52 protein-coding genes, 1 tRNA gene and 1 riboswitch (1 of these 54 running past the window's edge) are annotated in these 57401 nt (G+C 72.1%); of the genes, 29 read left to right on the top strand and 24 right to left on the bottom strand.

The window, feature by feature from the left end; all coding sequences use genetic code 11:
- The 4 genes from J2X26_RS02045 to J2X26_RS02030 form a co-directional block, all read left to right on the top strand.
- A protein-coding gene (locus J2X26_RS02045) for a lipopolysaccharide biosynthesis protein (protein WP_307489384.1) crosses the window boundary here: on the top strand, nt 1–351 show its end. Its footprint begins 933 nt before the window's first position; only the last 351 of its 1284 coding nucleotides appear in the window; the start codon falls outside the window, past its left edge; it ends in the stop codon at nt 349–351.
- 54 nt (nt 352–405) lie between these two features.
- Nucleotides 406–1731: a hypothetical protein gene (locus J2X26_RS02040; RefSeq protein WP_307489383.1), complete on the top strand. Its 1326-nt coding sequence runs from the start codon at nt 406–408 to the stop codon at nt 1729–1731.
- Nucleotides 1732–1918: 187 nt separating this feature from the next.
- Nucleotides 1919–3244: a UDP-glucose dehydrogenase family protein gene (locus J2X26_RS02035; protein WP_307489381.1), complete on the top strand. Its 1326-nt coding sequence runs from the start codon at nt 1919–1921 to the stop codon at nt 3242–3244.
- 5 nt (nt 3245–3249) lie between these two features.
- Nucleotides 3250–3741, top strand: coding sequence for a CAP domain-containing protein (locus J2X26_RS02030; protein WP_307489379.1), 492 nt, complete (start codon nt 3250–3252; stop codon nt 3739–3741).
- Here the strand turns inward: J2X26_RS02030 and J2X26_RS02025 are convergent, their stop codons facing one another.
- Nucleotides 3742–4167 (bottom strand): VanZ family protein, encoded by a 426-nt coding sequence (locus J2X26_RS02025; RefSeq protein WP_307489377.1) that lies wholly within the window; start codon nt 4165–4167, stop codon nt 3742–3744.
- On the bottom strand, nt 4164–4598 hold the full coding sequence (locus J2X26_RS02020; protein ID WP_307489375.1) for a VanZ family protein: 435 nt from the start codon (nt 4596–4598) through the stop codon (nt 4164–4166). The genes J2X26_RS02025 and J2X26_RS02020 overlap by 4 nt, the downstream gene beginning before the upstream one ends.
- Nucleotides 4599–4655: 57 nt before the next feature.
- On the opposite strand from J2X26_RS02020, the gene J2X26_RS02015 reads away from it, so the two are divergent.
- The 4 genes from J2X26_RS02015 to J2X26_RS02000 all read left to right on the top strand — a co-directional run bounded on the left by J2X26_RS02015 (nt 4656) and on the right by J2X26_RS02000 (nt 9148).
- Nucleotides 4656–5078, top strand: a complete 423-nt coding sequence (locus J2X26_RS02015) for a MarR family winged helix-turn-helix transcriptional regulator (RefSeq protein ID WP_307489373.1) — start codon at nt 4656–4658, stop codon at nt 5076–5078.
- Nucleotides 5075–6400, top strand: a complete 1326-nt coding sequence (locus J2X26_RS02010; RefSeq protein WP_307489371.1) for an MFS transporter — start codon at nt 5075–5077, stop codon at nt 6398–6400. Before J2X26_RS02015 ends, J2X26_RS02010 begins: the two co-directional genes overlap by 4 nt.
- 81 nt (nt 6401–6481) lie before the next feature.
- Nucleotides 6482–8299, top strand: coding sequence for a DUF4012 domain-containing protein (locus tag J2X26_RS02005; RefSeq protein WP_307489369.1), 1818 nt, complete (start codon nt 6482–6484; stop codon nt 8297–8299).
- Nucleotides 8300–8419: 120 nt separating this feature from the next.
- A complete protein-coding gene (locus J2X26_RS02000) occupies nt 8420–9148 on the top strand; it encodes a peptidase (RefSeq protein WP_307489367.1) in 729 nt (242 codons plus the stop codon).
- 65 nt (nt 9149–9213) lie between these two features.
- Here the strand turns inward: J2X26_RS02000 and serC are convergent, their stop codons facing one another.
- A complete protein-coding gene (gene serC / locus J2X26_RS01995; RefSeq protein ID WP_307489365.1) occupies nt 9214–10347 on the bottom strand; it encodes a phosphoserine transaminase in 1134 nt (377 codons plus the stop codon).
- A gap of 125 nt (nt 10348–10472) precedes the next feature.
- On the opposite strand from serC, the gene J2X26_RS01990 reads away from it, so the two are divergent.
- The 4 genes from J2X26_RS01990 (at nt 10473) to J2X26_RS01975 (ending at nt 14273) form a co-directional block, all read left to right on the top strand.
- Entirely contained in the window at nt 10473–11177 is a 705-nt protein-coding gene (locus J2X26_RS01990) for a metal-dependent transcriptional regulator (protein ID WP_307489363.1), read from the top strand.
- 335 nt (nt 11178–11512) lie between these two features.
- A riboswitch (cyclic di-AMP (ydaO/yuaA leader) is annotated at nt 11513–11678 on the top strand.
- A gap of 2 nt (nt 11679–11680) precedes the next feature.
- Entirely contained in the window at nt 11681–12454 is a 774-nt protein-coding gene (locus J2X26_RS01985; protein WP_439897804.1) for a C40 family peptidase, read from the top strand.
- A gap of 291 nt (nt 12455–12745) precedes the next feature.
- Entirely contained in the window at nt 12746–13207 is a 462-nt protein-coding gene (locus tag J2X26_RS01980; RefSeq protein ID WP_368671703.1) for an HNH endonuclease, read from the top strand.
- 127 nt (nt 13208–13334) lie between these two features.
- A complete protein-coding gene (locus J2X26_RS01975; protein WP_307489357.1) occupies nt 13335–14273 on the top strand; it encodes a universal stress protein in 939 nt (312 codons plus the stop codon).
- A 5-nt stretch (nt 14274–14278) separates the two neighbouring features.
- Here the strand turns inward: J2X26_RS01975 and J2X26_RS01970 are convergent, their stop codons facing one another.
- Nucleotides 14279–14761 (bottom strand): Lrp/AsnC family transcriptional regulator, encoded by a 483-nt coding sequence (locus J2X26_RS01970; RefSeq protein ID WP_056020703.1) that lies wholly within the window; start codon nt 14759–14761, stop codon nt 14279–14281.
- 189 nt (nt 14762–14950) lie between these two features.
- Here J2X26_RS01970 and J2X26_RS01965 point away from each other — a divergent pair, with 189 nt between their 5' ends.
- On the top strand, nt 14951–16111 hold the full coding sequence (locus J2X26_RS01965; protein WP_307489354.1) for a CAP domain-containing protein: 1161 nt from the start codon (nt 14951–14953) through the stop codon (nt 16109–16111).
- A gap of 172 nt (nt 16112–16283) precedes the next feature.
- Here the strand turns inward: J2X26_RS01965 and rocD are convergent, their stop codons facing one another.
- The 3 genes from rocD to J2X26_RS01950 all read right to left on the bottom strand — a co-directional run bounded on the left by rocD (nt 16284) and on the right by J2X26_RS01950 (nt 18919).
- The gene (gene rocD, locus J2X26_RS01960; RefSeq protein WP_307489352.1) at nt 16284–17489 is read right to left on the bottom strand and encodes an ornithine--oxo-acid transaminase; all 1206 of its coding nucleotides are present in this window, start codon (nt 17487–17489) and stop codon (nt 16284–16286) included.
- Nucleotides 17486–18331 (bottom strand): dimethylargininase, encoded by an 846-nt coding sequence (gene ddaH / locus J2X26_RS01955; protein WP_307489350.1) that lies wholly within the window; start codon nt 18329–18331, stop codon nt 17486–17488. The genes rocD and ddaH overlap by 4 nt, the downstream gene beginning before the upstream one ends.
- Nucleotides 18332–18436: 105 nt before the next feature.
- Nucleotides 18437–18919: an SRPBCC family protein gene (locus tag J2X26_RS01950; RefSeq protein WP_307489348.1), complete on the bottom strand. Its 483-nt coding sequence runs from the start codon at nt 18917–18919 to the stop codon at nt 18437–18439.
- A gap of 35 nt (nt 18920–18954) precedes the next feature.
- Here J2X26_RS01950 and J2X26_RS01945 point away from each other — a divergent pair, with 35 nt between their 5' ends.
- Nucleotides 18955–19944, top strand: coding sequence for an aldo/keto reductase (locus tag J2X26_RS01945; protein WP_307489346.1), 990 nt, complete (start codon nt 18955–18957; stop codon nt 19942–19944).
- 3 nt (nt 19945–19947) lie between these two features.
- Here J2X26_RS01945 and J2X26_RS01940 read toward each other — a convergent pair whose 3' ends face one another.
- Nucleotides 19948–20688: a hypothetical protein gene (locus J2X26_RS01940; RefSeq protein ID WP_307489344.1), complete on the bottom strand. Its 741-nt coding sequence runs from the start codon at nt 20686–20688 to the stop codon at nt 19948–19950.
- Complete coding sequence (locus J2X26_RS01935) at nt 20688–21143, bottom strand: OsmC family protein (protein WP_307489342.1); 456 nt, start codon at nt 21141–21143, stop codon at nt 20688–20690. Before J2X26_RS01935 ends, J2X26_RS01940 begins: the two co-directional genes overlap by 1 nt.
- Nucleotides 21144–21295: 152 nt before the next feature.
- Between J2X26_RS01935 and J2X26_RS01930 the strand changes: the two genes are divergently transcribed.
- The 9 genes from J2X26_RS01930 (at nt 21296) to J2X26_RS01890 (ending at nt 37387) form a co-directional block, all read left to right on the top strand.
- Nucleotides 21296–22525, top strand: coding sequence for a hypothetical protein (locus J2X26_RS01930; RefSeq protein WP_307489341.1), 1230 nt, complete (start codon nt 21296–21298; stop codon nt 22523–22525).
- A gap of 215 nt (nt 22526–22740) precedes the next feature.
- Nucleotides 22741–23214 (top strand): septum formation family protein, encoded by a 474-nt coding sequence (locus J2X26_RS01925; protein ID WP_307489339.1) that lies wholly within the window; start codon nt 22741–22743, stop codon nt 23212–23214.
- Between the two features lie 4 nt (nt 23215–23218).
- Nucleotides 23219–23611: a DUF4280 domain-containing protein gene (locus tag J2X26_RS01920; protein WP_307489337.1), complete on the top strand. Its 393-nt coding sequence runs from the start codon at nt 23219–23221 to the stop codon at nt 23609–23611.
- Nucleotides 23612–23751: 140 nt separating this feature from the next.
- Complete coding sequence (locus J2X26_RS01915) at nt 23752–24324, top strand: DUF4255 domain-containing protein (RefSeq protein ID WP_307489336.1); 573 nt, start codon at nt 23752–23754, stop codon at nt 24322–24324.
- Nucleotides 24321–26528: a carboxypeptidase regulatory-like domain-containing protein gene (locus J2X26_RS01910; protein WP_307489334.1), complete on the top strand. Its 2208-nt coding sequence runs from the start codon at nt 24321–24323 to the stop codon at nt 26526–26528. Before J2X26_RS01915 ends, J2X26_RS01910 begins: the two co-directional genes overlap by 4 nt.
- Nucleotide 26529: 1 nt before the next feature.
- On the top strand, nt 26530–29052 hold the full coding sequence (locus J2X26_RS01905) for a carboxypeptidase regulatory-like domain-containing protein (RefSeq protein WP_307489332.1): 2523 nt from the start codon (nt 26530–26532) through the stop codon (nt 29050–29052).
- A 12-nt stretch (nt 29053–29064) separates the two neighbouring features.
- Nucleotides 29065–35073 carry a carboxypeptidase regulatory-like domain-containing protein gene (locus J2X26_RS01900; protein ID WP_307489330.1) on the top strand — a complete coding sequence of 2003 codons (6009 nt, stop codon included), beginning with the start codon at nt 29065–29067 and terminating at the stop codon, nt 35071–35073.
- Between the two features lie 30 nt (nt 35074–35103).
- Nucleotides 35104–36036, top strand: coding sequence for a PaaX family transcriptional regulator (locus J2X26_RS01895; RefSeq protein WP_307489327.1), 933 nt, complete (start codon nt 35104–35106; stop codon nt 36034–36036).
- A gap of 160 nt (nt 36037–36196) precedes the next feature.
- Nucleotides 36197–37387 (top strand): cellulose binding domain-containing protein, encoded by a 1191-nt coding sequence (locus tag J2X26_RS01890; protein WP_307489325.1) that lies wholly within the window; start codon nt 36197–36199, stop codon nt 37385–37387.
- Between the two features lie 58 nt (nt 37388–37445).
- Here J2X26_RS01890 and J2X26_RS01885 read toward each other — a convergent pair whose 3' ends face one another.
- Genes J2X26_RS01885 through J2X26_RS01855 form a run of 7 tightly spaced genes read right to left on the bottom strand, consistent with a single transcriptional unit; the run spans nt 37446 to nt 43529 of the window.
- A complete protein-coding gene (locus J2X26_RS01885; protein WP_307489320.1) occupies nt 37446–37952 on the bottom strand; it encodes a hypothetical protein in 507 nt (168 codons plus the stop codon).
- Entirely contained in the window at nt 37949–38497 is a 549-nt protein-coding gene (locus J2X26_RS01880) for a phage tail protein (protein WP_307489316.1), read from the bottom strand. The genes J2X26_RS01885 and J2X26_RS01880 overlap by 4 nt, the downstream gene beginning before the upstream one ends.
- A complete protein-coding gene (locus J2X26_RS01875) occupies nt 38494–40440 on the bottom strand; it encodes a putative baseplate assembly protein (RefSeq protein WP_307489314.1) in 1947 nt (648 codons plus the stop codon). Before J2X26_RS01875 ends, J2X26_RS01880 begins: the two co-directional genes overlap by 4 nt.
- Entirely contained in the window at nt 40440–40862 is a 423-nt protein-coding gene (locus J2X26_RS01870) for a GPW/gp25 family protein (RefSeq protein ID WP_307489312.1), read from the bottom strand. Before J2X26_RS01870 ends, J2X26_RS01875 begins: the two co-directional genes overlap by 1 nt.
- Complete coding sequence (locus J2X26_RS01865; RefSeq protein WP_307489310.1) at nt 40859–42619, bottom strand: phage baseplate assembly protein V; 1761 nt, start codon at nt 42617–42619, stop codon at nt 40859–40861. The genes J2X26_RS01870 and J2X26_RS01865 overlap by 4 nt, the downstream gene beginning before the upstream one ends.
- Nucleotides 42616–43317, bottom strand: coding sequence for a CIS tube protein (locus J2X26_RS01860; RefSeq protein ID WP_307489309.1), 702 nt, complete (start codon nt 43315–43317; stop codon nt 42616–42618). The genes J2X26_RS01865 and J2X26_RS01860 overlap by 4 nt, the downstream gene beginning before the upstream one ends.
- A complete protein-coding gene (locus J2X26_RS01855) occupies nt 43317–43529 on the bottom strand; it encodes a hypothetical protein (RefSeq protein ID WP_307489308.1) in 213 nt (70 codons plus the stop codon). Before J2X26_RS01855 ends, J2X26_RS01860 begins: the two co-directional genes overlap by 1 nt.
- Before the next feature lie 73 nt (nt 43530–43602).
- Here J2X26_RS01855 and J2X26_RS01850 point away from each other — a divergent pair, with 73 nt between their 5' ends.
- From J2X26_RS01850 to J2X26_RS01840, 3 genes are all read left to right on the top strand, one after another.
- Complete coding sequence (locus J2X26_RS01850) at nt 43603–44550, top strand: hypothetical protein (protein WP_307489307.1); 948 nt, start codon at nt 43603–43605, stop codon at nt 44548–44550.
- A 417-nt stretch (nt 44551–44967) separates the two neighbouring features.
- On the top strand, nt 44968–45867 hold the full coding sequence (locus tag J2X26_RS01845; RefSeq protein ID WP_307489306.1) for a hypothetical protein: 900 nt from the start codon (nt 44968–44970) through the stop codon (nt 45865–45867).
- A 693-nt stretch (nt 45868–46560) separates the two neighbouring features.
- Nucleotides 46561–47004 (top strand): hypothetical protein, encoded by a 444-nt coding sequence (locus J2X26_RS01840; RefSeq protein ID WP_307489305.1) that lies wholly within the window; start codon nt 46561–46563, stop codon nt 47002–47004.
- Nucleotides 47005–47344: 340 nt separating this feature from the next.
- Here the strand turns inward: J2X26_RS01840 and J2X26_RS01835 are convergent, their stop codons facing one another.
- From J2X26_RS01835 to J2X26_RS01815, 5 genes are read right to left on the bottom strand one after another with little or no spacing between them, the layout of a single operon-like run.
- On the bottom strand, nt 47345–47809 hold the full coding sequence (locus J2X26_RS01835; RefSeq protein ID WP_307489304.1) for a phage tail protein: 465 nt from the start codon (nt 47807–47809) through the stop codon (nt 47345–47347).
- Entirely contained in the window at nt 47802–47975 is a 174-nt protein-coding gene (locus tag J2X26_RS01830) for a DUF6760 family protein (RefSeq protein WP_186814811.1), read from the bottom strand. The genes J2X26_RS01835 and J2X26_RS01830 overlap by 8 nt, the downstream gene beginning before the upstream one ends.
- A 5-nt stretch (nt 47976–47980) precedes the next feature.
- Nucleotides 47981–48448, bottom strand: a complete 468-nt coding sequence (locus J2X26_RS01825) for a hypothetical protein (protein ID WP_307489301.1) — start codon at nt 48446–48448, stop codon at nt 47981–47983.
- On the bottom strand, nt 48445–48924 hold the full coding sequence (locus J2X26_RS01820; protein ID WP_055917234.1) for a phage tail protein: 480 nt from the start codon (nt 48922–48924) through the stop codon (nt 48445–48447). Before J2X26_RS01820 ends, J2X26_RS01825 begins: the two co-directional genes overlap by 4 nt.
- A 32-nt stretch (nt 48925–48956) precedes the next feature.
- Nucleotides 48957–50525 carry a phage tail sheath family protein gene (locus J2X26_RS01815; RefSeq protein ID WP_307489299.1) on the bottom strand — a complete coding sequence of 523 codons (1569 nt, stop codon included), beginning with the start codon at nt 50523–50525 and terminating at the stop codon, nt 48957–48959.
- A gap of 266 nt (nt 50526–50791) precedes the next feature.
- On the opposite strand from J2X26_RS01815, the gene J2X26_RS01810 reads away from it, so the two are divergent.
- Nucleotides 50792–53425: a LuxR C-terminal-related transcriptional regulator gene (locus J2X26_RS01810; RefSeq protein WP_307489297.1), complete on the top strand. Its 2634-nt coding sequence runs from the start codon at nt 50792–50794 to the stop codon at nt 53423–53425.
- 10 nt (nt 53426–53435) lie between these two features.
- Nucleotides 53436–53624, top strand: a complete 189-nt coding sequence (locus tag J2X26_RS01805) for a hypothetical protein (protein WP_307489296.1) — start codon at nt 53436–53438, stop codon at nt 53622–53624.
- A gap of 5 nt (nt 53625–53629) precedes the next feature.
- On the opposite strand, the gene J2X26_RS01800 is transcribed toward J2X26_RS01805, so the two are convergent.
- On the bottom strand, nt 53630–54952 hold the full coding sequence (locus J2X26_RS01800) for an FAD-binding oxidoreductase (protein WP_307489295.1): 1323 nt from the start codon (nt 54950–54952) through the stop codon (nt 53630–53632).
- 179 nt (nt 54953–55131) lie between these two features.
- Between J2X26_RS01800 and J2X26_RS01795 the strand changes: the two genes are divergently transcribed.
- Nucleotides 55132–55204: transfer RNA gene (locus J2X26_RS01795), tRNA-Arg, on the top strand.
- Nucleotides 55205–55324: 120 nt separating this feature from the next.
- On the opposite strand, the gene J2X26_RS01790 is transcribed toward J2X26_RS01795, so the two are convergent.
- Both J2X26_RS01790 and J2X26_RS01785 read right to left on the bottom strand, forming a co-directional pair.
- Entirely contained in the window at nt 55325–55594 is a 270-nt protein-coding gene (locus tag J2X26_RS01790; protein WP_307489293.1) for a hypothetical protein, read from the bottom strand.
- 362 nt (nt 55595–55956) lie between these two features.
- Complete coding sequence (locus J2X26_RS01785; RefSeq protein ID WP_307489291.1) at nt 55957–56571, bottom strand: hypothetical protein; 615 nt, start codon at nt 56569–56571, stop codon at nt 55957–55959.
- Between the last annotated feature and the right edge of the window lie 830 nt (nt 56572–57401).

Here is a 57401-nt window from a genome sequence, read left to right as displayed (position 1 = left end):
GTCGGCTTGCTGTACGGCGCACAGTACGAGGCTGTTGCCCCTTTGCTCGTCCTGCTGCTTGTGGGCACGGTCGGAGAGTCGGTCGGAGGCCCGGTCGACGAGATCCTCAAGATGTCCGGGAACGGGTCGTACGTTCTGGCTTCGCAAGTCGTCGCACTTGTCGTTGGAGCATCGCTACAGGTGCTCGCGGCGTACGTTCTCGGGCTTCCTGGCATCGCGGCGGCTTTCGCGCTGGCCTTCGGTGCGATGTACGCGGCGCAGATGGTCTTCGCCTGGCGGCGCCGCGGCATTGTCATCGCGCCGAGCTTGGCGTCTTTGCGCGTGCGCAGGTTGACGAGGGCCGTCAGTTGACCATGGTCACCACGACTTGCCGGCTTTCTCAAGCCAGGCAGAGTAGGAGTGCGTGTGAGTAGCCTCGCCCTTGCCGCGTTCGGCCTCCTCTTCGCATGTGCGGCCGTCCTTTCCGCTCATCGGTCCCAGTCGTGGCTTGCTCCGGCGCCGATCTGGAATGTCTGCTGGTGTGTGCTCTTCATCGTGACTTCGGTCCTTGGTTACGGCTTTGCGTATCCGACCGGAGCGGTGTCGGCACTGGTCCTTCTCGCCGCTCTATACAACCTGCCCGGACTCCTGCTCGGATCGTCGATCGAGCGTTCGCCGGACGTGGATCGAAGCGTCGGAGCTGGTGCTTTGACGCCCCCGGTGTGGCTGCTGGCCGCTACGGCCGCCGTTGGGTTCATCGGAGCGGTGCGGCTGGGCCTCGACTTGGGGACTTCGGTGTTTGCGCTGCGATCGATCGACGATCTTCTCAGCCTTGGGCAGCAGAACGCCATAGCCATCTTTCGCGGAGAAGCCCACTTCTCTTTCCTGGTGAACCTCACGTTCGCGGTTCTGCAGCTCGGTGGGGCACTTGGCGGCGTACGTATTGCACTAAAGCCGGGCCGGAGCGCAATTCTTGCGATCGCAGCGGTGCTTGCGGTGGCGTTCCTGTGGAGCTCGATCACCACGCAGCGATCGTACGTACTTGTCCCAATTATCTGGTTCGCAGCTGGGTATGTGGCCTCCCTCGTCTGGCTCGGTAAGCGCGCGATGCCAGGAAGGGCTCTCTTGGCCTCGGCGATCCTGGGCAGCGGAGCCCTCCTGCTAGTTGTGTTCCTCCGCGCTGTGCGGACAAACGGAACGGGTGCTGGCTTCTCGGAAGCGACGCTCGCTCCGACCCGACTCTGGCTCGCTGGGTACGTTCCGACGTTCGCCGCATGGCTGGAAGAATCTGAGGCAACGAAACCAAGCTTCGATCTGTTTCACGGAGTGAACGCGCTTGTACAGCCGCTTTTCGGGGGGTCCGTTTCCGATGGGGGTGGAGAGAGTAACTACTACTACGTCGGCGCAGGAATGACGTCGAACGCTGGCACGGCCATGATGACGGTCATTGGCACGGGAGGTCTCGTGTGGGGGGCGCTTGTGATTGTGCTCCTGGGAACTCTCGCGCACCTCGTCTATCGTCGCGCCGCTCGAGGTGGCCCGGTCGCTGCGGCCGCCTATATCGGTGTCGTGGCTGCGTCGATGTGGTCGACAAACGCATGGTTCCTGGGCTACGGCGGGCGCGTCCTCGCGTTGGCCCTCGTCGTCGGGCTTGCCACCGCAGCGCTTCGGCTGGCGGAGCGCGAGGAACGCAGGGTGGCGCGACGAGCATCGGCAAACGCCCGGCGAGCACGCGCGCTCCTGCGCGCGTGATGCGTTCGCGCTCGACTTGCTGCGCGATGTACGAAGTGATCGGGCCTGGCGCTTTTCCGAAAGCGCCCATCAGAACGCGGTGCCTGGAGGTTTGAAAAGGCCTCCCCGATCGTCCGCCTCGCGACCGTTCAGCATCGCTCGACCGATAGAGTCGGCGGTTCCCGAGTACCCCACAAGGAGCGAGCCCGTGCGCCTCTCTGTCATCGGCTGCGGCTACCTCGGCGCCGTCCACGCCGCGAGCATGGCCCAGCTGGGCCACGACGTCATCGGCATCGACGTCGACGAGAAGAAGATCGCGGCACTCCGTGAGGGCCGCGCACCGTTCTACGAGCCCGGTCTGCCGGAGCTGCTCACGGAGGCGGGCGCGACGGGCCGGCTGGCGTTCAGCACGGACATGGCGGACGCGGCGGGCGCGGACGTGCACTTCATCTGTGTGGGGACCCCGCAGGTGCACGGTGAGTTCCGGGCGGACCTGACGTACGTCAACGCGGCCACGGCGGAGCTGAAGCCGCACCTGCGCCCTGGCGATGTGGTCGCCGGCAAGTCGACCGTCCCTGTCGGGACGGCTGAGGCGATCGCGGCGTCGCTCGAGGACACGGGCGCGATCCTCGTGTGGAACCCGGAGTTCCTGCGGGAGGGTTTCGCGGTCAAGGACACGCTGCACCCGGACCGCCTGGTCTACGGCGTGCCGACGGATGCGGACGGGGAGCCGACGGCGGAGGGCACGCGCGCCAAGGAGATCCTCGACGAGGTCTACGCCACCCCGCTGAGCGAGCACACTCCGCTTGTCGTCACGGACTACGCGACCGCGCAGCTGGTGAAGGTGGCCGCAAACTCCTTCCTGGCGACCAAGATCTCGTTCATCAACGCCATGGCGGAGCTGTGCGAGGCGACGGGCGCCGACGTCACGCGCCTGGCCGACGCCATCGGGTACGACGCGCGGATCGGCCGCCGCTTCCTCAACGCGGGTCTCGGGTTCGGCGGTGGGTGCCTGCCGAAAGACATCCGTGCGTTCATGGCTCGGGCCGGTGAGCTCGGGGTCAGTGACGCGTTGTCGTTCCTGCGGGAGGTCGACTCGATCAACATGCGTCGTCGGGTCCGGATGGTCGACCTGGCACGCGAGGTGTGTCAGGGCTCGATCGTCGGCAAGAGGGTCGCGGTGCTCGGGGCGGCGTTCAAGCCGGACTCCGACGACGTGCGTGACTCGCCGGCCCTGTCGGTGGCTGCGCAGATGCAGCTGCAGGGTGCCCATGTCACCGTGACGGACCCGCAGGCGGTGGCGAACGCGGAGGCCAAGTGGCCGGATCTGCACTTCGCCGCGACGGCGTTGGAGGCCGCGAAGGACGCCGACGTGGTGCTGCTCTCCACCGAGTGGGCGGAGTACCGGGAGATCGACCCCGACGCCCTGGCGGAGGTCGTCGCGCACAAGCGGATCCTCGACGGCCGGAACGTCCTCGAGCCGGCGGTGTGGCGTGCGGCGGGCTGGACGTACCGCGCGCTGGGCCGTCCCTGACGGTGGTGCGCCGGGCGCGACTCGGGTGGGTGCTCATCGCCGCGGGTGTGGCGCTGGCCGTCCTCGTCGTGCTGCTGCTGCTGAGGCCGGACGGGTCGACGCCGCGTCAGCCCTGGTCGGCAGTGGGTGCCGATCCGGTCGCCTATGCGGCTGACCTGGTCGCCGAGACCAACCTGGCACGAGGCGACGAGGACCTCCCGGCGCTGACCGTCTCGTCGTGCGCGACGGCAGCGGGTGAGAAGCGCGCCGAGGCCCTGGTCGGCGAGGAGCTGGAGCACGCGCCGATGACGACCGTGCTGGAGGCGTGCGCACCGTCGACGACGGCGGCGGAGAACCTGGTGCGGGCAGCGGCTACACCGCACGACGTGGTCGCGGCGTGGCTCGGGTCGCCAGGCCACCGCTCCAACCTCCTGGACCCGGCTCTCGAGCAGGTGGGCATCGGGTGTCTTCTCGACGACCGGCAGATGCTCTGCTCGCAGGTGTTCCTCGGCCCGTAGTCAGCCCGCGCCGACACCCTCCGGCTCAGGGGTCCGCGACCGGTGTCGGGTGACGAGCAGGATCCCGACGCCGACGGCGGTTCCCAGCGTGTTGGCGACGAGGTCGCGCACGTCGGCCACCCGGTGCGGCAGGAACAGCAGCTGGGCGAGCTCGATGGCCGCCGACGTCGCCAGCCCGAGGGCCACGACCAGCCACGCGGGTCGGCGGGGGAGGAGCAGGCTGACGAGGATGCCGAACGGTACGAACAGGGCGATGTTCGCGAGGAACTCGGTGAGGCTGTACGTCAGGCCGATCCCGAGGGAGTCGAGCCACTCCAGGATCGTGTGGACCAGGTCGAACCCGTCGTCGTCGGCGAGCTCGGGCCAGAGGGTCACGCGTGCGAGCCCGACGAGGTACAGGGCGAACAGCAGGCGCGTCCGCGTCATGACCGCTCGGCGAGGGTCGCGGGTTGCCTCCGGAGCGCCAGCGACAGGCCGACGCCGATCGCGGCGCCGAGCGAGTTGCCGAGCACGTCACGGGTCGACGGCTGCCGGTAGGAGAGTCCGACGGCCTGCACGAGCTCGATGCCCAGAGAGAGCGCCACGAGCGCCACGAAGACGACCCACCACCGCCGGCGGGGGAGGAGCAGGGCGCCCAGCAGCCCGAGCGGGACGAAGAGCGCGATGTTGGCGGCGAACTCTGCGGCGTGCAGGTTCAGCTTCTCCGGCAGGCCGCGGTCGTGCAGTGCGCCCAGCCCGCGGGCGATGGGCGCGTCGAACGCGTCGTGCAGGTGCCACGGGTTGAGGACGAGCACCGCGGCGACGACGAGCACGCCGACGAGCAGCCCGATGACCACCCGTCGCTGCCGCTCGTCCACCTGCACAGGGTACGAGCAAACTTTCATTACGCAAGGTAATGATCTAGAGTAAGAATCATGCCCTCCTCCCGTGACCTCGCCGGCGAGCTCCGCATCGCCATCGGCCGAGCCTCCCGCAGGATCCGGGCGGAGCGGGGCGAGGCCGGCCTGACCGACCCGCAGTTCACCGTCCTCGCCTGGCTGACCAAGGAGGGCCCGCTGACCCCGGGCCAGCTGGCGGAGCGTGAGCGCATCCAGCCGCCGAGCATGACCCGCACGGTCAACAGCCTGGTGGAGCTGGGCCTCGTCGCGAAGGCGGAGCACCCGACGGACGGCCGCCAGGTCGTGGTGAGCCTGACGGACGCCGGTGTCGCGGAGGTCGACGAGACCCGCCGCCGTCGAGACACGTGGCTCGCGGACCGTCTCCGGCACATGACCCCGGACGAGCGCGCTCTGCTCGTCGACGCCGCCGAGCTGCTGCGGAGGATCGCCGCTTCATGAGTCCCACGTTCTCCTCGCTGAAGTTCCGGAACTACCGGCTGTGGTTCGCCGGGGCTCTGGTGGCGAACGTGGGCACCTGGATGCAGCGCGTCGCCCAGGACTGGCTGGTCCTCACCGAGCTCACCGACGAGTCCGGGGTGGCGGTCGGCATCACGACGGCCCTGCAGTTCGCGCCGGTGCTCCTGCTGTCCCCGTACGCGGGGCTGCTGGCGGACCGGGTGGACCGGCGCAAGCTGCTGATCGCCACGCAGGTGGGCCAGGGGGTCCTGGCCGCCGGGCTGGGCGTCCTGGTGCTCAGCGGGCACGCGCAGCTGTGGCAGGTGTACGTGTTCGCGCTGGCCCTCGGGTGCGTGACCGCCATCGACGGACCCGTGCGGCAGACGTTCGTGGCGGAGCTGGTGCCGTCGCACAAGCTGTCGAACGCGGTCGGGCTCAACAGTGCGTCGTTCAACGCTGCCCGCCTGATCGGTCCAGGGGTCGCCGGCCTGCTCATCGCGGCCGTCGGCACGGGGTGGGTGTTCGTCATCAACGCAGTGACGTTCGGCGCGACGATCTTCTCGCTGACCCGGATGACGAAGTCGGAGCTGACCCCGATGCCGACGACGGCGCGGGCCAAGGGGCAGCTGCGCGAGGGCATCGCCTATGTCCGCGGCCGCAGCGACATCCTCGTGATCATGGTCGTCGTCGGCGTCGTGTCCACGTTCGGCCTGAACTTCCAGCTGACCAGCGCGATGATGGCGCGCAGCGAGTTCGGCATGGGCGCGGGGGAGTACGGGATCCTCGGCTCGGTGCTGGCCATCGGGTCCCTGACCGGGGCGCTGCTGGCCGCACGACGGGAACGACCGCGCGTCCGCCTGGTCATCGGCGCCGCGTTCGGGTTCGGCATCGCGACAGGCGTCATGGCCCTCATGCCCACGTACCTGACGTTCGCGATCGCCTGCATCCCCGTCGGGCTCGCGTCGCTGACGATGATGACGGCCGCCAACGCGACCATCCAGCTGAGCACCGACCCGGTCGTCCGGGGTCGCGTGATGGCGCTGTACATGATGGTGTTCCTCGGCGCGACGCCCATCGGGTCGCCCATCGTCGGCTGGATCGGCCAGACGTACGGCCCGCGCTGGGCCATCGGCATCGGGTCGATCTCCGCGCTCCTCGTCGCCACCGGTGCGGCGCTGTGGGCGTGGAAGAAGTGGGACGTCACCGTGCGCTACCACGTGCGCAGCCGACCCCACCTCGAGGTGCTCTACCCGCTCGACGCCCGCGCCGAGACCGCGTCGCGTCTGGGTGCGCAGGAGGCCGCGGACCGCCAGACAGCGGCCTGACACGTCCGACCGGGTGGATGCTCGGGTGAAGAGCGCCCCGGACCGTGTCGCCCGGGATGTCCGAGATGTCACGATCAGCCGGTGAGTGCCACCGTCGACGAGCCGCGCGCCCCTGAGGCCGACGCGCCTGCCGACGAGGCACCCGACGCACCCCGCCCGCGCCGCCACCTCGCGCGCCGCATCGCGTTCGGCGTGCTCGCCGTCTTCGTCCTGCTGCTCGTCGCCGCGGGGTGGCTCGCGTTCCGCGGTTACCAGGCCGGTACGGCGCTGCTCTCGGCCAAGGACGTCGTGCTCGACCTGCGCGGCGACGTCGGCGGCGGGGACACGCAGCAGATCGAGGCCCGGTTGCCGGAGGTCCAGGCCAACCTGGCCGCAGCCCGTGCCGCGACCGGCGACCCCGTGTGGCGCGCGGCGGAGCACCTGCCGTGGCTGGGGGTGAACCTGGAGGCCGTCCGTGTCGTGTCCTGGTCCCTCGACGACGTGGTGCGCGACGCGCTGCCGGCGATCGGCCGGATCGACGCCGTGCTGCACGCGCAGGAGGCCCGGGACACCGACGGGCGGATCGACCTGGCACCGCTCGTCGACGCGGCACCGGACATCGTCGCGGCCGCGGCAAGCGCCCACACCGCACAGGTCGCCGTGGCGGCGATCGACACGGATGCTCTGGTGGGTCGGCTGGCGGGACCCGTCGTCCAGCTCCAGGACGGGCTGGACCAGGTGACGGGTGCGCTCGACGCGGGCGCGCAGGTGGCGTCGCTCCTGCCGCCGATGCTGGGGGCCGACGGTCCGCGGACGTACCTGCTGGTCTCGCTGAACTCCGCCGAGCTGCGCAGCGCGGGCGGCATCGTGGGCGCCTTCGCGGTCCTGCACGCCGACGACGGCAACGTCGACCTCACCGAGCAGCGCACCACGCTGGACCTGCCCGGGATCGAGAGCCCGATTCTCCCGCTCAGCGACGAGGAGCTCCGGATCGACACGGACCGCCTCGGCCGGTGGGTGCAGAACGCAGTCATGACCCCCGACTTCCCGCGCAGCGCCGAACTGCTCAAGGCGCGGTGGGAGCGGGACATCGGCTCGCACGTGGACGGCGTGGTCGCCACCGATCCCGTCGCCGTCTCCTACCTCCTGTCGGCGACCGGTGCAGTCACGGAGCCCGGAGGCGTGCAGATCGACACGACGAACGTCCTGCAGGTGCTGCTGCGCGATGCCTACCTCACCTACGGCGACGACGCCGACTCGGGCGACAAGTTCTACACGGGTGTGGCCGCGACGATCTTCCAGGCGGTCGGGTCAGGACAGGGTGACTCCCGCGCGGTCGTGGACGCGCTGGCGCGCGCGGGCGCCGAGGGGCGGCTGCGGATGTGGTCGGCGCACCCGGAGGAGCAGGAGCGGCTGGCCGCCACGAGTGTGGGTGCCGCCTTCCTCTCGGGGCCGTTCCCCGACGCGACGGGGGTCTTCCTCAACGACGGGACCGCCGGCAAGCTCGGCTACTTCCTCAGCACGGCCGTCACGGTCGAGAACCTGCGTTGCACGGGGCCCGAGCCCATGGCGACGGTGCGTCTCGACCTCTCCTACGCACCGCCGGCCGATGTCGAGAGCTACCCGCGCTACGTCACCGGGTGGAGCGGCACGGACCTGCCCGTCGGCTGGCTGGCGACGAACATCACCGTCTACTCCCCGGTGGGTGCCGAGCTCGACGCGATCGGTCTGGACGACGGCTTCGTCCTCGGCGGGACGGGCGTGACGTCCGGTCGCGACGTCAAGGTGGTCACGTCGTGGCTCGCGCCAGGGGCGCACGAGACCTACCGGGTCGACGTCCCGGTGCGCGACGGGCGCGTCACGGTGTGGACCACGCCGACCCTCACCAGCCCGGGCCAGGTCACCGCGACCTGCCCGTAGGCCACGATCTGGACGAAAAGTCCGAATCGCCATGAAATCACCCGTTATGCCCATGTGATGAGGGGTCGGCAGGGGCCAGAATGGGACCGAAATGTCCGGTTACCCGACAGGGGCGTCACCATGGTCAGGCTCGTTCGGAGCGCGGTAGTCGCGCTCGTTGCCGTCCTCGTCGCTCTGGTCGGCGCGCTGCCGGCCTCGGCCGGCGACGACAACCCCTCGGCCTCTCCGTCGCCGACCGCGCAGGTGTACGGCTGCATCAACCCGGTGGACGGCTACGGCGCCCCCCGCGCCTGCCAGCTCCTGATCCAGGTGCTCGCGCCGGTCTGCGACAACGACGTGCCGAAGCTCAAGTACACCGTCAACCCCGTGGGCACGCCCAACGACAAGGTGACGATCACGTTCATCAACCCCAGCGGGCCGAGCGTGGTCTACGCGGACCAGCCGCTGACCGGGACGGTGCTCTGGCCGGGCGCGGTCCCCGGACCTGACGGACGTGGCATCGACTGGCCGGGCTGGCGCCAGCTGCCCAACGGCACGTGGGTCGAGGGCGACGAGTTCGACTGGGTGCGGCCGAGCGTCAAGGTGAAGTTCGAGGTCAACCCGGAAGAGACGGTCACGGTCGCCTACCCGCCGTCGAGCCCGAGTTGCAACACGAACCCGCCGACCACCGTCGTGCTGGTGGACGACCCGAAGGCAGTCGTCCTGGTGGACAGCCCGTCGTCGGCCACTCTCTCGGCGACCGGCTCGGAGACCCAGCCCCTGATCATCGCCGGGGGTGCGCTCATCCTGATCGGCGCCCTGGCCGTGGCGCTCGTGTCGATCGCCCGACGCCGCCGTCCGACCACCTGATCGGTCGGTGCGCCGACCGGCGACGCCCGCCCCCTGCGCTGACCGCGGGGGCGGGCGTCGCCGCGTCAGACCAGCTGGTCCACCACGTGGTCGACGCAGGCGGTGAGCGCGAGCACGTCGTCCGGCTCGACCGCCGGGTACATGGCGACCCGCAGCTGGTTGCGGCCCAGCTTGCGGTACGGCTCCACGTCGACGACCCCGTGGGTGCGCAGCACGCGCGCGACCGTGGCTGCCTCGATCTCGGGGGCGAGGTCGATGGTGCCGACGACGGCCGACCGCAGCGCCGGGTCCTCGACGAACGGCGTCGCCCAGTCCCGCGACTCGGCCCAGCCGTACAGGTGGCCCGCCGAGGTCGCGGTGCGCTGCGCCGCCCACGCCAGGCCGCCGTTGCCGAGGATCCAGTCGAGCTGCTCCGCCAGCAGGATCAGGGTCGCGATGGCCGGGGTGTTCAGCGTCTGGTCCAGCCGCGAGTTGGTCACCGCGGTGGTGAAGGACAAGGACTCCGGGATCCAGCGGCCGCTGGACTCGATCCGGGCGGCCCGCTCGATCGCGGCGGGGGAGGCCGCGGCGAGCCAGAGGCCACCGTCGGACGCGAAGGACTTCTGCGGCGCGAAGTAGTAGACGTCGGTCTGCGCGACGTCGACCGCGAGGCCGCCCGCGCCCGACGTGCCGTCGACGAGCACCAGCGCACCCTGCGCGCGCGACCCGGCGACGCGGCGCACGGGCGCGACGACGCCGGTCGAGGTCTCGTTGTGGGGCCAGGCGTAGGTGTCGACGCCGTCGGCGAAGCCCGGCACCGCCACGCCGCCGGGTGCCGCCGAGGTGACCACGGGCTCGCCGACGAACGGCGCGCGGGTCGCCGCGGCGGCGAACTTGGCGCCGAACTCGCCGAACGTGCCGAAGGCCGCCCGGTCCTCGATGAGGCAGAGCGTGGCGACGTCCCAGAAGAGGGTGGAGCCGCCGTTGCCCAGGACGACCTCGTACCCGACGGGCAGGTCGAGCAGCGCGGCCAGGCCCGCGCGCACGCGACCGACGAGCGCACGGACCGGCGCCTGCCGGTGGGACGTCCCCAGCAGGGCGGCAGCCGGGCCGGCCAGTGCGTCGACCTGGGCCGGCCGGATCTTGGAGGGACCGGAGCCGAAGCGGCCGTCCGCGGGCAGCAGGTGCGCGGGGATCGTGATCTCGTGAGCATCGGGCACGAGGCGAGGATAGGCGGTGAGGGCCCCCGGCTGTCGGCCCGACCAACTAACCTGTGCACAGCGCGGCGACCCTGCTCCTGGAGCGGATGCCGCGCGACGATGACGCGACGCGGGAGGCCTGAGCAGTGAGCGACCTGATCGACACGACGGAGATGTACCTCAAGACGATCTACGAGCTCACCGAGGAAGGCATCACCCCCCTGCGCGCCCGCATCGCCGAGCGGCTCGGCCACTCGGGCCCGACGGTCTCCCAGACGGTCGCGCGCATGGAGCGTGACGGCCTCGTCGTCGTCACCGGCGACCGCCACCTCGAGCTGACCGCCGTGGGCGAGGGCAAGGCCGTCCGCGTCATGCGCAAGCACCGCCTGGCCGAGCGCCTCCTCACCGACGTCATCGGCCTGGAGTGGCCGTACGTGCACGAGGAGGCCTGCCGCTGGGAGCACGTCATGAGCGAGCGGGTGGAGAAGCGCCTCGCGTCGCTGCTCGACCACCCGCACTTCGACCCGTACGGCAACCCGATCCCGGGGCTGGGGGAGATCGGCGAGGAGACCACGCGCGAGACGTTCCTCGACGGGGTCACGTCCCTGGTGACCTACCGCGGCGAGGTGGGGGCCGACGGCACGGAGCGTGCGGTGGTCGCGCGCATCGCCGAACCGCTGCAGGTGGACGTCGAGCTGCTGACGCGGCTGGCCGAGGCGGGCGTGCTGCCGCACCAGGAGATCGCGATCGAGCGTGCCGACGGCACCGTGACGGTGTCCCGACCGGGCTCGGAGACCCTCCTGGACCTGCCTGAGGACGTCGCGCGGCACATCTTCGTCGGGACCCGCTGAGCCCTCCTGAGGCGCTCAGGGCCAGCCGAGGGCCCCGCTGTGAGCCCCGTCACACGCGCCTGTGTGCCCCCTGAGAGGCTCCTGGACGGCTCGGCCGTGATCTTCCGGACGACCCCTCGAAGCCGAGTGTGCGCGCGCTCCCACGCCCGTGATCGGCGTCTTTGCAGGTCACTTCGGCGATCCGCGGCACGGTGCAGGACGGCCGTCCAACAAGAAGCAAATCTCTCGTGACCAGAACGTGACAATCGCTGCGACCGTCCTGTACGTTCGACCTGCTTACCCGGAACCCTCCTCCAGGAAAGCCCTCGAGCGGAACGCCTAACCCTGCCGCCGCCACGAGGTCCGCACTGACCGCCGGCAGGGGCGGGGGACCCAATTGCGGGCACCGGAAGTTCGGTGTCCTTGGGGTGAAGCCGGAGAACCGATCTCGATCGGGGACGCGGCCGGGTGTTCTCCCACCCGAACCCGACAGCTGACCTCGTAGGCATCAGGAGAGGCAACGCGTGACCGTGAGCACCACTCGCGCCCGCCATCGTGCGGCGCGCCGTCCTTCGACGCCACTGACCGAGTTCGCTTCGGCTGCCTCGGACCAGATGGGAACCGTCGGACGTCGTACTGCTGTCGTCGTCGGCACGTCGGGACTCGTCGTCTCGATGCTCGGCTCGTCCGCCAGCGCCGCGACCGGTGGTGACGCCGGAGCCCTGCCTGCCGTCGACACCGCTGCGCTGACCGCGTCGGCGCGTGCCGTCCTGAACACCTCCCCGGTGGTGACCGCGCCCGTCGAGGCCGCGTGGACGTTCGACGCCCCGGTCGTGACGGCCGAGACGCCGCCGCCCCCGCCGCCGGTCCGTGCGGCTCCCGCCGCGTCGCGCAGCACCACCCGCGCCGCGACCGCGACGACGACGGCCCCCGCGGAGACGAACAACGCGGTCCCGCAGTCGGTCTCCGGCAACGCGGTCCTCGAGATCGCCGCCCGCTACGTGGGCACCCCGTACCTCAGCGGTGGGACCACCCCGGACGGCTTCGACTGCTCGGGCTTCACCAGCTACGTCTACGCGCAGCTCGGCATCACACTGCCGCGCACCTCGTCGGGCCAGAAGGCCGCGGGCACCATCGTCTCCCGGGCGGACGCCCAGCCTGGCGACCTCATCTGGAGCCCCGGCCACATCTCGATCTATGCGGGTGGCAACGAGCAGATCGACTCGCCCCGCCCGGGTACAACGATCCAGTTCCGCGCCATCTGGCAGAGCGCTCCCGTCTTCATCCGGATCGGCTGACCCCAGCCCTCCGCTGACGAGGCCCTGACGACACACGTCGTCGGGGCCTCGCCGCATTCCGGACCGGGTGCGGCTCTCCGTAGGGGGCGGCGCGTACTCTGGCCGTGCACCACGCTGTTGCTTCGCTTCGCCGGGCCGGCAGCCAGCCGGTCCGACCCCCGAGGTCGGGAGAACGCCGTGCTCATGAATGCGTCGAAGCTGTCCACCGAGGCCGTCGGTGGGGCAGTGTCCGAGGTCGGCTCACCAGGGCTGATCGCGTCCGGAGCACGCACCCTGCTGCTCAACGCCAGCATGGAGCCTCTGTGCATCGTGAGCCTGCGGCGTGCCGTGGTGCTCGTGATGACCGGCAAGGCGACCGTGCTCGAGACCGACGGTCGGGTGCTGCACTCCGAGCACGTGGCCGTGCCCCTGCCGGTCGTCCTGTGCCTCACCCGCTACGTCCACGTCCCCGTCCGCCGCCCCGTGCCCCCCACGCGGCGCACGGTGCTGCAACGCGACGACCACCGGTGCGCGTACTGCGGCGGCGGCGCGGACACGGTCGACCACGTGAACCCGCGCTCCCGCGGCGGTCGGCACGAGTGGACCAACGTCGTCGCGGCCTGCGTCCGGTGCAACCACCGCAAGGCCGACCGGATGCTGCACGAGATCGGCTGGGAGCTGCCGTTCGTCCCGCGGGCGCCGCGGTGGTCGGTGGCGTTCGGGACCACCTCGGTCCGCTCCGAGCCGTTGTGGTCGGCGTACGTCGTCGCCTGATTCTCGTCTTCGTCAAGGATCCACCAACGTATGGCATCATTCCGGCTACTCATGGGTGCGCAGCAGCACCGGTGGGGGGACACTGGAACGAGCGCACGGCGGGCTCGGTACGAGCACGGAGGCTCGGATGACGCGTGACGATGTGGTCCTCGTCGGGGTGGACGGGTCGGCGGCAAGCCTGCACGCGCTCGACTGGGCGGCGGCACAGGCCCGCACCCACGGGTGGGCTGTGCGGCTGGTCTGCAGCTACTCGCTCCCGTCGTTCACGGCGGCCTCCCTCGACGGCGGGTACGCGGCGCTGGACGACACCGCGATCCAGGAGGGCGCCAAGGCGGTGCTCGCCGAGGCGACGCAGCGGGTGTCCTCGATGGGGGTCCCCGTCACGGCCAAGGTGCTCACCGGCGACGCCGCGGGCGTCCTCGTCGAGATGTCGCACACCGTCCGGCTCGCGGTCGTCGGGACGCGCGGTCGCGGCGGCTTCGCGGACCGGCTGCTGGGCACTGTGTCGTCGGCCCTGCCCGCGCACGCGTACTGCCCGACCGTCGTCGTCCCCCTGCGCGAGGCCGGCAAGGCCCTGCCCGACGACGCGCCTATCCCGGCGCCGCGTCCCGTGCAGCGCATCGTCGTGGGCGTCGACGGCTCCCCGCAGGCGGAGCACGCGCTGCGCTACGCCATCGGCGAGGCCCGGGCCTGGGGTGCCTCACTGACGGCGGTGGCGGGCGTGCCCGTCGGGTCGATGTCCGGCGTCCTCGCGTGGCTGCCGGCCGCCGTCGACCACGAGCAGGTGCTGCGGGACGTCACGGAGGGCCTGAACGTCGTCGTGGACCGTGCGCTCGCCGACGTCCCGGACCTGGCGGTGCGTCGCATCGCGCTCGACGGCACGGGTGCGGAGCTGCTCACGGAGTTCTCCGTGGCCACCGACCTGATCGTCGTCGGCTCCCGCGGCCGGGGAGGCTTCAAAGGGCTGCTGCTGGGTTCCACCAGCCAGGCCGTGCTGCACCACTCCGACTGCCCCGTCATGGTGGTCACCAACCGGTGCGCCACCGCGGAGGCCGTCGCCGGCTAGCTCAATCAGCCCTCGGGAGCCGGGGGGACGTCCGGGCGGCGGACCAGGGCCGAGAGCACCACGGTCGAGCGCGTCCGCGCGACGAACGGTTCTGCGGCGAGCCGCTCGACCACCCGCTCCAGGTGCCGCATGTCCCGCGCGCGCACCTGGACCATGAGGTCCACGTCCCCGGTCACCGTGCTCGCGGCGACGACCTCGGGGTAGTGCTCGACGGCCGCGCGCATCGTGGCGGGGCTGGTGGAGCCCTGGCAGAACAGCTCGACGAACGCTTCCGTCTGCCATCCCATCGCGGCCGGATCCAGGCGGACCGTGAACCCGCGGATGACCCCTCGCTCGCGCAGCCGGTCCACGCGGCGCTTCACGGCCGGCGCCGAGAGCGAGACATGCTCTCCGACCTGCGCAAACGTCGCCCGGGCATCGAGCGCGAGGACGCGGAGGATCGCGGTGTCGAGGGCGTCGAGCCCGGAGTCGTCGGTCACGTCTCTCATCATCGCGGACCCGCCGAACTTGGACGGCCGACTCGCTTCGATTTGGTGTGGTCGGCAAATCGATGGCAACGTGCACGCAATACGCCAAACGGGTGATTCAACAAAAGCGGCAACTTGCCTCAAGGCGGACGCCGCAGGTGCCGACATCAGGGGAGGCCCCATGCACTGGGGTCTGACGAGGGAGGCGACGTGGTCAAGGAGACGAAGAAGCGGCTCGATCTGGTCCCGAGCCAGCGACCGTCGGTCATCAGTGCACCCACACCGGTCATCGCGGACGCGCCGACTGTCGTCGACGTACCCCAGCCCCACGGCGCACCGTCGCCGCTCGTCGAGCCGCAGCCGGCTCCCATTGCACCTCGGTCGGTCGGCGTCCGCCGGTCCGTCTGGGTGGGGATCGCCGCCGGCGTCGTGATCGCGGTCGCCGCAGGCGGTGTCGTGTACTCCGCCGAGCAGCGCGCGCAGGAGTCGAAGGCCGATGCGCTCGCCGCCGGGTGGCGCGTGGACGAGCACGTGCTCGCCGCGTCGCGCGACGCGGTCGCCGAGCGCAGCACCGACGTCGTCGTCGCCCAGGCCGCCTACCAGGACAGCCGTGCTGCCGCGACGGCCACGGCGCAGGCCGCCGTCGACCACGCGAACGTGACCCTCGCCTCCGTCCCGAACGCGGGAGACGCACCCCGGGCAGCCCTAGCGGGCGCATCCGGCGCCGTCGGCGCCGCTCTGACCGCCCCGGACGTCAGCCTGCGGTCGTTGCGCTCGCTCGTCGCCGGGGTCGCCGCACCCGAGCAGGCAGCGGTCGACGCGCAGGCCGCGTGGCAGGCAGCCGAGAACGCGCGCATCGCCGCCGAGCAGGCCGCTGCTGCAGCCGCCGCGGAGGCCGCAGCCGCAGCGCGCTCCGCCAAGGCTCCGGCCCGGTCCACGACCCGGTCGACCGCACCGAAGACCACCTCGTCGGGTTCCGCGCCCGTCGCGCCCGCCCCCAGCGGCATCCCGTCCGGCGGGAAGGTCTGCAGCGGCTCCGGCGGTTCCGGTGCGGGCGAGTCGAGCGTCTCCGCGATCGGGTCCGCGATCAACGCCTACCGTGCGTCGCTCGGGCTCCCGGAGCTGTCGATCTCGCGCAGCGGGAGCCTGGTGTCGCACGCGATCAACATGGCCAACGCCGGCGGCATCTGGCACTCCGGCGGCGACAACATCGTGGCCTGCGTGAGCAACGGCTCGGCGTCCTCGATGGTCTCCGCGTGGTCCAGGTCAGCCGGGCACGACGCCCAGATGCGCCGCACGGACGTGTCGAGCATGGCGGTCGGCGGCGCCGGCCTGAACGGCTGGCTCTTCGGCGCAGTGAAGTTCAGCTGACCTCACCGCAACGTCCGCACTCGAGTGGGCTCCAGCGCTCACGAGTGCGGACGTCCGCAGATTCGAGCGCCAGAACGCGCGAATCTGCGGACGCAACGGGGTTGCGATCCGGACGTCCGCGCGTTCGGTCGTCCTGGCGCTCGGATGTGCGGACGTTGCGGTGTCGGGCGATCTAGCGGAGGGCGTCCGTGAGGCGGTCCGTCGCCAGGTCGAGGTCCTCGAGCGTGATCGTGAGCGGGGGTGCCAGGCGGATGGTGCTGCCGTGGGTGTCCTTGGCCAGCACGCCGCGGGCCAGGAGGCGCTCGCAGAGCTGACGGCCGGTCACCGGCGGCGTGACGTCCAGACCGGCCCACAGGCCCACGCGGCGCGACGAGGAGAGCAGGCCCTCGTCGACCAGGGCGTCGAGGCGCGCTCCCCAGTGCAGGCCGAGCGTCGTCGCGCGTGCCTGCAGCTCGCCGGTCTCCAGGAGGCCGATGACCGCGAGGCCGACGGCGCACGCCAGTGGGTTGCCGCCGAACGTGGAGCCGTGGGTGCCCGCGGTGAGGACCCCGAGGACGTCCGCGCGACCGACGACGGCCGACACGGGCATGACCCCGCCGCCGAGCGCCTTGCCGAGGGTGACCAGGTCGGGCTTCACGCCCCACAGCTCGGACGCGAGCGTGGTGCCGGTGCGGCCGAGGCCGGACTGGATCTCGTCGGCGATGAAGAGGACGTCGTGGGCCGAGCAGAGCGCGCGGACGGCCGGGAGGTAGTCCGCCGGCGGGACGACGACACCCTGCTCGCCCTGGATCGGCTCCAGGAGGACGGCGACGGTGGTCTCGTCCATGGCGTCGGCGAGCGCCTGGGCGTCGCCGTACGGGACCACGCGGAAGCCGGGCGTGTACGGGCCGAAGCCGCGCCGGGCGTCCGGGTCGGTCGAGAACGACACGATCGTCGTCGTGCGGCCGTGGAAGTTGCCGTCGGCCACGATGATCGTCGCGCGGTCCGCGGGGACGCCCTTGACGTCGTAGCCCCACTTGCGGGCGGCCTTGATGGCGGTCTCGACGGCCTCGGCGCCCGTGTTCATCGGCAGCACCATGGGCGGGCCGGCGACGAGCGGGCCGACGAGGGCCGCCAGACGGGCCGCGAACGGCTCGAGCAGCTCGTGGTCGAACGCGCGGGACGTGAGCGTCAGCTTGTCGATCTGGGCGTGCGCCGCCGCGGTCAGCACCGGGTGCCGGTGGCCGAAGTTCAGCGCCGAGTACCCCGACAGCAGGTCCAGGTAGCGCCGGCCCTCGTCGTCGGTCACCCAGGAGCCGAGGCCGTCGACCAGCGTGACGGGCAGCGGGTGGTAGTTCGGCGCGAGGACCGACGCGGTGCCAACGTCCACGAGAGTCATCGCCCGGACCCCGAGGCGGGGCGGATCTCGAGCGTGCAGCACTTGGCGCCGCCGCCGCCCTTGAGCAGCTCGCTGGTGTCCACCGGGATGGGGTTGTACCCGCGCTCGGCGATCGCGGCGGCCAGGTCGACGGCGCCGGGGGCGACGACGACGTTCAGGCCGTCGGAGACCGCGTTGAGGCCGAGGGCGACCGCGTCGCGCTCCGTGGCCTCGACCGCGTCGGGGAACAGCTGGCGCAGGACGGCGCGCGAGCCGGCCGAGAACGCCGGCGGGTAGTACGCGATCTGTGGGTCGGCCGGGTCGCTCGACAGCACGGCCAGCGCGGTGTCGAGGTGGTAGTAGTGCGGGCTGATCAGGTCGAGCGAGATGACCGGGCGGCCGAAGAGCTCCTGGAGCTCGGCGTGCGCGGCGCGGTCGGTGCGGAAGCCCGTACCGGCCAGGACCAGGTCACCGACAACGAGCAGGTCGCCCTCGCCCTCGTTGGTCTCGCCGGCGGTGTGCGTGACATAGCCGCGGTCGGCGAACCACTTCTGGTACGCGGGGCCCTCGGGCTGGCGCTCGGCGTAGCGGAACTTGGCGGAGTAGACGACGCCGTCCAGGACGGTCGCGCCGTTGGCGGCGTAGACCATGTCCGGCAGGCCGGGGATCGGGTCGATCGTCTCGACCGTGTGACCGAGGTCGAGGTACACGTCGCGCAGCGTGCGCCACTGGCGGACGGCCAGGTCGGCGTCGGTGTACTTCGTCTTGTCCATCCACGGGTTGATCTCGTAGGACACCGTGTAGTGGACGGGCTCGCACATCAGGTAGCGGCGATCGGTACGTCCGGGGGCGGTCGGGGTCATGAAGGCTCCTCGTGGCGTGTCGTTCCCACAAGGCTACGAGTCGGTACGGCCCGGACCGTTCAACTCGGATTGCGCGCTGTGGCGCGATCTGTTGCGCAGTTTGGGCTAGCGATGACGATCTGTTGCGCGAGCCTCGCCTCGGGCTTTCAGAAGCGCGTATCGCACCATCCCGCCGAGGAACGGGGAGAGCAGTGCGCCGGTGAGTCGCCGGGGGAGCGGGCCCGCCAGGTAGACGTCCTCGCTCCAGAACACGCGGCTGGAGGACGGCCCCGCGGGCACGACGATGATGCTCGCGTGCCCTCTGAGCACCCAGCCGATCTTGGTGAACGTCGCGACGCCCGGCTCCGCACCGACCGGGGGGTCGTAACGGTCGACGGTCATCACGTCGGCGAGGCCGGGGAACCCGCGCCGCGCGAACGGCCCCGACACAGCGGTGACCGTCGCGCCCGCCGCTGCAGGCCCGTCGAGCGACACCCGGGTCATCGGTATCCAGCGCTCGTGGTTGCGCAGGTCAGCGACCAGCTCCCACGCCGTGGTGGCATCGACCGGGAAGGACCGGACCACGGCGTCGATCGGGATGCTCGTCACGCCCCCATCGTCCGCGCGGGGTAGCGTCCCTGTCCATGGAGAGCAGGCTGCTGGGCAGGACGGGTCGGTCGGTCGGGGTCGTGGGGCTGGGGTGCTGGCAGCTCGGCGCGGACTGGGGGTCGGTGTCCGACGAGGCGGCGCTGGAGGTCCTGGGAGCCGCCGTCGACTCCGGCGTGACGTTCCTGGACACCGCCGACGTGTACGGCGACGGCCGCTCCGAGAAGCTCATCGGCTCGTTCCTGGCCGCCCGCGGCCCCAACCACGGCCTGACCGTCGCGACGAAGATGGGCCGCCGCTCCGACCCGCACGTCGCCGACGCCTACACGCTCTCGTGGTTCCGCGCCTGGACCGACCGCTCGCGCGAGAACCTCGACGTCGACACCCTCGACCTGGTGCAGCTGCACTGCCCGCCGTCGGAGGTGTACCGCCGCGAGTCCACCTACGACGCCCTCGACGTGCTCGTCGACGAGGGGCGCATCGCCGCCTACGGGGTGTCCGTCGAGACCGTCGACGAGGCCCTCGAGGCGATCATCCGGCCGCACGTCGCCACGGTGCAGATCATCCTCAACGTGTTCCGCCGCAAGCCGCTCGAGCAGGTGCTGCCCCTGGCGGCCGCCGAGGGCGTCGGGATCATCGCGCGCGTGCCGCTGGCGTCCGGCCTGCTGTCCGGCAAGTACGACGAGGACACGCAGTTCGCCGCCGACGACCACCGCTCCTACAACCGCGCCGGCGAGGCGTTCGACGTCGGCGAGACGTTCGCGGGGGTGCCGTTCGAGGTCGGTGTCGCGGCTGCCCGCGAGGTCGCGGACCTGACGCCGGCGGGCGCCACGACGGCCCAGCTCGCGCTGCGGTGGATCATCGACCAGCCCGGGATGTCCGTCGTCATCCCCGGGGCACGTTCCGCGGCCCAGGCCGTCGCGAACGCGCAGGCCGCGGCGCTGCCGCCCGTCGACGAGGAGACGCTCGACGGCCTGCGCGGCGTGTACGACGGGCGGATCCGCCAGCACGTGCACGCCCGCTGGTAGTCCCTACTTCTTGGAGCCGATCCGCTTGAGGCGGCCCGTCAGCCGCTTGGGCTCGGCGGGCACGAGCACCGGCTTGTCGTCGGGCCCCGCGACCTCGATGACCCGCGGGAACGTGAGCGGCGGCGGACCGAACGCCTTGCGGGCGCCCTCGATCACGTTCTTGCCCAGCGCACGCGCGCCCGCGACGCCGATCACCAGGCCGATGCCGAACGGGATGATGCGCCCGAAGGCCAGACCGGTCTGCTTGGAGACCTGCGTGCGCACGAAGCGCCGGGTCATCGTCGTGTTCACCTTGCGGACCGTCGCCATCGGCATCCGCGTCAGCAGCGAGCGGGCGACGCTGACGCTGGTCAGCTCCGCACCGTCCGTGACGATCTTGGCGCCGGAGTCCCCGAGGATCGTGGTCAGCAGGAGCGCGCGACGGCGGTCCGCATCCTCGACCTCGATGCCGTGCACGCTGGCCACCGCCAGCGCGAACGCGGCCGACGCCCCGAAGAACGTCGCGATGTCGCTGGCCGTGAGCGCCAGGGCGACCCCCGTCCCGACCGCCGGAGCCGCAGCCGTCGCGCCCACCGCACCGCCGGTGCTCTGCACCACCAGCAGGTACTCCTTCTCCAGGAGGCGCACCAGCTCCTCCGGGGAGGCGTCCGGGTGCCGGCGCCGCAACGAGCTGACGTGCGCGTGGATCGTGGACGACGGGATGGTCACGGCCTTGGCGAGGGCCGCCTCGACGATGCCGGCCATCAACGCTCCCCGGTCACGGTCAGCTGCACGTTCGCGCCCGCGTCGAGAGTGCGGCCGACGGTGCAGTGCGAGTCGATGGCACGGTGCACGACGGTGATGAGGCGCTCGCGGGCCTCCGGGTCGAGCGAGCTCAGGTCCACCACCAGCTCCTCGGCGAACGCGGGGTAGCGGTCCTCGTCACCGGCCATGCCCGTGACCTTGATGACCACCTCGACGTCGTCGCCGAGCCGGTGCGCGAGCTTGGAGTCGGCCGACAGGCCGCTGCAGCCGGCGAGCGCGATCTTCAGCAGCTCGCCCGGGCTGAACGCTCCGTCGACCTCGACCCCGCCGATGCTCACCTCGGCGCCGCGCGAGTTGCGTCCCGTGTACAGGCGCTTGCCCGTGCGCTCCACCCACAGCTCGGTGTCGCCCGCGTTCTTGGTGATGTCGGGCGCTGTCGTCTGCTCCGTCGTCATGCCGCGATCCTGCCATGGGGCGCCGGGAGTCTCCCGTCGAGGCATGCGCCGACGAGAGCGCGGCGCTGCCGCGCGTCGCTCCTATTCCATTCAGTCTCACCGCTGAATTCTGACCCTTGTCGGCGCCAACAGAGCACTGCTAGTGTCCGGCCATGTCGACAAGAATGCAGCGGGGCTTTCGCGCGTCCGCCATTGGGCTCAGCGTTTCCATTGCCATTCTGTGCGCACCGGTGGCCGCTGGGGCGAGCGGAGGACCAGGAGCCGGCGATGGCAACCGCGCGTCCGCTGAAAAGGTGCTCCCTCCGGGTGCCCTGACGTGGCAGGAAAAGTTCGACAGAGCAGCAACGGTATTGCGCGAGCGATTCCCCGAGACGTTCGCCGAGGCTGTTATCGAGGGCGAGAACCGGGGAAGGATCGCATTCAAGGGCGCCCTGCCTGCTGGCGCTCGCACTGCGGCGTCGCTGCCGAAGGGTGCTTCGCTCGTCGCCGGCGCGCAGTACTCGGAGCGGGAGCTCGAAGGGATCTCGCTCGCTCTGCTGACGAAGGCGGAGGAGGAGTTCGTGGGTGCCGAGAGCGTCGCCTCCTACCTCGACTGGCGCGACCGCTCGTTTCACGTCGTCCGCACCGAGGCCACGCAATCCGCAGCCGACAAAGCGGCGACGGCTCGTGCGGCCGAGCCTTCGGCGGAGACGTTCTCCGCTCAGGTCAGCGAGGAGATCGACCTCCCGGACGGCTTCGGCCTCGTCGTCGAGGCGAAGGAGGAGCCCATCGCCGGGAGCGAGGCGTACGACGGCGGGGACTGGCTCATGAACGGAGATCGCCCGTGGTGCACCGCTGCCTTCCCCGTGAAGAAGCGGACGAGCGCGCACCTGGGTGTACTGACCGCCGGCCACTGCCCTGGCAACCTGACGTACACGGGGAACAAGGCCAACATCTTTACCGTGCTTTCCGGTTCGTTGTCGACCAACGACGGAGCGATCGGCGGTGACTTCCGATGGTTCTGGAGCAGTCAGATGTTCAGTGGTCGCACTTATGTCGGTGCACCAACTGCACCGTACCGAAACTTCTCGGCGGCGGCCAAGCCCTCGGTCAACTCGACGGTGTGCAAATACGGGGGAAAAACGGGTTACGGCTGCGCCAAGATGGTGTACACCGCGTTGTACTATTCGCCGAAGATCCCGGATGGCGGGGGGAATCCTTATCGCGTTGGGCCCCTCGGCGGTGTAGCCAGCCACATCACGACTGATGGAGATAGCGGTGGCCCGTGGTTCTACAACTACACGGCGTACGGTATTCACTCCGGATTTGTCAACGGTGGATCGGCGTTCAGCTACGTCACCCACGCTTTGTCGACCTTCGACCTCGTGCTGTGGGCAGGCTGAACAGGCTCGCGCTACGTCCGACGGCCGGTCGTCAGGCCTCCGGATCGTGGCAGGGAGCGGTCGGCTCTGACCGGTGATCGGCGCACGTCTGACGTGAACCACTGCGAACGAACCGTCGTCGAGCTCAGGGCCTCGTCTGGCACAAGTTACGCAACGACTACGGATGGACGGGCCCGACGTCGCTCCTAGGCTGCCAACGGCGGCGAGGAGGGTCCATGCGGGTGTGGCGCGGGGTGCTGGTGGTGGGGGTCGTCCTGCTGCTCCCGGGCTGCTCGCTGTTCGACCGGGACGACACCGACCAGATCTCGGTGTTCGACGTCGAGGTGGGCGACTGCTTCACGGCGCCCGAGGAGATCACGACGACGTTCACCACGCTGGACCGCGTGGAGTGCGAGGTGCCGCACGAGCAGGAGGCGTACGCGCTCGCCACGTACACCGACCCCGGGACGGACACGACGCCGGAGACGTTCCCCGGCGAGGCCGCGCTGAAGTCGTTCGCGGACGGGGCGTGCGCGCAGGAGTACGCGGACTACGTGGGCGTCGACTACCGCGACTCCGAGCTCTTCTTCACGTACCTGCTGCCGTCGCCGCGCAGCTGGGAGCAGGACGAGGACCGCACGACCCTGTGCTTCGTCACGACGACGGACGGGGTGCAGCTGACGCAGTCGGTGCAGGGGACGGAGTGGTGACCTGATGGGCAAGCCTGCTGCGACCGCGACCGCCATGCTGCAGTGCAGCTTCGGCATCGCACCGTCGACCCTCGTCGTCCTGCCGATCGCGCGCGTCCTGGTGGAGGGCAAGCCGGCGGCGGCGATCACGGACATGATGCCCGGCGCGAACATCCCGCCCTTCGGCATGTGCACGAGCCTGGCCAACCCGATGGTCGCGGCAGCGACCGCCGCCGCACTTGGCGTCCTGACGCCCATGCCGTGCATCCCCGCGACGGTCGCGCCGTGGATGAACGGAGCGACGCAGACCCTCATCGGCGGCAAGCCCGCCCTCACGATGGGCGCCACCTGCCAGTGCGCGTACGGGGGCGTCATCCAGATCCTCAACCCGGGCGCGATGAAGACCCTCGAAGGGTGACTTGCCGACTGACGGACCAACTTCGGTAGCGATTACCGATGCTCCCGCGAAGGGCCCCTGCATAGCCTGCGGATGTCCCGTCGTGCCTGGTCATGCGGGGGTTCTGCAACAGATGCAGAGCGCGTCGAGGGGAGCAGGCCGTGCTGATCCCGGTGGTCGAGGACGGCCTGGAGAGCCTCCTGCGCGCCACGCTGCCGCTGTCCACCGAGCAGGGCGACATCTCCTTCGACGCGCCGTCGAGCACGTGGTCGGCGCAGGTCAACCGGCTGACCGTCAACCTCTTCCTGTACGGGGTGTCGCGCAGCAGCCAGCCGGCGCGTGGGCCGTCGACCAGGGCCGCCACCAACGGCTCGACGGAGCGCCGGCACGCGCTGCCGATGGTGCAGCTGTCCTACCTGGTCAGCGCGTGGGCGGGGTCGTCGCGCGACGAGCACCTGCTGCTCGGTGACGCGCTGACGCGGCTGCTGGCGCACCAGGTGCTCCCCGGGAACCACTTGCCCCGGCAGCTGTCGTCGGGCGTCCAGCTGGCGCTCGCCCCCGACGACCACAACCGCCCGCGCGACGTGTGGTCCGGGCTGGGCGGCTCGCTCAAGGCGTCGTTCACGCTGCTGGTCACGGTCGCCGCGGACGCGTACGACTGGGAGGCCGCCGCCCCCGAGGTCACCTCCGTCTTCGGCTCCGCCGTCCCGATCAGGGCGGGCGTCAGCCCGTGAGGGTCAGCAGCACCGTCGAGCGGCTGGATGTGTCGCCCGGCAGCTCCGGGGTGGTCCCCCTCGAGGTCATCAACACCTCCGAGGTCATCGAGTCGCTGTCCGTGCGGGCGATCGGCCTGCCGGAGGCGCTCGTGCGGTCCGAGCCCCGGGCGCTCGCGCTGTTCCCGGAGGCGTCGGGCGCCCTCACCCTGACGCTGGACCTTCCCGACGCGTTCCCGGCGGGCACGTACCCGCTGACGTTCGTGATCGCGGGCAGCGCCCCGGGCGCGACGGAGGCGTTCCACGACCTCGACCTGGTGGTGCCGCCGCACCCGCGCCTCGCGCTGGTCGCCACGCCGTCGCGGGTCCGCACGCGGGGGCGGGCGGCGTTCACCGTCGAGGTGCGCAACGAGGGCAACGTGCCGCTGGACGTCGCGCTGCGAGCCGTCGACACCGACCGGACCCTACGCACGTCGCTCACGCCGTCGACGCTGGCGGTGGCGGCGGGCGAGGTCGCGACCACCACGGTGCTCGTGCGCGGACCGCGCCAGCTCCTCGGCTCCGACCGCGACCGGCCCTTGCGGGTGGTCGCACAGGCGACCGACACGACCGCCGACGTCGAGCTGGTGCTCCGCCAGAAGTCGACCTTCAGCCGTGGCCTCATCACGGCGCTGGTCCTGCTGTCGATCCTCGCGGCGTGGGCGCTGGCGTTCGTCCTCGGCATGCGCGAGGTGCTCGGCGCCGACCCGTACGCCAAGGTGGCGCCGCCGTCGTTCTTCGTGAACACCGAGACGGCCGAGGGCACGCTGCCGGAGGGCATGCCCGCGGGCGCGATGCCGAAGGAGGGGCCCGTACCGGCGGGCACCGGCGCGACGGTCACCGGGCTGGTGCTCGGCGAGACCGACCAGCAGGGCGTCGGGCGGGTCACCGTGACGGCGTGGCGGCAGGGCCGAGAAGCACCCGTGGAGGTGTCGTCGGCGGCCACGCAGGCCGACGGCAGCTACTCGCTGGCCGGCCTGTTCCCCGGTCCGTACATGCTGGAGGTCGCCGCGGAGGGGTACGAGCCCGTGTGGTACGAGTCGGGGACCTCGTTCGGTACAGCGACGGAGGTGGACGCCCTCGCGCAGCAGGTCGCCACCGGTGTGGACCTCGCGGTGACCGGCGATCCCGCGTCGATCAGCGGCAACGTCGAGACGGGTGAGGCGCCGGGTGCCGTCGTGGTGCAGGTGACCGCGAAGCCGGCGTGGGCCGGCGCCGACCCGCTCACGGAGTACGTCACGGCGACCGATGCCGCCGGCGCGTACACGTTCGCGGGGCTGCCCGCGCCCGGGACGTACGAGCTGGCCTTCGTCGCAGAGGGCTATCAACCCACCAGCCTGTCCGAGCGCGTCCTGGGCGGGCAGTCGCGGTTCGCGCTCGACGTCACGCTCGGGGCGGGACCCGGGCAGATCGCGGGGACCGTGACGGACGGGTCGAACCCCGTCGGCGGCGTCGAGGTGAGCACGACGATGGACGGGAAGCCCGTGGTCGTCGGGACGCCCACCGTCGGGCAGGTCGGCCAGTTCGTCGTGCCGAACCTCAAGACGCCCGGCACCTACGTCCTGACGTTCACCAAGAAGGGGTTCAGCACGCAGACCGTGGTCGTCGACCTCGGTCCCGGCGAGCAGCGCGCCGACCTGCGGGTGGTGCTCTCCGGCGGGGCGGGGACCGTCACCGGCAGCGTCGTCGACGCGAACGGCGCCGGGATCGGTGGCGTGACCGTGACCGCCGGCGGGTCGTCGAACACCGTGACCACCACGACCCTGACGGCCGGGTCGGTGGGGTCGTTCACGCTGACCGGGCTGGCCACCGGGTCCGTGACGCTCACGTTCAGCAAGACCGGGTACACGTCGGCGAGCGTGCCGGTGACGCTCTCGGACACCGGACCGCCGGCCCCGGTGGCGGTGACGCTCACCTCGGCGCTCGGGAACGTGACCGGCCGGGTGACGCAGAGCGGCGCGGGGGTACCGGGAGCGACGGTCCAGGCCACCGACGGGACGATCACCCGCTCGACGACGTCGACGGCGTCCGGCGGGTTCGGCGCCGGCACGTACCTGTTGCCCGACCTGCCCGCCGGCACCTACACGGTGTCCGTGACCACGGGCGGGGGCGTCCTGGCCACCGCCGTCGTGACCGTGCAACCCGGGTCCACCACGGCGCAGGACCTCCCGATCGCGGGGCCCTGACGTGCGCCTGTCGGTCGAGCCGCGGCGCGCCGTCGCCACCCCCGGGACACCCACGACGCTGGGGGTCGTCGTCACCAACGGCTCCGACGTCATCTCCGGGTACGTGCTCCGGGTGCTCGGCGCGGACCCGTCGTGGGTGGAGATCGAGGACCCGTCGCCGCGGCTGTTCCCCGGCGAGTCCGTGTCCGTCGCGATCGTCCTGACGCTGCCGGAGGGGATCCCGGCGGGCGAGCGCCGGGTGTCCGTGCAGGTCCGCGACGTGACGGACCAGGCGGCGATCGCCATCGAGGACGTCACGATCGAGGTCCCCGCACTGGCGCGCACGACCGTGAGCCTCGAGCCGGCGACGGTGACCGCCGGCAAGGTCGCCGCGTTCGCCGCCGTGGTGCGCAACGACGGCAACACGGTCCAGCACGCGCGGCTCGTCGCGCGCGACCCCGAGGCCGCCACGACGTACACGTTCGACCCCGACGGGTTCAGCCTCGCGCCGGGGCAGAGCACCTCGGTGGCGCTGGCCGCGAGCGCCAAGCGGCCGTTCGTGGGGGACCCGCTGCTGCGGCCGTTCGAGCTGCGGCTCGAGGGGCCGGCGGCGTTGCCGACGGACGCTCCGCCGGCCGCGTCCGGCGTCTTCGTGCAGAAGCCCCTGCTGTCCCGGGGCATGCTCGGGCTGCTCGGGCTCCTGCTGGCCATCTCCACGTTCGCCCTCATCATCACGATCGCGCTCAGCTCGGTGGTGGGTCGGTCGGCCGCCGACCGGGACCTGGCGATCCAGGTGGCGCAGGCCCGGCAGGCGGCCGCCCAGACGGGGACGTCGACGGTCGAGGGCACGGTGATCCAGCTGAGCACCGGCGTCCCCGCGCAGGACGTCACGGTGCTCCTGTTCGGCGCGGAGGACCCGTCGCAGCCGGTGAAGACGCAGGCCACGGGCACGGACGGCACGTTCGCGATGTCCGACCTGCCCGCCGGGGAGTACACGATCCAGGTGACCGGAGCCGGGTTCGCGCCCACCTGGTACCCGTCGGCGGCCGCGCAGCCGGACGCCCAGCCGGTCGAGCTCACCACCGGGCAGACCGTCGGGGGGCTGACGGTGGTGGTCGGTGGCGTGCCCGCGACCCTGACCGGCACCGTGTCGGGGGACGACGTCGGGGGGGCCCAGCTGACGGTGGAGCTGCCCCTCGACGTGCCGCCGCTCGCGGGCGAGGTCGAGCCGGAGGCGGGCGAGGCGACCGCGACGGGCAGCACCGGCGCGGTGGTGCGGACCGTCCCGATCGGCGCCGACGGAACGTTCGAGGTGGCCGACCTGCCCTCGCCCGCGGTGTACGACCTGGTGGTCTCCAAGGCCGGGTTCGCCAGCGCCGTGCAGCGGGTGGACGTCGCCGCGGGAGAGGACCGCAGCGGGATCCAGCTGTCGCTGCTGACGGGCGACGGGTCCATCGCCGGCTCGGTCAGCGGCGCCGCGGGTCCGGTCGGTGGCGCGGCGGTCGTCGCGAGCGCCGGGCAGATCGTCGTCGAGACCGTGACCCTCACCGAGGACCCGGTCGGGTCGTTCACGCTGCGCGGGCTGCCGACCCCCGGCGCGTACACCGTCGTCGTGACCGCGGAGGGGTTCGCCCCCGCGACGCTCAGCCTCTCGCTGACGCCCGCCCAGGAGCTCACGGGCGTCTCCGTGCTGCTCGGTCAGGACCAGTCGAGCATCAGCGGGCAGGTCACCGTGCCGGGCGGGGATCCCAGCGGGGTCGTGGTGACCGTGACGGACGGGGCCGTGACGGCGCAGACGGTCACGCGCTCGTCCGCGCCGGCGGGGAGCTGGGAGGTGACCGGCCTGCGGGTCCCGTCCACCTACACCGTGACGTTCGCCCGGGCCGACCTGGAGTCGCAGGTGCTCTCGGTGAGCATCGACGGGTTCGGGAACATCACGTCCGGGGCACCCAGCGCGACCCAGGTGAACGCCACGATGCGGGCGGCCGACGGCACGATCTCCGGGGTCGTCCGGCAGAGCACGACCACGGGGGCGACCAGCGCGGTGGGGAACGTGACGGTGACGGTGAGCTCCGGGACAACGCAGCGGGTGGTGACCACGGCGTCCACGCCGGCCTCCGAGGTCGGGCGGTACGTCGTCGACACGCTCCCGCCCGGCACCTACACCGTGACCTTCTCCCGGGCCGGTACCCGCCCGACCTCGACGATCGTCGTCCTCGCGGCGTCGCAGAACCGCGACCTCAGCCCGGTCCTCGTCGCGCCCGCCGCGATCTCCGGCACGGTGACGCAGGGCAGCGCCCAGGTGCAGGTGGGGCGCGCGGTGCTCCTGTACCTCGCGGCGCAGTACGGCACAGCGGCCGGGCCGGTCGCCACGACGACGACCGACAGCGCGGGGTTCTACACGTTCCAGGACGTCAGCGCCCCCGAGCACTACATCATCGAGGTCCGCACCACGCCGTCAGGCACCGTGCTGGTCACCTCCATCCCGCAGACCGTCAGCGCGAGCCAGCAGCTCACGGTCAACCTCTCCATCCCGACCCCCTGAGCGAGGATCCACGTGGCCGTCGCACCGCAGCGCACCGCGCAGGGCGCCCCGAGCGTCCTGGCCGAGCCCGGCGCGCATGCGTCCCCGGGGCAGTCCGCGGTCCTGCGGGTGCACGCGCGCAACATCACGACGCAGGCCCAGGACATCGCCTTCTCCGCGATCGGCCTCGAGGGTGCGTGGCTGCCCGCGCCGGTCGCGGTCCCCGGCGTGCCCGCGGACGCGACGGTCACGGTCGAGCTGCCGCTGCTGCCCCCCGTCGGTGCCGCCCCCGGCGACTACCCGTTCGTCGTCGCGGTGGAGGCCCGCACCCCCGGAGCCGCACCCGCGACGACCCTGGCCGAGGTGGTGCTGCGGGTCGACGGCGTCAGCGACCTGGTGCTCAGCGTCGAGCCCGCGGACTCCCGGACCGTCCGCAGGCGCGCGATCCAGGTGGTGCTGGCCAACACCGGGGAGCAGCCGGTCCGGGTGCGCCTCGACGCGGTCGGGGACGCGGACCTCGCGGTCGCCCTGTTCGCCGACGACGTCGACCTCGACCCGCACCAGACCATCCGGATCCCGGGGCAGGTCCGGGCGCTGCGGCCGCGCGTGGTCGGCAGCACCCGGCGGTCGCCGTTCCACGTGGTGGCCACGGGTGCGCGGGCGCCGCAGCGGTTCGACGGCTCGGTCGCGCTGCGTCCCCTGCTCACGTCGACCGTGCTCAAGGCCGTCGCGATCACGATGGTGTCGCTGCTGTGGATCGGGGCCGTGCTGGCGGCGCTGCCGCTGGTGTCGCAGGTGGTTGCCGACCGGTCGCAGGAGCAGGCGAAGAAGCCGTCCGACGAGTCGACGGACGGCGGTGGGACCGACGGCGGGACCGATGGCGGTACCGGCGGCGGCACCGAGGAGGAGGCCCCGCCCCCGGGAGGTCCCGCGCCGCTGGTCCCGGGCGTCCGGGTGGCAGGTCAGGTCACGGGATCGGAGCCCGCGGGGGTGCAGGTGACGGTGGCGCCCGCGTCGGCGTTCACGCCCGCAGGAACCGAGACGCCGCCGTCGACGGCCTCGGGCGCGGACCGGCGGCTGGTGGCGCTCGCGGCGCTCACGTCGCCCGGCCGCGCCGCCGCGGCCGTGCTCGCGGCCGCCGAGACGTCCCCGTCGACGGACGCGGGCAAGGTCCTGGGCCTCGCGCTCCCGGTCGAGCTGACCGACCAGGCCTCGCAGCGCCGCAGCACGACGACCGACGAGAAGGGCACGTGGGCGTTCGCCGACCTGTCCGCGACGGGCCGCTACCTCATCGTGCTCTCGAAGCCGGGGTACCAGACCCAGCGCTTCATGGTCACGGGCGCGGAGGCGGCCGCCGCCCCGCTCACGCTCGAGATGGTCCCCGGGAACGGTCGGATGTCCGGGACGATCACCGGCCCCGGCGGTGCGGCCGGCGGCGTCGAGATCACGCTCTCCGACGGCACGACGACGGTGACCACGCGGACCGCCACCACCGGGCGCGTCGGGCGCTGGGAGGTCGACGGGCTGTCCACCCCGAGCACCTACCTGGTCACCGCGGGCACCGAGCGCCTGGGCGTGCAGTCCGTCCTCGTGCGCCTGGAGGCCGACGGCACGCGGACGGTGAACCTGGCGCTGCGCAGCGGGGTCGCGACGCTGTCCGGGACCGTGCGCGGCACCGACTCCCTCGGCGGCTTCGGGGGGCTCGGCGGGCTGACGGTGACCGCGTCGGCGGGCGAGGTCACGCGCACCGCGACGACCGTGACGGGCGACCGCGCCGGCACGGTCGTGCTGCCTGACCTACCGGTGCCCGCGTCGTACACGGTGACGGTCTCCGGGGCCGGCTACGCGACGCAGACGCGGCAGGTCGACCTCGGTCCCGAAGGCATCGACCCCCTCGACATCGTGATGACGTCCGTCGGCGGGGTGGTCGAGGGCACGGTCACGGCCACCGGGGGCGGCGGCCTCGCGGGGGCGGGCCTCACGCTCGACGGACCGGCCGGCACGTACAAGACGATGGCGGCGTCCGATGGGTCCGGCACCTTCCGCCTGTCCGGGATCGACCCCGGGCAGTACGTGCTCACGGCCACGGTGTTCGGGCACGAGCCGGGGTCCGCACAGGTCACCGTGACCAGCGGGAGCACGTCCCGGGCGGACCTGGTCCTCACGCCCATCCCCGGAGACGGGCTGGTCGCGACCTCCCGCATCCGCGGCAGCGTGCGCGACGCGAGCACCGGCGGGCAGGTCACCTGCCCGCACATCCGCCCCGAGGACGGGGGGTGCCGGATCACGGTGAACGGTGACGTCGCCGACTCGTCCGGAGCCACGAACCGGTTCACCTCGACGGCCGGGCCCGACGAGGACTACACGTTCCCGAAGCCGGGCGACCCCGGTCTGCTGCCGGGCCTCTACCGGCTGACCATCTCGGCACCCGGGTACGAGGACGGTCACGTCAACGTCACCGTCCCGATGGGGCAGGTCGTCGAGGCGACCCCGGTCGCGCTCGAGCTGTCCCCGTCGATCGTCGGGACGGTCCAGGCGAGGGTCGGTGCCGTGTCGACGGACACCTGCGTCATCGCCGTGCCGACCACGCCCGGCGTCGTGGTGCCGACCGCCCCGTGCACGCGGGGTGTGACGACCTGTGAGATCACGGGCGCCGCGTGCAGCTTCATCGGGATCAACGGGTCCTACGAGATCAACCGCCTGACCGCCGGCGCGTACACCGTGTTCGTGGTCCCGCCGGCCGACGAGGAGTACCTGCCGCCGGTGCCGGGCAACGTGTCGCTGGTCCCCGGGTCGTCGCGACGGTTCGACGCGCTGCTCGACCGGCTGGGCCGGCTCAACGTGACCGTCATGCGCTCCGACGGCAGCTCGGCGCTGGTGCCCGCCATCGGGGCGACCGTCGTGACCGACCCGGTGTCCCTGCTCGCCACGCCCACGCCCGCCACCGACATCAACGGGCTCACCCAGGTCATCGGGCTCGACAAGGGCGACTACCAGGTGACGGCGACGGGCATCAGCACGGGCTCGCTGCCCAAGCGCGTCCCCGTCGGCCTCAACCAGGAGGTGTCCGTCCAGATCGTCCTCACGCTGCCGGTCGCCAAGGTCACCGGCACCGTCGTCACCCAGCTCGTCGCCGGCCAGCAGACCCCCGTGGACAACGCCACGGTCACGGTCACCGGGACGACGGGGTTCTCCGGGCTGACCCCCGTGCGCCAGTCCGCCCAGGCGATCACGCCGCCCGCGGCGCCGAACCCGGACCCGAACGCGGGCACCGGCCGGTTCACCATCTGCACCGACGGCGGCGCCTGCCCGGAGGAGAGCACCAGCCCGGGCAGCACGATGGTGCTGCCCCTGGTGCAGCCGCGCGTCGACGTGACGGTCACCGCCCCCGGCTTCCAGCCGTTCTCGGCGGCCGACGTGCCCACGTCCGAGCTGGCGACGATCACGCTGTCGCCCGCGGGGGTGCCGTTCTCCGGGACGCTCGACTTCGCGCCGGGTCTGGCCGGCACCGCCCTGGCCGACGCGGTGCGCAACGTGCGGTTCTCCGTCCAGTCGGCGCCGCCCGGGGTCGGCCAGCTCTCGCTGACCGCCGTGCTGGTGGGCTCGACTCCCACGGTCGTCTGGTCGGACTCCTCGCAGGGCACCGACGTGAGCGGCCCGGCCGGCAGCCGGCTCATCCGGCCGGGGACGTACACGGTCACGGCGACGCTGCCGGGCTACGACCTGGCGCCGAGGACGTTCACGGTCGATCCCGGTGTCGCGATGCCGCGGGCGCCGGACCCGGCCGCGCTCGTCTTCACGCTCCGCAAGTTCGGGTTCCTGCGGGTCACCGTCGGGACCACCCAGAACCCGGACCTGCTGGTGCAGGGCGCCATCGTGACGATCACGCTCCAGGACGGGACGACGCAGCAGCGGGAGGCGCACCCGGGCGACACGTTCGTCGACTTCGGCGACCTGCCCACCGCCACGTACACGGTCGAGGTCCGGGCGCCCGGGCACCAGCGGGTCACCACGGAGGTGCAGCTCGAGGCCGGGGACGGGCCCGACGACGACAAGCTCGTCACTGTGCGGCGGCTCGGCCTGGTGCAGGGCACCGTCAAGTCGGTGCTGACCACGGGGCTGGAGCAGGACCTGCCCGGCGCGCAGATCGCGGTGCGGCAGGGGGTCGCCGGCACGCCGTTCGTCGGCACCACCGGCTCGACGGGGACGTACCGCGTCACCGGCACGACCGTCACCGACGGTCTGGTGCTGGGCGCCTGGCAGGTCGAGGCGACCGCTCCGGGGCACGACGCCGTCCCCGCGACCCAGGTCCAGGTCCCCCACCCGATCACGGGGTCCCTCGACGTCGACGTGCCGACGATCCGGCTGCCGGCGAAGAACGGAGGGCTCCAGGTCCGCGCGTACGACGGCACCACGGTGGTGCCGGGTCTGACCATGCAGCTCAGCTACCTGGACTCCACCGGTCCGCGGACCATCACGCCCACGTGCGGCCCGGACAACAACACCGCTCCGTGCCCGGGCGGGCTGTACGTGTTCATCGACGTACCGCCGCTCACGTACAACCTGAACATCTCCGGTGCCACGTACTCGCCGCTGTCGCTGCCCGTGACCATCCCGCCGGGGGAGACGCCGTCCATCAGCGTGCCGATGACCACGCCGTCGGGCTCGATCCAGGGGCTGGTCCAGCACCAGCGCGCGAACGGCCGTCTCGACCCCGTCTCGGGCGCCGTGGTGACGCTGACCCCCGAGACGGGCGCCTCCCGGACCGTCATGTCCACCACCAACGGTCAGTACACGTTCCCGGTCGTGGTGGCCGGCACCTACACGGTCTCCACGACGGTCGAGGGGCTCGGGGCCAGCCGGACCGTCGCCGTGCAACCCGGGCAGGGCATCGTCGTCGACCTGCTGCTCCAGGACGTGACCCGCCAGGTGCAGGTGACCGTGACGTCGGCGAACGGCACCGACCTCACGGGTGCCCTGGTCAGCCTGACGAGCGCCACCCTGACCGGACCGGCCGCGCAACCGGTCGTCCGCACGGGCGCGGGTGCCAGCACGTACACGACCACGTTCAACCAGGTGCCCACCGGCCCCTGGACCGTCACGGTCTCGGGCCCGTCCGGCCACCTCGGCACGCACACGGCGCCGCTCGAGGTCCCGGCGAACGGCACCGGGGTGGTGCCCGCCGCGGTCACCGTGCGCGAGACGCAGCTCGCGCTGCGCGCCACGTCGACCGTGACCGGTGCGCCCGCGACCGTGCTCGCGACCGTGACGCAGGGGTCCACGGCGACGCCGGTCACGGTGGCCGTCGGTGGCGGCGACTCCATCCTGTTCCTGCCCGACACCGCCGCCACGGTCACGGCGACCGTCGCGGGCGGCTGGGTGGTCACGGTGACGGGCGGCACCATCCCCGCGGGCACCACGTTCCGATCGGTGACGATGGACGTCACGGGTCGGCCGACGACGACGTCCGCCACCGTGGGCGCCGCGACGGTCGCGGTGGGCGGGACCGTCTCGGTGGCCACGCGCGTCCAGCCGGCGTCCGGTGGCGGCACCGTGGAACCCGGCACGCTCCAGCTGCAGCGACGGACGCCCGCCGGCCTGTGGACCGATGTGGGCGACGAGGTGGTCGCCACGGGAGGCAACCAGACGGTCACCGCGACCGCCGACGCCGGCTGGGGCACGGGCGACGTCTCGCTGCGGGTCGCGTACTCCGGCGCCGGGTCGTGGGGCCCGTCCACCAGCCTCGAGGTGACCGTGACGGTCCAGACGCCGACGACCACCGGCATCACGGCCGCCGCCGGGGTCCTCACCGCGACGGTCAGCCCGTCGGGTGCCACGGGGACGGTCGTGTTCGAGGTCGTCCCGGCGGCCGGACCTGCGACGGCCATCGCCTCCTGCAGCGCCGTCGCGCTGACCGCAGGAGTCGCCACGTGCACCTACACGCCCGCGGCGGGGGTCACGGAGAACGTGCGGGCGAGGTACACCGGCGCGACGACGTTCGTCGCGTCGCAGAGCGGGAACGTCTCGGTCTCCGGACCGTGACCGGAGGCTCCTGCCCACTAGGTTGACGGCGTGGAGGCACAGGCGGGCGAGGTCGACGTGCCTCGGGTGCAGTCCGGACCGAACCCGCAGCACCTGCTCTCGACGGTGCTCGGTGAGTACCTCGACTCCTCGGACGCGGAACTGCCCGCGACGACGGTGGTCGCCGTGCTCGGCGAGTTCGGCATCAGCCCGGCGAGCGCGAGGGCCGCGTTGTCCCGGCTCACCCGGCGAGGCATCGTCGCGACGCGGGGCCGTGCCCGGCCGCCGGTGTACAGCCTCACGCCGCAGACGATCGCGCGGCACCGGTCGACGATGCACCGCTTCCTCGCGTTCGGGGCGGCCCCGCGGGCGTGGGACGGGACCTGGCTCGGGGTCTCGTACTCGCTCCCGGAGTCCGCGCAGGCGCAGCGGCACGCGGTGCGCAAGCGTCTGGGCGAGCTCGGGTTCGCCCGGCTGTACGACAGCATGTGGATCAGCCCGGACCGTGACGCGGAGCCGGTGCGCGGTGCGATGGGCGAGATCCTGGGTGCCGCCCCGGGTGCGCGCTGGTCCGTGCTGCACGTGCGGTTCGACGACGAGGCCGGTCCGACGGTCGCGTACGACCTGACGGGCCTGGCGTCCGCCTACCGACGGTTCGTCGACGAGCACGCTGAGCTGCGTGCGGCGACTCGTGCGGGGCGGGTCGCTGCTGCTCAGGCGCTCGTCGCGCGCACGACGCTCATGGACGCCTGGCGAGGGTTCGCGTTCACCGACCCCGATCTGCCGCCGCACCTGCTGCCCGACCCGTGGCCCCGGCAGGAGGCGCGTGAGCTGTTCCTCGAGATCCACTCGGCGCTCGGACCGCTCGCGCAGGAGCGGCTCATCGAGGTGATGGAGCCGACCTGGCCCGATGCCGCGTCATGGGTGACGCACTTCGTCGCGGCCGACGACCCCGCCGAGCCACCACGGGGCGGAATCATTTAGCCAGGTGTGGACGGCGCTGAACTTCTAGACATATTTCCTGACTGCCGCAACGGTTGCTGCACAGGCGCTCGACCGGTGTGTGCCGCGGCGGGTCGGACGCCGGCGTCCGTGGCCTTCGTCGGCGCACCGGACGAGCATCGCGCGACCTCGGAGGAATCCCATGAGACGACTGCTCATCCGTACCGCACTGACCGCAACCCTGGCCGCCGCCGCCGTGATCGGATCGTCCGCGCTCCTGCCGGCCGCCGCAGCGCCGGGAGGTTCGGGTCCGAACCCGGCCGACTACTCGACCTCCAGCAGCCTGCCCAACCACACCATCTACCGACCGTCGACCCTGCCGTCGCAGCGCATGCCGATCGTCGTCTGGAGCAACGGCGCCTGCTCGGCGGACGGCACGTCCGCGGTGAACTTCCTGAAGGAGATCGCCTCCCACGGCTTCCTCGTGATCTCCAACGGCAACCCGGGCGGCGGTGGCAGCTCGAGCTCCTCCTGGCTCACGCAGTCGATCGACTGGGCGGTCGCGGAGAACTCCCGCTCGACGAGCGCGCTGTACAACCGCCTCGACACGAGCGAGATCGGCGTCGCCGGCTTCTCGTGCGGCGGGATCGAGGCCTACGCGGTCTCGGGCGACCCCCGGGTCACCACGACCGGGATCTTCAGCAGCGGGCTGCTCAACGACGGTGACGACTACCAGCTGCGCCGGCTCGACCACCCGATCGTCTACATCATCGGCGGCCCGAGCGACATCGCGTACCCGAACGCCATCGACGACTGGGGCAAGCTCCCCTCCGGGCTGCCCGCGTTCATGGGCAACCTGAACGTCGGGCACGGCGGGACGTACGGGCAGACCAACGGCGGCGAGTTCGGCCGCGCTGCGCAGCTGTGGTTCCGGTGGCAGCTCAAGGGCGACACCACGGCGGGACGCGCGTTCGTCGGGCAGAACTGCGCTCTGTGCGGCAACGGGTGGACGGCCCAGCAGAAGAACCTCACTCTCGGCCCCGACCCCACTCCGACGCCCACGCCGACGCCGACCCCGACGCCCACGCCCACGCAGGGCACCTCCGGGTGCAGTGCGACCTACACGGTGTCCGACCAGTGGCCTGGCGGCTTCGTCGCGAACGTCGCGGTGACCGCGCGCTCCGCGGTCACCAGGTGGACCGTGCGGCTGACGCTGCCCAGCGGCGCCACGGCAGGTCAGGCGTGGAACGGGGTCATGACGGGCAGCGGGGGATCGCTCAGCGTCGCGAACGCGGCCTGGAACGGTCGGCTCGCGGCCGGGCAGAGCACGTCGTTCGGGTTCCAGGGCACGGGCACCGGGGCAGGCGCCACGGTGTCCTGCGAAGCCGCCTGACCCGATCGGCACGCCCGAGGTGCGGCGGACCAGCGAGGTCCGCCGCACCGTCGGGGAGTCAGAAGAGCCAGATCACCAGCAGCGTCAGCGGGACGACGACCAGCGCCGTCACCAGCGCCGTCACCAGCACCACCACCCACGTCTCGGGGTGCCCGCACGGCTCGGGCGGCGGTGGGGGCTGCACGATGATGACGGGCTGCGGCGCGGGCGGCGGGGGAGGCGGCGGCGGTGGGGGCGGGTTCAGGTCCGCCCCGCACCGGACGCACAGCGCCGGGACGAACAGATCGGCCGGCGGCACGTTCAGCTCGGCGCACACCGGGCACGCCAGCGTGGCGGGCGTCGCGTTCCCCGAGGCACCGGGCGCGCGGCGCAGGGCGTCGTCGGTGCGGCCCTCGACGCCGGCCGGCGCGACCGACGGGCGGGCCCAGAACAGCGGGTAGTCGCACGTCGGGCAGAAGTCCTCGGCGAGGCGCTGGTCGGTGTGCACGGGCGACGGGGTCCCGCACTCCGGGCAGGCGATGACGATGGTGCCGTCCGTCTGAGGATCGTCGACCACGTCCGTCATGACGCCTCCCTCTCGGCCAGTCGTTCGGGCGTCGGCCAGATGCGGCGCTGCGCCACCCAGATCTCCGCGTGCACGTGGGCGGGCACCTCGTCGAGCACCAGGGACAGGAAGTCCGCCTCCTCCAGGAGCCCGGTCGACGCGACCTCCATGACCACCCAGGCGGGCCCGACGGGTGCCTCGCCCTGCTCGAAGATGCCGCCGCCCTCGCTGACGATCACGGGACCGCCCGAGTACAGCTCGAGCAGCCGGGTCAGGCCCGTGGTGGTGCCGCGCAGCTGCAGGGTCGCCGCGGCGGTCGCCAGGATGCGCCGCTGCACGGCCTCGCTGTACTCGGGGTCGATCCCGGGCAGGCCGAGCCACTGCGCCATCCACCGGATCATCTCCGGCGGCGTGAGCTTCATGTCCGCCAGGTACGCGAGGTTGTCGGCGTGCGCGAGGAGCGTGCCCGCCTGCTCCTGGAAGATGGACACGAAGCGGACGAAGAAGTCCTCCGACACCATCCCCAGCGGGAGCTGGCGCAGCAGCCAGTCCTGGTCGCGGCTCATCGCACGACCACGCGATGCTCGGCGGACAGGAACAGGGTGTGCGGCTCGAGGACGATCGACTCGCGCCCGCCGCCGATGCGCCGCCCGGTGCGCAGGTCGTACTCGAACAGCTGGAGCTCGTCGACGGAGAGCACGCCCTCGACGGCCTCGATCACCTGCGTGACGGCGGTCGCCGTCAGCGTGGTGTCGAACGGCCAACCGGTCCGGTCCGCGCCGCCGGTGAGTGGGTGCACGAAGCGCGTGAGCGCGTCGACGACCCGCTGCCGCACCATCGCGGCGGGCCGGCCGGGCAGGGTGCGGACCAGTGCCGCGACGCTGACGCCCTGGTAGTACGGCGTGCCCAGCTCGATCGGCACCCCGACCATCCGCCGCACGTCCAGGGCCTTCCCGACCGCGTCGTGCAGCTCGGTGGACAGCGCGAAGTCGTCGATCTTGTGCAGGCGCGGGTCGGTGCGCAGCTGGGGCACGACGAGCACCCGGACCACCGACGACCCGCTCTCGGCCGCCGGCAGGCACCGCGCGCGGGCCACCTCGATGGACGCCTGGCGGGCGATGGCCTCGAAGTCCGACGCGGTGACCGCCCGCTGCCCGGTGCGCAGCGTCAGCGGCCCGCGGGCCTTGGCCTCCTGCGGCGTCTCGGCGTCGACCCCGCCCGTCGCGGGCTCCAGGTTGGTCACCGACGCCACGAACGGCAGGGCGGTGCGCAGCGCGGTGAGCGTCCGGGTGCCCAGGTTGCCGTGCGCGCCGCCGCCCGAGCGGTAGCCGGTGACGCGGATCTCGGCGCCGTCCTGCGGGATCGCGCCGTGCTGGCGGACCACGCCGTCGGGGTGCCGGATGGCGGGGCCGAACTGCACCGCGCCCGTGTTGGAGTCCCACACGATGTGCCGGTCGTTCGGCCCGGACGCGGAGAAGTCCGGCACCTCCTGCCAGGTGTGCGTGCCCCGGCGGTCGACCACCACGACGTGCTCGTCGTCGCGACGTGCCGCGACGGGGGTCGTCGAGACGAGGAACGACTGCCCGGTGACCCCCGTGGAGCGGCCGAGCAGCTCGGCGGGCTGCGCGCTCGCATGCTCCGCGGGCACGGTGATGCCGATCGCCTGGAGCGCGATCGACGCGATGCGCGGCGACGCCTGGAACGTCGGCTGGCCCGGCTGCGGTCGCAGCAGGCGGACGCGCAGCCAGTGCGCGAGCGTGCCGCCGAGCACCAGCGGCTCGTGCTTCTGCGGCACCAGGAGCACCACCGACCCGGCCTTGTTCAGGCCACCGGTGCCGTCGGACTCCACGATGGTCCGCACCCACGCCTTGCCGTTCCAAGCCTCCCAGGCCAGGGGCGGGTTGCGGGGGTCGACGCCGATGCCCTGCGCGTCTGCGGCCAGGTCGAGCCGGATCGCGAACCCCGCGAGCGACTCCTTCGTGCCCAGGTACAGGGCGTCGCCCTCGGCCAGCGGCGACGACGGGAAGCAGACGGCCGACTGTCCAGGCAGCGTCAGGTCGTCCCACACGTCGGTGGACTGCAGGTGCTGGGCGTTCGACGTGTGCGCGGTGGTCAGCGTCGGCGGGCTGACGACGGCCTCGTTCGCCGTGGAGAACACGGTCGCGTCGGCGTCGTCGAGGGCCGTCGAGACCTCGGTCCCCTCCGGGATGCGGACCACGCGGTCGGCCGGCGACGACAGCCAGAACGTGAGGTTCGCGCGCGCGACGCTCGGCGGGAACGGCTCGATGCCCACCAGGTTGAGGAAGTGCACGTACATGCGGTCCGGCACCTGGTTGACGCGGTAGAGCACCATCTCGCTGACCCACGCGAACAGCTCGATCAGCGCGACGCCCGGGTCGGACACGTTGTGGTTGGTCCACTCGGGGGTGAAGCGCGGGATCAGGCGCTTCGTCTCGTCGACGATGTCCTGGAAGGTGCGGTCGTCGAGGTTCGGCGGGTCGAGCGGCATCAGGCGTCCTCGCGGGGGATCACGTAGAAGGGGTAGACCAGGTTGCGCCGGTCGTTGGTGGCGCGGACGCGGTAGGCGATGGTGATCTGGACGGTCCCGGAGGACTCCGTGTCCTGCACGGGCGTCACGTCCTCCACCTCGATCCGCGGCTCCCACTGCGCGAGCGCGTCGCGCACCGCCTGGCTGATGAGGCCCAGCAGGTTGGCGTTGACGGGCTCGAACATGAGGTCCCAGATGCGGCAGCCGAACTGCGGCCGCATGAGCCGCTCGCCGGGGGCGGTCAGCAGGACCACGCGGATGGAGTCCTCGAGGTCCCCGCCCGCGCGGGTCAGTGCGATGGCGCCGGTGTGGTCGACGCCGAGCGGCCAGGTGAACCCGCGCCCGACGAAGTCCGACGTCGGCGTCGCGGAGAGCTCGCTCAATTGATCTTCACCATCGCTCCCTTGACCTCGAGGATGCCGCCCGCCTCGACGGCCGCCATGCCGGTGCCCTTGAGGGAGGCCTGCGTGCCCTGCAGCTTCAGCGCGCCGGTGGCCTTGGTGTCGATCTCCGCGGCGGACGTCTCGACCTTGGTCTTCGCCTTGATCGTCACCGTGGTCGCGTCGATCGTGATGCCGCCCTTGCCGTCGAACTCGATGAACGACGTGCCCGCGGTGATCTTGAGCGGGATGCCGTCGGGCACCTTGAGGTCCGCCCGGTCCTTTCCGATCCGCAGGCTGTGCTTGAGGCCGGCCGCGGCGAGCAGCACGTGCTGGGTCGCGGGCGCGGTGCCGTCGCTCATCTCCAGCACGTGCCCGAGCCGGCTGGTGAGCGCGCGCGTGATGACGGCACCGTTGTTGTCCACGGCTGCCGTCGGCGTCGTGGACTTGCTCCCGTACAGCCCGCCCAGCACCACGGGCCGCGTCACGTCGTCGTCCTCGAAGCCGATGAGCACCTCGTCGCCGACCTCGGGCAGCACCACCTGGCCGCGCCCCGCCCCGGCGCCCAGGCCGAGCACGCGCGCCCACGTGGTGGTGGCCTCGTCCGACGCGGTGGCCAGCGAGACGCTGACGCGACCCATCCCGTCGGGGTCCTTGACGTTGTCGACGATCCCGACGGCGAGCCCGCTGCGCCGGAAGCTCGACACCGGCGCGGTCCTCTCCCACGGGTCCGACAGCTGCACAGGGTCCCGGTCGCCGGCCACGAACCGGGTCACCGCGTTGCCGTCCATCCAGGTGTTGGTGACCTCCCGGACGTAGTAGTTGCCGTTCGACGGACCGGCCCCGCCGACCGTCACGCGACCGCCCGGGACCATCAGTGCCGTGTACTGCACCTTCCCGGTGGCCACGACGCGACCGGTGCGGGCGGCGATCGCCACGGCGGCCGTCGTCGCGTCGCTCTGGGAACGTGTCGCCGCACGGGCGTCCACGCGCGTGTACTTCGGCGCACCGGCGGTGCTCACGTCGAATCCCGCGCGCGAGGTGGGCGTGGTCGACGTGCCCACCACCGCGGACTGCGCCACCGGGTCCCAGCCGCGCACGGTGACCTTGGTGTCGCCGTCGCCCACCTGCCGGGCGGAGAACGAGATGACGTCCATGCCGACCGTGATCGAGACGGGCTGGGCGCCGGGTGCGCTCCCGGAGACCGCCGACCACATCGAGAACGTGTGGCCCGAGATGCACCAGTCGCGGCCGGTGCGCTGCGCGATCTCGTCGATCAGGCCCAGGGCCGTGTCGTTGCGCAGCGCGTACTTCACGGGCGCCGTCGGCAGGTCGATCGTGCCGAGCGAGAGCCCCGCCTCCTGGACCAGGCGCGACACGATGTCCTTGTACGAGATGTTGGTGAACGACTCGATGTTCGTGTCCCGCAGCAGGTTGTACCCGCGGTCCTGGACGACCACCGTCAGGGTGGCACCGCGGTACCCGTCCACCTCGCTGGCGACCGACGTGACCGTGCCGTCGAAGACGGTGCCGAGCAGGTCGTCGTAGCCGGCGGCCACCGACACGGCCTTCCCGATGTTCAGCTTGCCCGACCCCACGACGGCGTAGTTGTCGTCGACGAACGTCAGCGTGCACCGCCCGACCGCCCGCAGCCCCAGCTGCACCCGCACCTGGAGGACCTGGTAGTCGTCGGGGAGCTCGACGCCCTCGGCGGTGACCTTGAGGTTCACCGCCTCGTATCCGACCATCGGGCTCGTCATGAGTCGAGCTTCGGGATCGTCAGCATCGACCCGGGCCGCAGCGCCAGCGGGTCGGCGATCGCGTTGGCCGAGGCCAGCAGGCGCCACTTCGTCGAGTCGCCGTAGTACTGCGCGGAGATCCGGTCGAGGGTCTCGCCCGCCTGCACCCGGTGCACCCGGTGCGGCCGCGGGGTTCCGGACGTCGGGTTCTGCTTGCCGAACGCCTGCGACTCCTCGTACTGCCGCAGCACCAGCCCCATCGTCGCCCGCAGCGGCGTGCCCGTGCTGGAGAAGTAGGTGAACGTCAGGTCGAGGTGCGCGATCACCGCCTTGAACGAGTGCAGGTCGCCCCAGTGGAACGTCACGTACGGCGGGCGGGCGCTGTGCTTGGTCTCGTCCGTGCCCGGCAGGGCCGGGTCCACCTCCATGAGGGCGACGATCTTGCCCGTGTGCGCGCTGACGTCGGTGCCCTTGTCGGTGGTGTCGAAGAACAGGTCGACCCGCAGCACGCCCGAGTTTGCCCCCGTGTACCGCAGCCGCGTCACGCCTCGACCCGGCAGCGCCGCGCCCGCCCACGTGTTGCTGCGCGTGATCTTCAGCTGCGCCGGGTTGAACAGGCACGGGACCTGGGTGCCGTCCTCCGTCTCCAGGAACGCCTTCTGGCTCGACGGCGGGTTGCTGGCCGGTGGGCTCGCGGGCGGGCTTGCTGGGGGAGCCATTAGAACACCTCCGACCCGCGACGCCATGCCCGACGGTCGGTCTCTTCCTCGAGCCGCTCCTCGACGATCCGCAGGACCGCCTCACGGAACTCCGGGTCGCCGTACGCGTCGGTCCCCGCCCCCGTGGGCGTGAGGATCCCGTCGATGCTCTTGTCGACGCCCGAGTTGTCGAACTCCGCGAAGGCGGCGCGCCATGCGTCGTCGATGCTCATGTCCGGATTCCCCTCACCGTGTGGGTGGAAGCGCCGCACCACGTGCGGCGAGCCGGCAGGAGCGCCGAAGGTCATGGGTGCGGTCGTGCTCGTCCTGGTCGCCAGCGCGGTCGCCATCGCCGACGAGGGCACCGGCGGACCGTCGTGGGCAGGCGAGCGCCGTACCACCGTGCGCGGTGGCAGGACGTTCCACGACGAGGGCAGCTGCGGCGGGTTCGCTCCGCTCGCCGGAATCGGAGGCGGCGCGACGCTCCGTCCCGCGAGCGACGGGGTCCACGCCTGCGCGCCGCTTGGGCTCCACGGCGTGTGGCGTGAAGCCGACCTGCGCACGGCCGCACCCGGCGGGAGGCCGACCGTCGGCGCACCCGGTGTGCCGACGCCCGCGCGGCTCATGGCCGGGACGCCGGTACTGCTCAGTGCCAGAACGCCGGCGCGGTCTGACGGGCGGTCGGCAGCGCGGCCTGTCGTTCCGCCCGCTGCGCGTGACCGGGAGATGGAGTCGTACCCGCCCGGGACACCCGTCGCGTGCGGCGACCGGCTCGTGGTCGAGGCGGTCGCGGTGGTGCCCGCGGATCTCGAGCTTCCGGCGCCGGTCGTCGTCCTGCCGGCGGGACTGGCAGCCGTGGCGGCAGTGCCCGCAGAGCCCGTCCTTGCGGCCGTGTCCGCAGTTCTGGCGGACGGCGACCCCACCCGGCGGCGGACCGGCGATGTCGCCGAGAGGATCGACGCCCCCGCGGCCGACGCGCCGCCAGCAGCGGCGACGACGGTCGGAGACATGAGGCGCAGCGCGTGGCCCGGCCCGGCGATCAACCGCTGCTGCTCGCCCCCGGGGACGCCGCTCGCGTTGGCCGGGTTCCACCCGCCGGCTGCCGACGGGCTCACCGGGCTGCGCGTGCCGGCGCCCGACGGGTTCGCCGGGCTGCGTGTGCCGGCGCTCGACGGGCTGGTCGGTCTCCACGCGCCAGACACTGCCCGGTTCGCCGACGCGTACGCGGCCGCGGCACCGGTCGGCGGTGCGTAGCCGCCACGGTGGTCTCCGACGGGCGCTGCCCCGGGACCGACCGGACCGACGGTCCGGCGCACGTCGACCCCCTCGATGCCCAGGCCGAACCCCGACGGACGCGTGCGGTGATGACTCGCACGCCGGTGACCGGTCCCGGGCAGCCGCCCCTCCGCAGCAGGAGCGCTCGCGAGGCCGTCGCTCGACCATCCGTCCGCGCCCGCCGCCGAGCCGGTCATCCATCTGCGCACGGAGGCCGCCCGGGTCCCGCTACTCGCTGCCGCGGATGACCTCGAGGCCGCTCCCGCGCCCATCGCGACCGGCGAACCGGTGGCGCCCGACGTGGCGGACGGTCCAGCGACCTCCGACGCCGACGCGGCGGACGCCGTCCCGTCTGCGCCCGCTCGAGCGGCCGCCGAGGTGCCGCCGGTCGCCGATGTGCCCGACGACGCCGACGCGGCCGGTGATGCGCCACTCGAAGCCGACGCCCCCGACCCCGATACGCCCGACGCCCCCGACCCCGACCCCGACCCTCCGGTCAACCCGGACTTGCCCGACGCGCTGGACGCCGACGCCGAACCCAACCCAGACCCCGCCGCCGAACCCGACCCCGAACCCGACCCAGACCCCGAACTCGATCCCGCCCCCGACGGCGATGCTCCCGCCGCCCTGGACGTCCCCGACGCGCTGGATGCCGACGTGGCGGGAGATGTGGCGGGAGTTGCGGCGGCCGTCGCCGACCCGGACGTCGCCGAGATGCCCGTCGACGACGCGGCAGATGATGCACCGCCCTGCGCCGAGTTTCGCGACGTCGACGCGGCTGTTGACGTGCCGGCGGTCCCCGAGGACCCCGACACGGCTGTCGTGCCGCCGGTGCCCGAGGACCCCGACGCGCCGGGTCGGCCGGACGAGGAGCTGGGTGCGGCGCCCGGTGCCGCAGCCGCCCGGCTCAGTGCAGTCGGCGTGGCGGTGCCGGTGGGCGACGAGGTGCCCATCGACGTGCCGCCCGCCGCGCCGTTTCGCGACACACCGTTCGACGTCGCCGCATGCGCGGTGGCCGACGACGCCGCCGCGCGGCCGTCGGCGCCCGAGCTCGCCGGTGCGCCGGTGGCTCGGCGGCCCAGCCCAGCCGGTCCGGCAACCCGCGCAGAAGACCCGGCGCCCGCTCTCGCGTCGCTGGACGCAGCGGAGTCTGCGGCGACGGCGGCAACCGCCGCGGAGGTCGGTGCGACCGAGCGGCGGACCCGTGCGGTCGGGTCGGTCAGCGTGCCGTGCGACTGGAAGATCCGTCGCGCCAGCGTGCGCCGCACTGCGCTGGCCAGCGGCCGGTGCGCGTGAGAGGGCAGCGGCTGGTCCGTCGACGACCCGACGGGCGGCCCGGCGAACAGCGCCATGGTCGTCCCAGCCCCCGCGGAGACTTCGGCCGGGTGCGCGGCAAGGTCCAGTTCAGGAGCCGATGGTCCGCCGCGCCCCCCGCGCATGTCCGCCGGACTACCGGACGCGCTCTCCGTACTGGAACTAGCAGTCGCGACGCCGAGCTCGGCACTTAGCGCCGAACTCGGTGGTTGCAGCTGCCGAGTTCGGCGCAAGGTGCCGAGTTCGGCGTCCGTTGCAGCGTCCAGCGCACCCGGTGCACCCCCGGAGAGTGACGGACCGGTCGGACCTGTCGTGGTCGGACCGGGGGAGGGGGACGGACCTGTCGTGGTCGGACCGGCGGAGGGGGACGGACGAGTGGCACTGGACGTGTCCGTCGGTGCGGTTGCGCTGGGTGCGAGCGCTCCCGCGTCCAGGGATGAGCGCCGCACGTCCATGGCGGAGCTCGAGGGTGCCGACGTCGGGCCCGTCGAAGCGGCGCTCGCGTTCGTCGGCGCGTGCGGACTGGCGGATCCCGGGTGTGGCATCTGTGGGCTCGTCGAAGTAACCGGCCCCATCCCCACGCCAGTGGCGACACCCGGCGGCGTGATCGTCGTCGGTCGCGGCAAAGCACCGGGCGTCGGGGCTGCTCCGGAGGGCGACCGTCGAATCGCATCCGTGACACCCGTCGCCGGTGCGGGTGCGACCGAAGCGCCGGACGGTGCGACCGTCGAGGAGGCGCCGGCTGCCGCCGAGGGACGTGCGCGCGCTGCTGCACCCCCGGCGGCCGACCGCAAGGACGTCGCAGCGCGCCGCGAGTCGGCCGTGGCGGTGGCGAGAGCGCGGCGACGCAGCAGCCGGCCGGACGGTGCGGGCCGGGCGCTGGATCCGGGAGGGAGCGTCGCAGCGGAGGGAGCCCGGTCACCTGTCACGGCGGACGACGCTCGTCCGGGCCCCCCGTCGTTCCCCGGTCGTGCGGGCGGTCCGGCGCGGGTCGCGGGGGTGCGCATGACGCGGGAGTCGGACGTCATGGTCATCGTCCCGGCGGCGCGCACGTCCTCGGAGACGCGGACGGGGATGGTCGTCGGGGCCAGGCGCGTGGTGCTGCCGCCGGGACGGTAGCTGGCCTGGTCGGGGACGCGCGCGAGCATGCGCGGCAGCCCACGTGGAGAAGGCTCGACAGCAAAGGACCGCGCGACCGTCACGTCGGACCACCACCGCGGGGGCTGCACGTTCGCCGGGCCGGAGCCGACCGACACCGAGGCCGCCGGCCCCACGAGTGACCGGCGGACGGCCACCGAGCGCCCCCACCCCTCGGAGAACCGCGCGGACGACGACGCGAGCGACCCGATCGGCGACGGGCGCGCGTGCCCGAGCACAGGTCCGGGCCGACGCAGCCGGACCCCGATCGCCCGACCCAGCCGGGTGCGCGGGTCGTCGGTCGAGGACACAGAGGGAGTCGTCACAGCGTCTTCGCCCGGAAGCCGTTGTGCGCGACCTCGAGGGTCTCCGTGAGGGAGTCGGCGATGTCGGCGCTGAGCGTCGGCCCGCTCCACGAGACCGCGAACACGCCCTCGAACTCCCAGGACCGCAGGCGCTCGCCGTTGTTGCCGAGGACCGTCACGGCACCCGTGGACCGCGTGAGCTTGTTCTGGTTGCCGGCGAACCCCTCGCCGGAGGACTTGCCCACCCAGGTGAACAGGGCGTCGGAGTTCACCAGCCCGCGCTTGAACACCAGGTGCGGCCACCGGATGACCCCCGGGAACTGCTGCACGTACTGGTTCTGGCCGCCCTCGACGTACTCGTGGGTGGAGACGGTCATCTGCAGGCCGGTGATCTCCTTGAACGCGCCGATCTCGACGCCGTCCACCTCGAACACGAAGTTGGCGGCGACGGGGAGATCGCCGCCCAGCGGCTCCTCAGGCACTCTCCCTCACCGCCTCCCACGCTCGGGCGTTCATGGCCGACACGGCACGCACCATGCGGACGCGGTCCAGGTGCTCGAGGTCGAGCAGCTCGTCCATCGGCCAGTGCAGGTGGTACGCGAGGAACGCGATCTCCTGCCAGAGCGCCTCGGTGGGGTAGCGCAGCATGGGTCCTACCGGGCCTCGGTCCGGATCTCCTCGATCGACGCCCGGCCGGGACGGCTGAGCACCGGGGTCGGGACCTCGTCGGGAACCTCTGCCGGGATCGGTGCCGCCACGACAGGCTCCGATCCCGGCAGCGGTCCAGCCCCCTGCTGCGCGGCGACGAACTCGTCGAACTCCTCCTGCGACCCGAAGTTGATCACGCCGTAGAAGTCCTGCAGGTACGCCAGGTCCGCCGCGAAGAGACCCTCGATGTCGTGCGGCGTGACCAGGTCGAGCGACCCCAGCGTCTCCACCACCCGCGCGAGCACCACGATCGTCAGCCGCGGGTCGTCCGGGCCGCTGATCGTGGGGTCGCGCAGGGGTTCCAGCTCGTCGCGCGCCGTCGCCAGGCGCATGACACCGTCCCGGTGGAGTCCGCCGTCGCGGTCCACGTACCCCCGGGGGAGCGTGAACTCGTAGCGGGTCTTGAGGCTCACTTGATCCGGGCGAGCGACTCGATGGTGAGGGTGATGGTCTCCTTCACCGGGTCGTTCGAGTCGACGCTCAGCTGGTCGGTCGAGATCTTGCTGGGCCAGCCGTTGGTGAAGTTGAACCGCGCCACCTCGACGTGGGTCGAGTCGTACATGACGATCGACCCGTTCTTGCGGTTGTTGGTCCGGTCCGACTGCAGGATGCCCTTGCTCATGATGTCGTTGAACCAGCCCCACATCTTGTCCTGCGTGGAGTCCGGCGGTGCCATGCGGACCAGCGAGAGGTCGGGCGCCTTGTTGCGACCGGCCAGCGTCTTGACGGTCTGGGACTTCCCGTCCTTGCCCACCTGCTGGGTGGTGGCCACCTCCATCTCGACGTCCAGTCCGGACACCGAGGCGAGGATGGTGACGACGGAACCGTCGATCTCCAGGAAGAAGTTCTGGGCGATGATCGGATCGACGGCGATCAGGTCGTTCGGCATCTACGTGCTCCTTGGTCGGTGAGGGGGCGCGCTCAGGACGCGATCTGCTTGTTCTGGCTGATCCGGAAGATCACGAACTCGGCCGGCTTGACGGGCGCGATGCCCACCTCGACGACGAGCTTGCCCGCGTCGACGGACTCGGGCGGGTTGGTGGTCTCGTCGCAGCGGACGAAGAACGCCTGGTCCGCGCTGGCGCCGAACAGGGCGCCCGCCGACCACAGCCCACGCAAGTACGCGTTGAGCGTGCGCTTGACGCCCTCCCACAGGGCCACGTCGTTGGGCTCGAACACGGCCCACTGGGTGCCCTCGAGGATCGTCGCCTCGATCATGTTGAACAGCCGGCGGACGTTGATGTACGTCCAGTCGGTGTCCGAGGTGAGCGTCCGGGCGCCCCAGATGCGGATGCCGCGCTGGCCGAACGGTCGGATCGCGTTGATGCCGAGCGGGTTGAGCACCCCTTGCTCCGCCTGCGTGATGGAGCGCTCCACGTCCAGGACCCCGCGGATGGTGTCGTTGGCCGGGGCCTTCCACACGCCACGCGTCTCGTCGGTCCGCGCCCAGACGCCGGCGACGTGGCCGGACGGCGGGATGAGGATCTCGGAGTTGCCGTTGGAGCCGGTGGGGTTCTCCACCTTGATCCACGGGTAGTAGAGCGTGGCGAACGCGGAGTCGAACTGGGCCGTGTCAGTCCGCCACTCCTTGACGGACTGAGGCGACAGCCCGGGGGGCGCGTCGAGGATGGCGACCCGGTTGGCGTGCAGCTCGCAGTGCGCGATGAGGCTGGTCTGCACCGCCTTCCACAGGCCCAGGTCCAGGGTGCCGTCCGCCTTGGTGGCGGCCGTGACCAGGTCCGGGACCAGCACGATCGTCACGTCGTCGGCGATCGCGAGGCCGGCGATGCCGGTGCGGGCGGACTCGGACCCGGCGAACTTGCGGCCGTTGACCGGGACCGGCTTGGCGGCGGCCTGCTCGAGGGCGTACGCGCCGGGCTTGAGCAGCTCGAGCTGGCTCTTGAGGTCGACGTCGTCGGCGAGCTTGATCTCCACCTTGACGCGCGTCGACGTCTTGTTGATGACCGTCGCAGCGTCGCGCGGGCCGCCGAGCGTGAGGTCGTCGTAGCTCTCCACGGCCTCACCGCCGTCGACGATCGTGATGCTGAACGGTGCCGGCCCGTCGTGGTCGTCGGCGACCTCGGCCGTCTCGACGACCACCGCAAGGTTGGCGTCCGGCTCCACGGACTCCACCGAGATGGGCAGGCCGAGCGAGCGGTCCGCGGCCGGCAGCTCCAGGCGAGCGGGCTCGCCCGACGGCTCGGCGTTGGGCACGCGGACGATGTAGGCGAGGCTTCCGCCGTTCAGGAAGTAGCCGTAGACGGAGAGGGGCAGCAGCGCACCCTCGACGAACCCGCCGTACAGGCTCTCGAACTGGTTCCAGCTGGTCACGAGCCGAGGGGCGAGGCCCTGCGGGTCGTTCGGGTCATCCAGCGGCGCTCGCTCCGTGAACCCCACGAACGCGGCCACAGCGGTGGGGGCGGACGCCAGCACCTTCTGGGTCGAGGGGATCTCTTCGACGTAGACGCCGGGCGCGGTGTAAGTAGGCACTGGCCATCCTCTGCTCGGTGCGCCCCGTTGAGCCGACCTGCACCTGACCTGCACGGGAACGCTGCGACGCGGGTGTGTCGATCGCCACGGTAAGGACGGGTATGTCCGTGCGGCATCGGTAATCGCTACCGAGGTTTCACCGAGGTTTGAAACTGGACGCAAAGCGCGCATAAGGTGCGAACCGACAAGCTCGTTGTGACTCGCGCAATGCCACCGCAGACGGCAGGGGGCGAGGGTCCTGGTGCTCATCGGTGAGTGGAGCGGCTGTGGCGGCAAACGCCGAGGTCTCGTCGTCGACGACGACAGCCCTGCCCGAGAGCCTGGGTGCCGTGGCGCGACGGACACTCGTGGTCCGGCCCCTCACCGAGCAGGTCCGTGCCGAGGTGCAGGCCGGCCGCAGCGTGCTCGTCGTCGGCGATGCCGGGGTGGGCAAGACGCACCTGGTCACGGCCGCGCTGGCGCACCTGTGGATCGGCACGCCCACGTCGCCGATGCCGACGGTCGTGAGCGTCTCCGGCGCCACCTGCCCGGCGGGCATCCCGCTCGGTGCGCTCGAGCCGCTGCTGGGTGACGTCGCGATCAGCTCGCTGGGCAGCTTCGCGCGGGCCGTCGACGCCCTGGCCGACTCGCTGCGCGCGCGCTCCCGCGGCGGTCCGGTGATCCTGCGGGTCGAGGACGCGCACCTGCTCGACCGGGCTAGCAGCCAGGCGCTCGCGTGGATGGTGCAGCAGCACGAGGTCCAGCTGGTGGCGACGGCCCGGTCGTCGGCCGTGTCGCAGTCGCCGTGGCTGGAGCTGTGGAAGGACGACGTCGTCGAACGCATCGACGTGCCACCGTTCACGCTCGCCGAGGTGCAGCAGTGGCTGGTGGGCGAGCTCGGCGGCCAGGTCACGCTCGACACGGTCCGCCGCGTGTGGTCCGAGACCTCCGGCAACCCGTTCCACCTGGGCGAGGTGGTGCGCACCGACCGGCTGGGCGGCGCCCTCGAGCAGCAGGGCGGGGCGTGGGTGTGGGTCGGTGGCGCGACGCCGGGCCGACGGCTTCTCGACGTCGTCGCGCACGACATGTCCCGGCTCAGCGGGGACGCGCGCGTTGCCCTGGAGATCGCGGCGCTCGTCTGCCCCGTCTCGCTGAGCGTCCTGCTCGACATGGTGTCCCGCCCGGTGGTCGAGGAGCTGTCGCGCGTCGGGCTCGTCTCCCTGTCCCCGCGGCTGACGGTCGCCGGGGAGGGGGACGTCACGGTCGACCTCGCGCACGCGCTCTACGCCGAGGCCGTCCGTTCGGGGGTCCCGCGGGCGCGTCGTCGTGAGGTGCTCGAACGCGTCGCAGGCCTGGCCAACAGCGGGCACCGCAGCGGCGCCGCGCTGGTCCGGTCCGTCGCCCTGGCGCTCGACTGCGACCTGGCCGTGGAACCCGCCCGGCTCGACGCGGCGGTCGACGCCGCGTTCGAGCTGCAGCAGCCCGACACCGCCGTCCGCCTGCTCACGTCAGCGCTGCGCCGGACGCAGCCCGGTGACCTGCGCCGAGCCGCGCTGGCGCTGCAGCGCGCCGACGCGTGGTGGCACCTGGACGACGCCGGGCGGGCGGCACGGGACCTGACCGACGTCTTCGAGACGCTCTGGGCGACCACCCGGCCCGATGCGCCCACCGTGCGGCTCATGGTCGCGGCGACGGCCCTGCGCGCCCGGATCGCGTACCACCGCGACGGCGCCCTCGACCAGGCGCTCGTCTCGTTCGACGTCGCGGCCCGGTGGATCCTCGACCGCACCGGCGAGCACGCCGCCCGCGGCCTGCGGGAGCTCGCGACCGCCCGGCTGACCCGGCTCGGCTACGGCGGACGCCCACGGCTCGACGACGCCTGCGCCGTGCTGCTCGACTCGTCGGCCGGCAGCTCAGCGGTCCCGCTGGCCGCCCCCACGATCGTCGGCCTCGCGCAGTCCGGACGGTTCGCCGACGCCGCCCACCTGGCCGCCCGCTCCGCCCAGCTGGCCGGCGCCCACCATGACCAGTACCGGTGGGGTCGCGGCGAGGTCGCCGTCGCGGCGTTCCTCACCACGCTGTGGTCCGGCGATGTCACCACCGCCGAGCGCGTCGTCGACGCCCTCGATCAGGAGAGCAACGCCGCCGTCGACTGGGTCGCCGTGCACGTGACCCGCGGCCTGATCGGCATCGCGCGCGGCTCCTGGATGCAGGCCAACGCGGACCTGCACGCCGCCAGCGCCCGCCACGGCCACACGGACCTGGGCGGCGTCGCCGTCTACAGCCTGGCCGCCGAGGCCCTTGCCGCAGCCGCCACCGGCGACGCCGTCACCGCCCGCACGCTGCTCGCCCGAAACGCCGACGCCGCCGCCCGCGCGATGGCAGGTGTCGACGGCGAGGTCCAGCTCCTGCGCGCCGACACCCTCGCCTGGCTCCGCGACCCCGACGCCGTCGACGAGGCCCGCGCCCTCGCCGGCTGGGCCCGCGACCGAGGACTCCTACGCATCGAGCTGGAAGCCCTGCACCGCTCCGCCGACCGCCGTGCCCCCGGCACCCGCCCCCGCGGCGTCGACCCCGAGGTCCTCCGCCGCGTCCGCGAGCTCGCCCCGCTGGTCGACGGCCCCCGCGCCGCCGCGATCGTCCGGCACGTCCAGGCCCAGTACGCCGGCGACGACGACCTCGTCCGCATCGCCGAGCGCGACCTCAACCGCTGCGGCCTCTGGCTGCCGCCCATCGAGACCATCGTGTCGCTCACCCGCCGCGAGCAGGAGATCGCCGCCCTCGCCGCCGGTGGCCTGACCAGCCGCGCCATCGCCTCCCGCCTGACCCTGTCCGTCCGTACGGTGGACTCCCACCTGGCTAGGGTGTTCGCCAAGACCGGGGTCCACTCGCGCGAGGGGCTCTCGGCAGTGCTTCGGTGAAGGGGTCGAGATGACGTCCAAGAGCTCAGCCGGCGGCGCAGCCGGAGGTGGCGCGGTCTACGGCATCGGCTTCTTCGGTGCCGCGATCTACTACTTCTCGGCCGGGGACAACTTCTGGGACTTCGTCCTCGCTATCCCGAAGGCGATCGTCTGGCCCGCGATCCTCGTCTTCGAGGCGCTGAAGAGCTTCTACGGGTGACGTCGTCAGGCCGGCGGGATGTTCTGGTTGAGCCGGAAGGTGTTGTCGGGGTCCCAGGCTGACTTCAGCTGCTGTAGTCGCGTGTACGTGGCGTCTCCGTAGGCACGATGCACTCCCGCGGCACCCTCGGCCCCGAGCGCGTTGACGTACACACCGACGCTCCAGGGCGCGATCGTCGCGGCGAGCCGCCGGCACGTCGCCGCGTGGCGCTCGTCGTCCGCCGGGTCCTCCCACTTGGCGCCGACGTCGTACTCGAACCGCGTGTCGCGGTGCGCGAAGGCCGTCGTCCCCGGGTCGACGTCCGCGATGGCACCGCCGTACGCGGTCAGGCTCGCCGCCCCCACGTCCGCCTCGGTGTGGTCGAGGAACGCCTCGAGCGCCGCGTCGGGGAGCTCCTGGACGTAGTGGCTCTTGGCGTAGCGCCGGTAGCCGTGCGCCGCGCCGACGTCCGACTGCCGCTGCAGGTCGAGGTAGCTGATCGGCGCGACTCGTCTGGCTTGTGCTTTGCCGAGGACGTCGAGCTGCGCGATCAACGGCACTGCGTCGTCGGGCGGGCCGATCCACACGAACCCGAGCGTGAGCGGCCCCGCGGCGCGCACCTCAGCGAAGAGGGTCGCGCGCCGCGGCGCATCGTCGGACTTCGCCAGCCACGTCCGGAGCGCGTCGAGCCCACGCGCCGGGTCGAGGTCCACTTCGGCGACGAGGGCCTGCGTGCCGACGTCGTGCAGCGTGAGGTCGAAACGCGTCACGACACCGAAGTTCCCGCCACCACCCCGCAGCCCCCAGAACAGGTCGGGGTTCTCGTCGGCCGTCGCACGGACGAGCTCCCCGTCAGCCGTCACCACCTCGAACCCGAGCGCGTTGTCGCAGGTCAGACCGAACTGCCGACCGAGCCACCCGACGCCCCCACCGAGCGCCAGCCCGCCGATGCCCGTGTGCGACACGATCCCCGCCGTCGTCGCCAGTCCGAACGGCTGCGCGGCGGCATCGAGCGACCCGAGCAGCGCCCCGCCCTGCACCTGCGCCGTGCGTGCACCCGGGTCGACGACGACGCCCCGCATCCTTGTGAGGTCGATCATCAGACCGCCGTCGGGCACCGCCCACCCCGCGGCGCTGTGCCCGCCACCGCGCACACCGATCGGCAGACCGAGCTCGCGAGCGACCCTCACTGCGGCGCGCACGTCGTCCGTGCCGGCGCACCGCACGACGTACTGGGGGCGACGGTCGACGGCGCCGTTCCAGACGGCTCGCGCTCTGTCGTACTCGGGGTCGTCTGGGACGAGGACGGCACCCTCGAAGCTGGCGGGGAGTGGTCCGGCCGTGGACATGTCACGACTCTGGCGGGTGGTGGGCGGGTCTGCCAAGAGCCTGCGCACACGCGCATGGTCGCGGCCGCTCCCGACCGCCTCTCCGGTAGGCTGCCAGCGTCCGTGAGGCCCTCCTGGGAGGGCAGCGCGGCGCTCGCCAGGACCACCACGGCAGTGATCGCACGTCTGCCAGGTTCTGCGCGCCTGTAGCTCAGGGGATAGAGCACCGCTCTCCTAAAGCGGGTGTCGGCAGTTCGAATCTGCCCAGGCGCACGGTGTGTTGGTGCAGGTCAGGGGCCGGGCGGCTGCAGTGGATGACTCCGCTGCGGGGCTTGCAGGTGCCTCGTGGTCAGCAGGCACCCATCGACGGCACCAGGTCGGTGCACCAGGGACTCAGAGCCCGAGGACGTCGGCTGACGAGATCGTCAGCTCCTTCACGCCATCGGTCGTCGCCACGCCGTGACTGAACGAGACTGCGACTTCGTCGCCGCGGATGCTTTCCATCTCGGCGCTTAGCCAGAATTCAATCGGGAGTGATGAGTCGGCCGTGATGACGAGCGAGGTCAGTACTGGGACCTTCTCAACGATCTGATGCCGGCGACCATGGGCGTCGAGCACGACCGCCTGAATCCAGCCGGGGAAGTCGTCGGAAGCCCATCGCACGGCCGTAGCTCGGACTCTCACTCCGCCGTTCACTCTGTGGTCACAGGCCGACAGATCGCCTCACGAGGGGGCGTCGGGAGGGTAAGTCGTCGAGCGGCTTGAGCCAAGAGTTTGTGGATCGCAAGCTCGGCGCTATCCGAGTGTCCGAGGCGCGGGATCGTCATTCACTCATCCTGCCGGGGTTTGGACCTCCCGCGTCGGCGGCTCGGGGAGCATTGGCATCCGTTCCATCGCAACCCACGGTGCCTCGGAGAAACAGGTGGCCGTAGAGGTCCATCGTCATCGTCGCGGTGGTGTGTCCGAGGATCATCTGTCACGGGGCACCACGGTCCCGCCGCAGGTTCGGCCACCTTCGGCGGTCTTTACCGCCGGAAGTACCCGTTCGAACCAGCCCCCGGGCGGTACGTCGAGCGGTGGCGGCTGAATGGCCGGGTACGCCTGATCTGGCTCGCGCGGCCACAAGACCTCAACCGTCTCGACCGCCGCTCGCAGCGCTTCGGCATCCACGGTGCAACTCGACTCGTCCACGCCAAGGCCGGGTCGGCGACGACGAGCACCGGATCTCCGGGCGGCGGCGCTGGGGTCAACCACAGGGTGCTCGACCACTCGCGGCCACCACCACCGCCCCAATGAGTAAGCACGCTCTGGTCGGCTGTCGACCTGTTGTTCCGGCTGTAGCGCCCGCCCACGGCGACGGCACGTCCATCGGCGAATTCCACGCCGGCGAACAGTCCCCCGACCGACGAGAGCATGCGATCGCCGAGGTCGGGATCGATACGACACCGGATTGCCAGCTCGATCTGGAGCCCGGCGGTATAGCGAGCAAGGCCGACGAGGAGGATCGCCACGTCGGTGGATCGTCCGATGACACCGCTCACGCCAATAGCGGAGGGTGCCCCGCTGTCGGGCGGTCCGAACCAGAATCTTCTCTGGGCGACGTCGTCCGCGTCGCCGGAGAAGCCGATGGCTGAATGCATGAGTTCGACCTTCGTCCGCGTCCGTTGGCCGGTCAAAGGTTTTCGTGGTGAGTCGGGGGTATCGCCTGCCTGGTTGACGTGCTGAGTGCGCGGCCAATCAGCCGAGCAAAGCGGTAGCCTTGCTCGGTCAAGGCATAAGCCACTCCCGGGCGTCGCGCATATCAGGCAGACCCTGGTGCGGACTGGACGTTAGCCAGCGCGCATCCTTCATGAAGGCCACCCCTCATGTCGGACTGCTCCAAGGTCTCCTATCCGAACGCACGCATCGCTGGGACTTCTCTTCGCTACATCGCCCGCCGGCAGCGCGCCCGCGGCTTGGCCGCCCCGGTCGCCGTGCACCAATGTGTCTCGTGTCGTGCGTGGCACCTGACGTCGAAACGCGCCACGGGGAGGCGCGCTCGCGGCTGGCAGCAGATGGCTGGCCTTACCCGCTAGGGGTGCGGAGCAGGAGGAGGCCGACGGCGAGCGAGTTGGCCTCGTCAGCGTGTGGTCAGCAGGACGCACCAGACGGCGTCACTCCCAGGGCCGCCGAGGTCATGACTCGGGTCGGCCAGTCTCGTCGGGCATTCGTCAAGACGACTAAGCCGCTTCTTCGGCATCGCCCTGACTGGCGAGGTACTCGGCGGTAGGCTCCAGGTGCTCCGGCGATCGAGCGAGGCCACGGCCGCGCTCCCGCGGTGCTGACGAGGTAGTCCGGCGGCGTGACACGTCGGGATCGGCGCGAGCTTTGAGGCCGCGCGAGTGGAGACGCTGCGCGCGAGCCGATCCGTGCGTCCGGGCCCAGAGGTCAGGTGGCCGACGCTCGAACCGCTCGGGTGCGCCCGGGACGG

The organism is Cellulomonas humilata (assembly GCF_030814415.1).
GTDB lineage: Bacteria > Actinomycetota > Actinomycetes > Actinomycetales > Cellulomonadaceae > Cellulomonas > Cellulomonas humilata_A.
This window is presented reverse-complemented; position numbering and strand designations above follow the sequence as displayed.

Bases quoted from the DNA above. Each gene is read 5' to 3' on its own strand.
- J2X26_RS01970 (WP_056020703.1), bottom strand. From the start codon at position 14,761: ATGAGAGACGTGACCGACGACTCCGGGCTCGACGCCCTCGACACCGCG.
- J2X26_RS01855 (WP_307489308.1), bottom strand. From the start codon at position 43,529: ATGAGCATCGACGACGCATGGCGCGCCGCCTTCGCGGAGTTCGACAAC.
- J2X26_RS01930 (WP_307489341.1), top strand. From the start codon at position 21,296: ATGTCGACAAGAATGCAGCGGGGCTTTCGCGCGTCCGCCATTGGGCTC.
- J2X26_RS01880 (WP_307489316.1), bottom strand. From the start codon at position 38,497: ATGAGCCGCGACCAGGACTGGCTGCTGCGCCAGCTCCCGCTGGGGATG.
- J2X26_RS01800 (WP_307489295.1), bottom strand. From the start codon at position 54,952: ATGTCCACGGCCGGACCACTCCCCGCCAGCTTCGAGGGTGCCGTCCTC.
- J2X26_RS01920 (WP_307489337.1), top strand. From the start codon at position 23,219: ATGGGCAAGCCTGCTGCGACCGCGACCGCCATGCTGCAGTGCAGCTTC.
- J2X26_RS01865 (WP_307489310.1), bottom strand. From the start codon at position 42,619: ATGACGAGCCCGATGGTCGGATACGAGGCGGTGAACCTCAAGGTCACC.
- J2X26_RS01975 (WP_307489357.1), top strand. From the start codon at position 13,335: ATGACGCGTGACGATGTGGTCCTCGTCGGGGTGGACGGGTCGGCGGCA.
- J2X26_RS01940 (WP_307489344.1), bottom strand. From the start codon at position 20,688: ATGGCCGGCATCGTCGAGGCGGCCCTCGCCAAGGCCGTGACCATCCCG.
- J2X26_RS01925 (WP_307489339.1), top strand. From the start codon at position 22,741: ATGCGGGTGTGGCGCGGGGTGCTGGTGGTGGGGGTCGTCCTGCTGCTC.
- J2X26_RS01820 (WP_055917234.1), bottom strand. From the start codon at position 48,924: ATGCCGAACGACCTGATCGCCGTCGATCCGATCATCGCCCAGAACTTC.
- J2X26_RS01885 (WP_307489320.1), bottom strand. From the start codon at position 37,952: ATGACGGACGTGGTCGACGATCCTCAGACGGACGGCACCATCGTCATC.
- J2X26_RS01945 (WP_307489346.1), top strand. From the start codon at position 18,955: ATGGAGAGCAGGCTGCTGGGCAGGACGGGTCGGTCGGTCGGGGTCGTG.
- J2X26_RS02025 (WP_307489377.1), bottom strand. From the start codon at position 4,167: ATGACGCGGACGCGCCTGCTGTTCGCCCTGTACCTCGTCGGGCTCGCA.
- J2X26_RS02010 (WP_307489371.1), top strand. From the start codon at position 5,075: ATGAGTCCCACGTTCTCCTCGCTGAAGTTCCGGAACTACCGGCTGTGG.
- J2X26_RS01850 (WP_307489307.1), top strand. From the start codon at position 43,603: ATGGGTGCGGTCGTGCTCGTCCTGGTCGCCAGCGCGGTCGCCATCGCC.
- J2X26_RS01860 (WP_307489309.1), bottom strand. From the start codon at position 43,317: ATGGCTCCCCCAGCAAGCCCGCCCGCGAGCCCACCGGCCAGCAACCCG.
- J2X26_RS01830 (WP_186814811.1), bottom strand. From the start codon at position 47,975: ATGCTGCGCTACCCCACCGAGGCGCTCTGGCAGGAGATCGCGTTCCTC.
- J2X26_RS01805 (WP_307489296.1), top strand. From the start codon at position 53,436: ATGACGTCCAAGAGCTCAGCCGGCGGCGCAGCCGGAGGTGGCGCGGTC.
- ddaH (WP_307489350.1), bottom strand. From the start codon at position 18,331: ATGACCCCGACCGCCCCCGGACGTACCGATCGCCGCTACCTGATGTGC.
- rocD (WP_307489352.1), bottom strand. From the start codon at position 17,489: ATGACTCTCGTGGACGTTGGCACCGCGTCGGTCCTCGCGCCGAACTAC.
- J2X26_RS02000 (WP_307489367.1), top strand. From the start codon at position 8,420: ATGGTCAGGCTCGTTCGGAGCGCGGTAGTCGCGCTCGTTGCCGTCCTC.
- J2X26_RS02015 (WP_307489373.1), top strand. From the start codon at position 4,656: ATGCCCTCCTCCCGTGACCTCGCCGGCGAGCTCCGCATCGCCATCGGC.
- J2X26_RS01875 (WP_307489314.1), bottom strand. From the start codon at position 40,440: ATGCCGCTCGACCCGCCGAACCTCGACGACCGCACCTTCCAGGACATC.
- J2X26_RS01785 (WP_307489291.1), bottom strand. From the start codon at position 56,571: ATGCATTCAGCCATCGGCTTCTCCGGCGACGCGGACGACGTCGCCCAG.
- J2X26_RS01980 (WP_368671703.1), top strand. From the start codon at position 12,746: ATGGAGCCTCTGTGCATCGTGAGCCTGCGGCGTGCCGTGGTGCTCGTG.
- J2X26_RS01935 (WP_307489342.1), bottom strand. From the start codon at position 21,143: ATGACGACGGAGCAGACGACAGCGCCCGACATCACCAAGAACGCGGGC.
- J2X26_RS01890 (WP_307489325.1), top strand. From the start codon at position 36,197: ATGAGACGACTGCTCATCCGTACCGCACTGACCGCAACCCTGGCCGCC.